The organism is Micromonospora sp. NPDC000121 (assembly GCF_042899165.1).
Classification (GTDB): domain Bacteria; phylum Actinomycetota; class Actinomycetes; order Mycobacteriales; family Micromonosporaceae; genus Micromonospora.
Genome location: NZ_JBIAZP010000002.1, coordinates 219,611 through 273,821, shown reverse-complemented (window position 1 = coordinate 273,821; position 54,211 = coordinate 219,611). Strand labels below are relative to the sequence as shown.

Below are 54,211 nucleotides of genomic sequence, written 5' to 3'. Positions count from 1 at the left end.
CGCTTCGTTGCGCTCCCGCACCAGTTGCAGGGCGTTCTCCGCGTCGGCGGCTGAGGCGTACGGCCCGAGAACGTGCTTGGCGGGGCACACGTCGGCATCGGTCTCGACCCGGTGGTGTCGGGTGCACCAGTAGTAGTGCGCACCGCTTCCGCTGTCGCTCATGGGATCACTGTGCACCGCGAACCACCCGGCCGCCACCGGAACACCACAAGTCGCCGACGATCTCCACAGTAGACGTGGTTCCGTCCGCAGGGGCCGGAACTGCGAAAACAGGGCGTTCGGGCCCTCCGGGCCGCCCGGCGGCGGGCCCGACGGGGCAGCCGCGGGGCGCGTCGCTGTCGCACAATCCCCCCGTGCGACGCGGGGGACGAACACCGGTGTGGCTGCGGCGCGGGCTGGCCGTCGCGGTGCTGGCGGCCGTGCTGGCGGCGATCGGGGTGGTCGCCGGGCTGCCGCTGCTGCGGGAACGGTCGCAGCAGCGGCTGGAGCAGCGGGCGGAGCGTGAGGTGACCGCGACCGCGCAGCTCGCCCGCACGCGGCTGCTCGCCGCCCCCGAGGCCGGGGAGTCGACGCTGCGGCAGGCGGCCGAGTCGGTGGCCGGGGTGGAGGTGCTGACGGTGCGTCGCGACGGGTCGGGGGCCGCCCCGGCGGTCCGACTGGTGTTCCGGGTCCGGGTGGCCAAGACGACGGCGTCCGTCTTCGGCTGGCAGCGGGCCGATGCGGTGGCCTGCTTCGCGCAGGTCGTGCACGCCGACGCCAACCCGGCCGCCCTGGAACGGCTGCCCTGCCCGGACTGACCCGGCCGGCACGCCGCAGGCGCGGGCGGTCCACCGCCGCCCGACGGCGTCCGGGGCGGGCATCGGCTGGCCGTACGCCGGGAGTCGCGGGCCGGGCACGGCGCGGACCGGTGGCGGACGGCGGCGGCCGAGGACCGGCTGCCGTTGCTGCGCCAGCTCTCCGTCCGCGACGAGGTGTCGCTGTTCTCCTCGCACCCGCCCGTCGGGCTGCGGCGGCGGCGGATGCTGGAGAGCCGGCCCGCGCACGAGGCGGCGGTGGTGCTCACCGAGGACCGGATGGCGCGCATCGACGCCGAGCTGGCGAAGGAGCGCGCTCGGGTCGCGCGGGAGATCGGTTGGGCGGGATGACGCGGGGCGGGCCGCCGACCGGAGGGCGGGTTAGGGTCGCCGGATGGGCGCATCGGACTACATCCTGCGGATCCGCGAACGCGTCGGCCACAGCCTGCTCATGCTGCCGAGCGTGAGCGCGGTGGTCCGCAACGACGACGGTGAACTGCTGCTCGGCAAGCGCGCCGACGACGGGCGCTGGTCGGTGATCAGCGGCGTCCTCGAGCCGGGCGAGCAGCCGGCCACGGCCGTGGTCCGTGAGGTGTGGGAGGAGACCGGCCTGCACGTGGAGCCGGTCCGGCTGAGCAGCGTCCTCAATCACCCGCACACCTATCCCCACGGCGACCGTTGCGAATACCTGAACCTCGGCTTCCAGTGTCGGCTGCTGGGCGGGACCGCCCGGGTCAACGACGACGAGTCGGTGTCGGTGGAGTGGTTCTCCCCGGACCGGCTGCCCGAGCTGGACCGGCACGCCCGGCTGGTCCTCGCGCACGCCCTCGGCGCCGAGGAGACGGCCTGGTTCCTGCCCGCCGGCACGGTCTGGACCGAGTCCGATGACTGACCTCGACCCGGCCGTGCGCCGCTACCTCGCCGACCTGGTCGCCGCCGCCCGCGACGTCCTCGGCGGCGACCTCGTCGGGGCGTACGCGGCCGGCTCGGTGGGGCTGGGCGCGTACGAGCCGGGGCGCAGCGACGTCGACGTGGCGCTGGTCTGCGCGGACGCCCTCGACCCCGCGCTCAAGCGGCAGTTGGTGGCGCGCCTGCGGCACGAGGCCCTGCCCTGCCCGGCGCGCGGGCTGGAAATGGTCGTCTACCGCCGGGCGGTCGCCGCCTCCGGCACACCGGAGCCCGGGTTCGAGGTTGAGCTGAACACCGGCGCGCGGATGGCGTTCCGGGCCACCTGGGCCGCCGCCGACCGGCCGGTGCGGGACGGCCTGTTCTGGTACGGCCTGGACCGCAGCATCCTGCACCAGTGCGGGCACGCCCTGGCCGGGCCGCCGGCCGCCGAGACCTTCGCCGACCTCTCCCCCGCCGACCTGCGCCGCCTGCTGACCGAGGCGCTGCGCTGGTGGCTGGCCCTGCCGACCCCGCCCGGCGACGGTCCCGCCCCCGGGGCCGAGGACGCGGTGCTCGGCGCCTGCCGGTCCCTGGTGAAGGTCCGCCACGGCGTCTGGCTGTCGAAGGCCGACGCCGGCCGCCGGCTGATCGCCGACGGCTGGCCGGCCGGCCCGACCGCCGCCGGCGGGCCGACCGACTCCGCCGTCGGCCCGGACACCGTTGCGGCGGCCGGCGACGGCGGGCCCGCCGACCTGGTCGCGCGGTCGATCGCCGCGCGGGCGGGCGGGCCGCCGCCGAGCGGGCCGGAGGCACGCGCCTTCCAGCGCCGCGTCCTGGCCGAGATCAGCGGCTGACCGGCTCCACCGGGATCCACAGCTCCGCCTCCGCCTCGGTGCCGTCCGCCGAGAGCCGGGTACGGGAGATCTCCGGCCCCGGCCGGCTGCGGTACGGGTTGGACGGGAACCACTGGGTGAACACGTCCCGCCACAGGTACTGCACCGCCTGCGGGAACGCGCCGGAGGTCTCGAAGACGGCCCAGGTGCCCGCCGGCACCGTGACCGCGTCCAGGTCCTCCGGCGCGTCCGCGCCCGTCACCACGCCGTGCCAGTAGTCCAGCTCGGTGCCCTCCGCGCGGCTGTCGGCCACGTTGTCGCTGACGTTGACGATGCCCTGCGGCTCCTGGTCGGACAGCGCCTCGATCCGGCGTACCGTCTCCGGGTCGATGCCCTTGACGAAGGCGACGATCGCCGGGTTCATCCCCTCGTGCACGAGCGGTACCCGGGCCCTGCGGCCCACCAGCCGGAACTCGTCCTTGCGTACGATCCGGTATCGCATACTGCTGCTCCCTTCGACGACGAGTCGGAAGGACATCCGGGGCTGGGCGCGCAGTGTCGCCCCCGTACGCCGGGCCTCGCCGGGCCCCACGCCGTGCACGGCCTGGAACGCCCGGGCGAACGCCTCGGTGGAGCTGTAGCCGTGGCGGACGGCGATGTCGAGCAGCGTCCGTTCCCCCGCCAGCACCTCCGCGCCCGCGACCGTGAGGCGCCGGCGGCGGATGTACTCGGACAGGCCGACGCCCGCCAGCGCGGAGAAGATGCGCCGGAAGTGGTACTCCGACGTCACCGCGATCCGCGCCAGCTCGGCCACCTCGATCGGCTGGTCGAGGTGGCGCTCGATGTGCTCCATGGCCTGGTTGAGCCGCTCCAGCACCCGGTTCTCCTTCCCTGTTCCCAGCGGTAACGCTAGGCCTGCGGGAGGGTGCCCGACCCGACATGCTGTGCCCGGTGCGGTCGGGTGGGTGCCGGCAGGAGGTGGGCAACCGCACGGCCGGCAGGGCGGGGCAGACGTTCGCCGTCCGGCCGATCGTGGCGCAGACAGCAAACTCCGGGCACCGGATGCGGTGCCCGGAGTTCCTGCCGTACCCGATCAGACCTGGAGGCCCGCCCTACGGCGGATCCGGCTGGCCCCGATCAGGAGACCGCCGGCGGCCAGCAGGCCACCACCCAGGGAGAGGGCGACGGTGGAGCTGTCACCGGTGACCGGCAGCTCCTTGTCGTCCTTGTCATCGTGCTTGCCGTCGTGCCGGTGGTCGTACTTGCCACCACGGATGCAGACGGTGACGATGTCCGGGGCGGAGACCACGGCCTTGCCGTAGAAGGTGCCGGTCGCCCATGCCTTGTTGACGACCTTCCCGCGCTTGACGTCCGCCTTGGTCACCACGTGCGGCTTGACGGCGCGGCAGTCGGTGCTCGTGCCCCGCGCGAGCGTGGTGTTCTTGCAGACCACCTTTCCGGCGGCCGGGTCCTTGACGCCGACGTTGGTGATGGTGGCGGTGCCGGTGTTGGCGACCCGGTAGGTGTAGAAGATCTTGTCGCCCTTGGCGGCGTAGCCGTCGTTCTCACACTTCTTGCTGCAGTCCGACTCGACCCGGGCCTTCTTGTCGATCGACAGGCTGACCTGCTTCGGCGGCGCGGGCTTGGTGTACACCGTGAACGTGGCCTCGTTGGACGGCACCGTCTGCTCGAGGTACGTCCCGAGCGCCTGTGCGGTGTTGACGATCTTGCCGTTCTTCACGTCGCTGTTCTTGACGGTGTACGTGCCGGTGCAGGTGGTGCTCTCCCCCTGCGCGAGCGTCGTGTCCTCGCAGGTGATGCCGGTGACCGTGTCGTCGTCGATGGTGATGTCGGTGATCGGGGCGACCGTGCCGGTGCTCTGGTTCGTCACCGTGTAGGTGTAGGTGATCTCGTCACCGGCCTTGACACCCTTGGCCGGGGATGCGGACTTGGTCAGGTGCAGCTTCGGGTTCACCCGCGGGTCCGACGCCGCGCAGGTGTGACTGAGGACGAAGAAGTCCGCGGTCCCGGAGATCACCGCGGTGGCGCTGACGAGCGTCCAGCCGGCCGGGGTCCGGATCCACGCCTTGCTGGTGCCCATGTTGTTGACGATGGCGCTGTTCGGGTCGGTGGGGATCGTCCTCGTGACGTCGCCGGTCGGCGTGCTGAACGTCGCGGTGACCGTCTGGAACGTGCCGGTGGTGTTCGGGTTGCCCGGCAGGTTGAAGACCCAGACGTCCTCGTTCGCGAAGGGCCCGCCGCCGAGGTTGGGGTCGCAGTCCTGGGTGGCCTGCGCCGCCATCGTCGGCACGTTCTCCGGGTTGATGTTGATCGTCGAGGCGGCGGCGGCCGGCGAGCCGCCGGCCAGCAACAGGGCACCGGCCAGCAGCGCGAGCGCCGCCAGCCGTGCGTAGATGCCGCCGCGTCTGCGCGGCGCAGAGGTCCTGCTCATGTAATCCCCCGTGTACGTGGATGGTTGACACCGGGGGCAACGAGGGGTATTAGGGTACGTCACGCCAAAGAGATCGGAATCCCCCACAAGGTGGATATGCCGGGCCTTTTTGCTCCCCTCGAGGGGGTGAGCTGGTGGGCGAACAGTGGAGCCGGCGGGGCATGGTCTACCGCTGCCAGAGGCCGTGGTCGTTGCCGCCCTGGACGTAGATGGCGAAGGTGCCACGCCCGGGGATCTCCATCGGCTCCACGGCTATCTCGCCGCCGGCCTCCGCCACCGCCGCGACGGCCGCTTCGATGTCATCCACCAGCCAGTAGGGCCGCACCACCGGCTCTTCGGTCTCGCGCAACGGCGCCCGCACCCCCACCAGCCCGCCTCCCGGCATTTCGGCCGTCCGTGCGTTGCCGAGGCCGGGGTCCGGCTGGCCGAACTGCACCCCGTTCGCTGCCGCGTAGGTGGCACATACCGCGTCGACCTCCTTGGTCACGATCTCGAGGTAGTACATCTGCATGGCCGTCCAACCTCCGGTAAGTCACGAAGTGCCAGGTCTTCTGCATCCGCGCCACTGTGTGGCCATCGCCCCCTGATCTACGCAGGGGCGCGTGTCAATGTAATGGAACTTGTATCGGCCCGAGTGCTCCGTCCGTACGGATCCAGCCGATTCGGCGGCACAGCAGTCGTTACGGGGCGGAGGGACGCTCGGCACAGGCGAAGCAGACACGCTGCGTGCGTCGGCGCAGCACAGCGGCGCGGCGCTACCTACCGTGCAGATCAACCCCCGAAGAAAAGCAGGTCAGCCACCATGTGACGGCGGCTGACCTGGTGGGCGACGGACGAGTCGACCTGTACGCCGGATTCTGTGACCGGCACGCGCCCGGAGGCACGCGCCGGCGGCGGCCATCCATCTAGGCCTACCGTCACCGGCAGGCTCAAGCGGCCTACCCGCAGACATCGGGCGGGCCGCCCTCAAGCGTCTGCGCGGGTCGCCATCCTGCGATGACGGCCCCTTCTTGGCCTTGCTCCGGGTGGGGTTTACCGAGCCACCCCGGTCACCCGGGGTGCTGGTGGGCTCTTACCCCACCGTTTCACCCTTACCGTCCCCGATGGGGCCGGCGGTCTGTTTTCTGTGGCACTGTCCCGCGGGTCACCCCGGGTTGCCGTTAGCAACCACCCTGCCCTGTGGAGTCCGGACGTTCCTCGGCGGCGGGCCGGGGCCCGCCGACGCGACCGCCCGGTCGACTCGTCCGTCGCGCACTCATCCTAACGACGCGCACCCCGCGACTATTGCCGCCCCTTCCCGGGAATAGGGTCCGCCACCTCCGGGACGCCGCGACCGGCGGCCGAACAGGGGCCGTACTAGCCTCTGGGGACCATGGACCTCTCCGACGTCGCGCTGCTGCTCACCGCCGGTCTCGCCGCGGGCACGGTCAACGCGGTGGCCGGCGGGGGCTCGCTCGTCACGTTCCCGGCGATGATCGCCGTGGGCCTGCCGCCGGTGCCGGCCAACGTGAGCAACTCCGTGGCCGTCTTCCCCGGGTACGTGGCGAGCGTGGCGGGCAGCAGGAAGGACCTGCCGCGCGGGCGGGCGCTGGCCACGCTCGTGCCCACCACGATCGTCGGCACGATCGCCGGCGCCCTGCTGCTGCTGTCCACCCCGGCCAGGGCGTTCGAGCTGGTCGTGCCCTTCCTGGTGCTCGGGGCGACGGCGGTGCTCGCCTTCCAGGATCCGCTGCGCCGGCTGGTCGGGCATCCGCGCGACCTGTCGCCGCGCCGCCGTACGGTCAGCGTGCAGGTCATGGTCGCGGTCGGCGCGGTGTACGGCGGCTACTTCGGCGCGGCGCTCGGGGTGATGCTGGTCGCCGGCCTCGCCCTGGTGCTGGACGCGACGCTGGCCCGGGTGAGCGCGATCAAGAACCTGCTCTCCGCCGTGGTCGGGTTGACCACGCTCGTGGTGTTCGCGCTGTTCGGCCCGGTGAACTGGGCGGCGGTCGCGCTGGTCGCCCCGGCGACGCTGGTCGGCGGGTACGCCGGCGCCCGGCTCGTCCGTCGGCTGCCGCCGGTGGTGCTCAAGACCCTGATCGTGGTGTTCGGCTCGGTGATCGGCCTCTACCTGCTCTGGCGCGCCCTGCGCTGACCCCGCCGTCCGGGAGCGACGAGCCCCGGGGCGCCAACCGGGGCGGACGCGGAAACGGGCCGCCGGTTCCGTACGCGCGGCGGCGCCCCCGCACCCGCCGCCCGCAGGCGCCCCAGACGGCGGGTCCGCCCCCGGGCCGGTTACCACCCGGGGGCGAACGGGCCACCCGAGCCGCTCAGGCGAGCGGTTCCGAGGCGGCGTCGGCGTCGCGGCGATCACCCGGCACGATCCGCGGGTCGCCCTCGTCGGCGAAGTAGTCGTCCGGCGTGGTGCCGTCACCGCCGTCACGCACCTTCGCCGCCCGCAGCACCACGGTCAGCAGCGCCGCCACCGCCAGGTTGGCCAGGACGGCCACGATCCCGACGTAGATCGTCTTCGGGGTGTCGAAGCCGAAGTCGGCCAGCGGGAACGCCGAGCCGCCGAAGTGCTTGCGCCCGGTGGCCGCGTTGGGGATCTGGTAGAGCATCCACATGCCCAGCCCCATGCCGGCGGCCCAGCCGGCGACGAGCGCGCCCCGGTGGAACCAGCGGGTGTAGAGGCCCAGCGCCACCGCCGGCAGCGTCTGGAGGATGATCACGCCGCCGATGAGCTGGAGGTCGATGGAGAACTGCGGGTCGAGGAAGACGATGCAGGCCACCGCGCCGACCTTCACCACCAGCGAGGTGATCTTCGAGACGTTCGCCTCCTGGGCCGGGGAGGCGTCCCGCTTCAGGTACTCCTTGTAGATGTTGCGGGTGAACAGGTTCGCCGCCGCGATCGACATGATCGCCGCCGGCACCAGCGCGCCGATCCCGATGGCCGCGTACGCGACGCCCGCGAACCAGTCGGGGAACTGCTGGTCGAACAGGACCGGCACGACGGTGTTGCTGTCCGCGCTGCCCTCCTTCGCCCCGGGCAGCGGCTTCACCCCGGCCGCGATGGCCATGAAGCCGAGCAGCGCGATCAGCCCCAGCAACAGGCTGTACGCGGGCAGCGCCGACATGTTCCGCTTGATGACGTCCCGGTTCCGGCTGGCCAGCACGCCGGTGATGCTGTGCGGGTAGAGGAACAGCGCCAGCGCCGAGCCGAACGCCAGCGTGACGTACTGGAGCTGGTTGTTGGCGTTGAGCAGCACCCCGTCGTTCGGGTTCGGCGACGCGTCGAACTTCGCGTCGGCGGCGTCGAAGATCTCGCCCCAGCCGCCGAGCTTGTACGGCAGCCAGATGACCGCCACCAGGATCACGATGTAGATCAGCGTGTCCTTGACGAACGCGATCAGCGCCGGCGCGCGCAGCCCGGACTGGTAGGTGTACGCGGCCAGGATCGCGAACGCGACGATGATCGGCAGGTGCCGGGCCAGGGCACTCTCGCCGGTGACCCCCATCGTCTTGAGCACCGCCTCGATGCCGACCAGTTGCAGCGCGATGTAGGGCATCGTGGCCACGATGCCGGTGATCGCCACGAGCAGCGCCAGCACCGGGGAGTCGAACCGGCTGCGGACGAAGTCCGCCGGGGTGACGAAGCCGTGCCGGTGCGAGACCGACCAGAGCCGGCACAGCACCAGGAACACCAGCGGATAGATCACGATGGTGTACGGAACGGCGAAGAACCCGGCCGCGCCGGCCCCGAACATCAGCGCCGGCACCGCCACGAAGGTGTACGCCGTGTAGAGGTCGCCGCCGACCAGGAACCAGGTGATCCAGCCGCCGAAGTTGCGCCCGCCCAGCCCCCACTCGTCTAGGTGGGCCATGTCCTTCGGGGCGCGCCACCGGGCGGCCACGAACCCCATGCCGCTGACCAGCAGGAACAGCAGCGAGAAGATGATGATCTCGGTGAGGTGGTCCCGCCACATCAGCGCCCACCCCGCTTCTTCGTCATCTGGTACACCAGCGTCGTGGTGGCCACGCCGAGCAGGATGTAGGCGAGCTGCATCCAGTAGAAGCGGGGGAAGCCGAGGAACCGGGGCGAGTCGCCGTTGAAGAACACCGGGATCAGCGGGACCACGATCGGGATGAAGAGCAACCAGTTCCAGGGGCTGTGGTCCTTCGCCCTGGTCGGCGCCGCTGTGGGCACCTCCGGTTCGGGTGCGGCCATGTGACACACCTCCGGGTGGGTCGTAGATCGGCAGGATGACGGCCGGAGGGTACGGCTGTGTGACCGTCGTCACGTCCAGTCGGAGGACGTTGCTGCGCCGAACGGTTGACCCGCTGCGCTGAATGGTGGGCCACCGTTTGCGAAGTGGCTCTGGCACGATGCCGGGGTGCCGACCTTCCCGTCGCACGACGGCACCACCCTCACCTGCCGCCGAGCCGGTCAGGGCCGGTCGCTGGTCTGCCTTCCGGGTGTCCCGGCCCAGTCGTCGCGCCACCTCGGCGGCCTGTCCGCCAGCCGGACACTGCTGCTGCTCGACAGCCGGGGCAGCGGCGACTCGGCGGCGGTCGACGAGCTGACCGGCGTCCTGCCGAAGGCCGAGCTGGTGATGCTGCCGCGCTCCAGCCACGTCCCGTTCGTCGACGAGCCCGAGGCGTACGCGGCGGCCGTGGAACGCTTCCCCGCCGGCTGACTCAGTCGACGGGAAGGTGGGCGGTGTCGTTGACCGTACGGACGGCGACGCCGCCGTCGGGCCACCTGTCCAGCACCGAGATGCCGGCCGCGTCGAGGAAGAGCCGATGCAGGAAGGCGTCGCCGGCCGCGAGCGCGTCGCGCAGCACCAGCTTGATCGGCGAGACGTGCGAGACCACCACGACGGTCTCCCCGGGGTACGCGCGGCACAGCCCGTCGACCGCGCGGCGGCAACGCTCGGCGACGTCGGTGAACGACTCCCCGTCGGGCGGGGCCACCCGCGTGGAGGCGAGCCAGGCGTCCATCTCCCCCGGCCACTCCTCGCGGACCTCGGCGAAGGTACGCCCCTCCCAGGCCCCGAAGTCGCACTCGACGAGGTCGTCCTCGCGGCGGACCGGCACCCCGCCGAGCGCCCCGGCGATCGCCTCCGCGGTCTGCGTACACCGGGACAGGGGGGAGCTGACCACGGCCGCGACGGACGGGGCCAGCGCGGCCACCCGGGCGGCCGTGGCCCGGGTCTGGACCCGGCCCCGGTCGGACAGCGGCACGTCGCCGCGGCCGGAGTAGCGGCGCTGTTCGGTGTACGGGGTCTCGCCGTGCCGCACCAGGATCAGCCGGGTGGCGGTGAAGCTCGGCCGCGGCTCCCACGAGGCCGGCGCGGTCGCCGGATCGGTGCCGACGGTCGTCGCCGAGGCGGCGCGGGCGGCCACCTCGCGGGCCCTCGCCCGGGCGGCCGAATCGGGGCCGGCGACCTCGCGCGGAGGCTCCACGACGCGCGGCGCCGCGACGACGGCCGGGGCGGGGGCACGGCCCGCGGCGGCGGCGTCCATGGCGGCGTTGGCGAGTCCGTCGGCGTGCCGGTTGCGCTCCCGGGGGATCCAGCTGAACCGGACCGCCGCGAAGCGGTTCACCAGGGCGGCGGCCTGCGCGGCGAGCGGGCGCAGCCCCGGGTGCTTGATCTGCCAGCGGCCGCACATCTGCTCGACCACCAGCTTCGAGTCCATCCTGGCGTCGACCTCGCTGGCGCCCACCTCGGCGGCCGCCTCCAGCCCGGCGATCAGCCCCCGGTACTCGGCGACGTTGTTGGTGGCGACGCCGATCGACTCGCTCCGCTCGGCCAGCACCTCACCGGTGCCCGGGTCGCGGACCACCGCGCCGTAGCCGGCCGGGCCGGGGTTGCCCCGGGACCCGCCGTCGGCCTCGACGACGACCACGCGCGGCGCCACGGGCTACAGGCCGGACTCGTGGGTACGGACCATGATCCGCCGGCACTCCTCGCAGCGGACGACCTCGTCCGGCGCCGCCTTGCGGATCCGGGCCAGGTCGGCGCCCGAGAGGTCCAGCCGGCAGCCGCCGCACCGGCCGGCGGTGAGCAGCGCCGCGCCGAGCCCCGAGTCCTCGCGGATCTTGTCGTACAGCTGGACCAGGTCGGCCGGGAGGTCGGCCGCGAGCGGCTGGCGGGCCCCGCGCTTGAACTCCTCCTCCTTGGCGATCTCGGCCAGACTCTCGTCGCGGCGCCGCTCGGCGGCGTCCCGCTTTTCCCGGACCTCGGCGAGCCGCTTCTCGACGCCGTCCAGCACGCCCTGGGCGGTCTCGCGCTGCTCCATCAGCTCCAACTCGGCGTCCTCCAGGTCGCCCTGGCGGCGGTTGAGCGAGACCAGCTCGTGCTGGAGGGCCTCCAGCTCCCGGGCCGGGCCGGTGCCGGCGGCCAGCCGGTCCTCGTTCTTGGACTTTCGGGCGCGCACCTGGTCGACGTCCTTCTCCAACCGGGCGATGTCCCGGTCCAGGTCGTCGACCGCCACCTGGGCGCGGACCCGCTCGTCCTCCAGCGCGGACAGCTCCCGGGCCAGCGCCTCCAGCTCGGCCCGCTCGGGCAGCGTGCGGCGGCGGTGGGCGAGCTGGGCGAGGGTGGTGTCGATCGCCTGGAGGTCGAGCAGGCGGCGCTGGACCTGCGGGTCAGCCTTCACGGTCGGGGCTCCTTGTCGTCCACCGCGGGTGGGGCGGCGTGTACGGTCCACGGGTCGGTGTCCAGGTCGGACACCAGCGTCTCGACGCCCGTCGCCTCCCGCAGGATGGCGGCCAGGTCGTCCAGCCACGGTCGTTCGGTCGCCCAGTGAGCGGCGTCGAGCAGGGCCGGGCCGTCGGCGGCGAGGTGCTCGCCCGCCGGGTGGTGCCGCAGGTCGGCGGTGAGGAACGCGTCCACCCCGGCGGCGGTCGCGTCGGCGAGGAAACTGTCCCCCGCGCCGCCGCTGACCGCGAGGGTTCGAACCATACGCCCGGGCTCCCCGGCGGCGCGAACCCCCCAGGCCGTGGCGGGCAGCACCGCGGCGGCGTGCCGGGTCAGCTCCGCCAGGGTCATCGGCTCCGGCAGCTCGCCGATCCGGCCGATCCCCCGGCCGGCGCCGTGGGCCGGCGAGCCGGGCGCGGGCCGGTGCAGCGGGCGCAACCCGGTCAGCCCGAACCGGGCGGCGAGCGCGTCGGAGACCCCCGGGTCGGCCACGTCGGCGTTGGTGTGCGCGACGTACAGCGCCACGTCGGCCTTGATCAGCCGGTGGACGATGCGGCCCTTGTAGGTCGTCGGGGCCACCGAGGAGACGCCGCGCAGCAGCAGCGGGTGGTGGGCGACGATCATGTCGGCGCCGACTTCGAGCGCCTCGGCGACCGTCTCGGGCACCACGTCGACCACGCAGAGGACCCGGCGCACCGGGGCGCACGGCTCGCCCAACACCAGCCCGACCCGGTCCCACTCCTCGGCCCACGCCGGCGGATAGCGCCGCTCCATCTCGGCGACCACGTCGGCGACGGTCGGCGGGTCCGCGTTGGTGCTCACGGCGGGCCAGCTTACCGGCGCGGGCCGTGGCCGGGGGCGTCGCCCACCGACGCGACGGCGTGTCCCCGCCTCTTCCGCGGGCGCCCCCGGTGCAGGGAAGGGCCCCTTGCTAACGCGATGCGTTAGCAAGGGGCCCTTCCCTGCACCTCAGGCGACGGGGCAGAGGCGGTCCCGGACGGCGGCCAGGCCCGTCGCCCACGGGAAGGCGTGCACGTGGCGCTCGCCGGTGCCGGGCGGGTGCAGCGGGACGACGTGGTCGCCGAAGACCACCGTCACCCCCCACTCGGCGAGCCGGGCGATGCCGGCCCGGAACGCCGGGTGGGCCGCCATCGCCGCGTTGGTGTACGGCACCGCCACCAGCGGCACCCCCAGTCCCTGCGCCTCGACCAGCAGCCCGAGGGCCAGCGTGTCGGTGATCCCGGCCGCCCACTTGTTGACCGTGTTGACCGTCGCCGGGCAGACGATCATCGCGTCCGCCGGCGGCAGCACGTCGAGGTCACCCGGGTTCTTGTAGTGGGTGCGGACCGGGTGCCCCGTCTGCCGGGCCAACGCCGCCCGGTCGACGAACTTCGCGCCGTCCGGCGTGGTGACCACGCAGACGTCCCAGCCGTCCTGCTGGGCCAGCTCCACGAGCCGGCCGACGTGGCGGGCCAGCGGCGAACCGCAGGCGATGACGTAGAGCACCTCGCGGCGCTCGCTGCTCGGGTGCGGGCCGCTCATCAGGCCGGCTCCGCGCTCATACCCCTACTCCCATGTGCTCAGCCAACTCCGCAATCGGAGAAGGCGGCGCACCACGTGTGCGACGCAGGACGTCCGACATGACTTCGTGGGCGATCGGCCGGCAGCGGATCTCCGACGGGGCGAGGCGGTCGCCGCGCAGCAGCATCTCGCCGGCGTTGGCCACGTCGCCGATCTGGGCGAAGCCCCGGGCGATGTCGAGCAGGTGGTGGGCCCGGCGCTCAGGCAGCAGCGCGTTGAACGCCGGCTCCTGGATCCGCTGCTGGTGGACCTCCACCGCGCGGCCCCCGTCGCCCAGCTCGACGGCGGCGGCCGCCCGGTGCAGCTCCACGTTGGTCGGCCCGAACGAGGTCCAGTAGTGGTTGTGGTCACCGCCCAGCAGGGTGGCCGCCTCCTGCGCGCCGTTGATGAGGTCGCCGACCGTGGCGGAGTCGCCGATCCGGGCAGCGGCCATCGCGCCCTGGAGCAGCAGCATCCCGTAGACCGAGAGGCGGGCCGGGGACGCCTCGTTGCCGCCGCCGGGGGCGAGCCGGTTGGCGATGGTGACGTTGAGTTCGAGGGCGGGGCGGGGCCGGCCCATCGCCACCAGCGCGTTGCAGACCCGGGTGGTGGCGATGCCAGCCAGCAGCGGGTCGTCGGCGCGCTGGGCGACCGCCATCGAGCGGTCGGCGGCCAGCCAGGCCAGGTCGCACTCGCCCAGCTTGCGCAGCACCGACGAGGCGATCTGGTAGACCTGCCCGAGCAGGTGGGCCGCCTCCCGGCCCTCGTCGCCGCCGTAGCCGGCGTCGGCGGCCTGGGCGTCGCGCAGCAGCTTCGGCAGCGCCCGGGTGAGCATCCCGTAGCGGCCGTACTGGTAGGTCAGCCAGGCGTGGTTGACGGCCTTGCGCATGTCGGCCAGCGGGGGCGGGTATGGCGCGGCGTCGAAGTACGCACTCATCGAGTCGTACCGCTCCAGGGCCGCCCGGATCTCCTGCACCTCGACCTGGTCGATGCAGTTCAACGCGTCCGTACGCCGCTCCGGGTCCTTGCCGAGCAGCAGTTGCACGTCGACCTGGAGGATGTCGGCGATCTCGTAGAGAACGGAGAACTTGTCCAGCCGGCGCACCCCGCGCTCGACCTTGTCCACCCAGCTCTTCGACTTGCCCAGTCGGTCCGCGAAGACCTGCTGGGACATCTTGCGCCGCCCCCGCCAGTAGGCCACCCGCCGCCCTATGGGTAACTCGTCCATCTCCATCCCTCCCCTGCCTGACCGGCCGGTTGCCGGTTGACCCTCGCGGTTGCGGGCGCGTGGTACGCCTCAGGCTTTCGCTGGTCGCACAGCGTGTACGTCAGCCGTACAGCCAGTTCTCGTATTTTTCGTGCAAGTTGCATGAGCCGTTCGTCAGCTCAACGATCGCGGGTTACGGCAGTGACGGTGCTCGACATGCGACCTGGACGCCGACCGGGTCCGGCGAAGGGAGATGGCACATGTGGGGGAACGTCGGGCCGCGCGTCGTGCAACTGTCGCCCTTGGAACGCGTACGGCTGCGTCGGGTTGCCGTGCGCTACGCGGCGCACGGCTGGGACGTCACCCCCGGCGCCTGCCTCGCCCGGAGCCGCTTCGTCTGCGGGCGCGCCGGTTGTCCCACGGTCGGCTGCCACCCGGCGCTGGAGAACTGGGAGCACGCGGCGAGCGCCGACCCGGCCCGGGTGGCGACGTGGTGGCGCACCCGGCCGCACGGCGTACTGCTGCCCACCGGGCGGGCGTTCGACGTGCTGGAGGTCCCCACGCACCTCGGTCGACACGTCCTGGACGCCGTGCAGACCCACCCGGCGGGCGTCGGCGTACGCGGGCCGGTGCTGGTGACCCCGACCGGCCGCTGGATGTTCCTGGTCCGCCCCGGCGATCCGCTCCGCCCCGAGCTGGACCACTGCTTCCACGTGGTCCGGCACGGCCCCGGCTCCTGGATCCCGGCCCCGCCGACCCGGCTGCCCGAGGGCACCGTCCGCTGGGCGGTCGCGCCCGAGCAGGCCCGCTGGCAGTTGCCGGACTCCTACCTGGTGCAGAACGCGCTGATCGACGCCCTGCGGGCCACCGGTGTCACGTTCACCTCCGACCTGCTCCCCGGCCACCTGCCGCTCCCCCGCCGAGGCATGTGACCGCCTCCCGTCGACGACCGCACGGAGCGCCCGGGCCCCGCCGAACCCGTCGGACGCGACGCCGGAGCGCCAGACCCGCCGAACCCGTCGGACGCGACGCTGGAGGGCCGGTGCTCGTTGAGCACGGCGACGGCGCGTCCGCGCCGGGAGCGGGGGGTTACATGTCCACCGACGACACCGCGCGTCAACCGGGCGGGGCCGAGCCGCCGCCCCGCCACCACCGGCCGCACCGCCGCTGGGCGGCCACCCGCCCCGCCGGCTCCCGCCCGGGCCGCCCGCGCCCCCTCGGCTCCCGCCCCGCCACCACCCACCGTCCCTTCCGCTGACCCCTGCCCCGCCCTCCCCGGCCGGCGATCTTGCACTTTTCTGGCCCGGACACAACGGTCATTCGATACGGAACGAGCGCCGAAACTGCAAGATCACGGGGGCAAAGGGGCGGGAGCGGGTCAAGGGGTCAGGGGGAGGGTGGTGGAGTGCAGGACGCGGGCGTCGTCGGTGACGACCGCGTGCTGGTGGTCGGGGAGCGTGTCGAGCCAGCCGATGCCGGCGGCGCCCATCGCCACGGCCGCGGTGGCGTACGCGTCGGCCAGGCCGAGGTCGGGGCCGACCACGGTGACCGAGCGCAGCCCCCGGGCCGGCGCGCCCCGGCGCGGGTCCAGCACGTGGCGGCCCCGCTCGTAGCCGCCGGAGGTGGCCACGGCCAGGTCGGTGCCGGTGAGCACCAGGCAGGTGGCCATCGGGTCCCACGGGTGCCGGACGCCGATCCGCCAGGGCCGCCCGGACGAGGAGCGACCGCGCGCCCGCACGTCGCCGCCGGCGTTGAGGCAGTGGTTCGCCGCCCCGGCGGCGAGCAGCCGGTCCGAGGCGACCTGCGCCGCCCAGCCCTTCACGTAGCCGGACGGGTCGAGGCGGCCGGTGGCGTACGCGTCAAAGAAGCCGTCGGTACGGGCCCACAGGTCCGCGCAGCGCGCGAGCACGAACCGCAGGTCCGCGCTTGCCTCGGCGGGCGGCAGCTCGCCCCGGTCGACGCGGCACACCTCGCTGTCGGCCCGGTACGTGCTGAACCGCGCGTCCACCTCGCGCAGCCAGGCGAAGACACCCCCGGCCAGCTCGTCCAGCTCGGCGGCGGCCAGGTCGTCGGCGAGGTCGAGGCTGATCGCGGTGCCCATGACGTGTTCGACGCGGCGCAGCCCGGGCCTGGTCGCCGGCCGGCACCGTGGCGGCACCGAGGTCGACGCCGGCACGTCAGTTCGCCCGGTCGATCGCGGCCTGCAACGACCGCTTGTACGAGTTGCTGGTGGCGGTCGCCCCGGAGACGGTGTCCACGTCGGCGCTCTGCTGCCGCACCACCAGCCCCGAGCTGCCGCTGTATCGGCCGTCGACCTGCTCGCTGCGCCGGTCGGACTGGGCCGTCTCCGCCGGCAGCTCCAGGGCCACCACGTCGACGATGCGCGTCCCGGAGAGGGTGATCTGCACCTGGACGTTGCCGTACTCGTTCTCCACCACCGGGCCGGTCACGGTGCGGGTGCTCGACGCCGGCGGCGGCTCGGTGGTGGTCCGCGGGGCGGACGGCGCCCGGGTGGTGGCGCCGGGCCGGCCCGACGGCGGCCGGGTGGCGGTGCGGCCGGGCCGGGGGGACGCGGTGGTCCCGGTCGGCGACGGCGCGGCGGAGGCGTCGCCGCCGGCCGGGGTCGGGCCGGCCGGGGCGGGCACGGCCGGCGGCAGCTCGGCGGGCAGCTCCTGGGCGACTCCGCTGGTGCCGGGCGCGCCCTTGAGCACCACCATGACGGTGGTGCTGGCCGCCAGGCCGGTGATCGCGAGCAGTGCGCGGCGCATGGGACCTTCCTACAGCTCGAACGTGGCGAGGTGGATCTGCCGGCGGGGCACGCCGGCCTGGCGGAGCACCCGGAGCGACTGCGCGACCAGGCCGGGCGGCCCGCAGAGGTAGACGTCGCGGCGGGTGACGTCGGGCACCAGCCGGCGCAGCCCGGCCGGGCTCAGCACCTGCCGGGGGCCGGCGTCGTGGCGGGAGCCGACGACGTACCAGATCGCGGTGTCCCGGGCCCGGGCCAACCAGTCCAGTTCCCGGTGCAGCAGCACGTCGGCCGGGGTGCGGACGCGGTAGATCAGCGCGGCGCCGGGCGGCAGCTCCTCCAGCAGCGCCCGGATCGGGGTGATCCCGCTGCCGCCGGCGATCAGCAGCGCCCGTTCCCGGGTCCGGTGCGCGGCGGTGAAGGTGCCCGCCGGGCCCTCCGCCCAGACGCGGGTGCCCGGGTCGAGGTCGCGCAGGTCGGCGGTGTGGCCGCCGACGATCTTCACGGTGATCCGCAGCCAGCGGCCGTTGGCGGCGGCGGAGACCGAGAAGGGGTGCGACTGCCACCAGCAGCCCCGGGTGAGGAAGCGCCAGCGGAAGTACTGGCCGCCGAGCAGGTCGAGGCGGTCGAGCCGGTCCCCGGTCAGGTAGACCGAGACGGTGTCCGGGCTCTCCGCGATCACGTCGGCGACCCGCAGCCGGTGCCGCAGGTTGAACGCCAGTGGCACGACCACCCGGCCCCAGAGCAGAGCGGCGACCGCCAGCACGTACATCGCGATCCAGAAGGTGCGCACCGGGCCGGGCCGGAACAGCTGCGCGCCGCTGCTGAACTGGTGGCCGAAGCCGAGCAGCAGCACCGCGTAGCTCGACAGGTGCAGGGCGTGCCACAGCTCGTAGGGCAGCACGGTCCGGATCGCCCGGACGCCGGTCAGGCCGACCAGCACCAGGATGCCGGCGGCGGCGAACGCGGAGACCATGTCCTCGTGGTCGCGCAGCAGCACCCCGGCCTCGGTGAGCACGGAATTGTCCTCCAGGCCGGCGTAGCCGACCAGGATCAGCGACACGTGCGCGAGCACCGCGACCAGCAGGGTGGCGCCGACGTCGCGGTGCCAGCGGCCGATCCGCTCGCCGCCGACCCACCGCTCCAGCACCGGCAGCCGGCTCGTCATCAGCACCTGCACGAGCAGCAGGTAGCCGGCGACCAGGCCGGTGATCCGGCCGGCGGCGGTGACCGTGGCGGCGGTGGTCCGCAGCGAACCGGCCGGGGTGCCCAGCCACCACGGCAGCACGCTGGCGAGCAGGCCGACCACGAGCAGGGCGGCCAGCAGCCGCCGGCCGCCGGGTCCGCGTCGCGGCGGCACCCGCGGGCGTACGGCGGCAGCCGGCCGGCCGCCGCGCCGGGACGGTGCCGTCCCCGCCCGTCGGCCGGCGGCGTGGGTGCGCGGGGACGTCACGCGTACAGCTTCATCGGGGTGTACTTCTGACGCGGGAAGATCTTGTCCACCTGCGCGTTGGTGAGCCCGAACCGCCCCTGGGCGACGGCCCCGTAGACGTTGAACATGTTGTTGTACTCGGGCACGTCACCAGAGTCCAGGTCGCCGAGGCCGTTCCAGGCGCCGAGCAGCGAGCCGGCGAGCCGGCGGCCGGAGAGCAGGGTGACCACCCCGCCGTGGCCGTGGTCGGTGCCGCCGCTGTTGGAGGCGACCCGCCGACCGAACTCGCTGGACACCATGATCGTCACGTCGGCGGACCGCTCCCCCAGGTCGGTGAAGAACGCCGCCATCGCGGTGGCCAGCTCGTTCAGCCGCCGGTGCAGCTGTCCGCCGTCGCGGGTGCCCTGGTTCTCGTGGGTGTCGTAGCCGCCCATCCCGACGGTGGCGACCCGCACGTTCGCGCCGCCCTTGATGAGCTGGGCGAGCTGCTGGAAGGCGGAGCCGACGCCTCGGTACTCGACGCCCTCGGCCGGCCGGTACGGCTTCGCGGCGAGGCGCTGCGCGGTGGCCAGCGCGCCCAGGCCGTCCTGCACGGCCTCCTGGACGGGGTGGTTGATCCCGGTGAACAGCCCCTTGATCGCCTTCTCGGTCGCGGCCCGGTACCGGTCGTCGCCGTTGAGCCGCAGCGAGCCGACGCTGTTCAGCGACAGCGCGCCGTTGGTGCCGACGAGCGAGCGGGGCAGGGTGCTGCCGATGCCGACGCTGCGGAACGCGGTGCCCGTGCCGAGCGTGTCGACAAGGCTGTCGAGCCAGCCCCGGCCGCCGGTCTCGCTGGGCAGGCCGCCGAGGTTGCAGGCGTCGGCGGCCTGGAAGTGGCTGCGCGACAGCCGCTCGTCGGAGACGGCCGGGATGAAGCCGAGGTTCCCGCTCCTGAGCCACCGTTCCAGGGGCTTGAACGCGCTGGTCAGCTTGAAGCCGCGGCCCGCCGCCAGGGAGTCGTCGCCGAGCAGCAGGTCGGGGCGGGCCTTGGCGAGCACCGGGTCGTCGGCCGGCGCGACCAGACTCAGCCCGTCGAGCCCGCCGTAGAGGAACACGTGGATCAGGGTGCCGGTCTTCGTGGCGGCGAACGACGCCGAGGTGGTGACGAACTGGGCGGTGGCCAGGGCGGCGGTGGCGGCGGCGCCGGCGACGAAGGTCCGCCGGGTGACGCCGCGGCCGTCCTGCTGGGCCTCCTCCAGGTTCTCCAGCCGCCGGTAGCGGTCGGCCTCGGCGGCGTTCTCGGCGGCGACGATGTCGGCCTCCGCCCGCAGCAGCGCCTCGGCGGGGTTGTCGGCCAGCCGCCGCAGGTCGGGGCATTCGGGGTGCAGGGGGAACGTGTGCACAGTCTTCTCCATCGGGTGCCTCACCGGAGGTGGTGCTGGGGGGAAGCGAGGATCGCCCGCGCGACGGCGGTGACCGCCCCGTTGAACGTGGCGTCGACCCGGGCGCCGGCCGACACGCCGGCCACGCCGAGGATCAGCGCCCGTTCCCTGGCGCTCAGCTTCTGGCCCACGAGCCGCAGGGCCAGCGCGTCCACGTACGCCCCCGCGGTCGCCGGCGGCCTGGCCACCAGCCTCTCCGGCCGGGTGTACGTGAAGGTGGTGCGGCGGCCCGCGACCAGGTCGCCCGCCTCGTTCCAGCCGTTGACCATCGTGCCGGCGGAGGTCCAGGCGACGTAGACGTCCGGGTAGCCGTCCGGGGTGGGTTGGCCCATCGGGTACTGGCCCAGCTCGCGCATCTTGTCGTGGATCTGCCGCAGCCCCCGGGCGTACGGGGTGCGCCGGTTGTCGCCGTTGTCGTGCCCGGGCGAGGCATCCGGCGAGACGCCCAGGGCGCGGTACGAGGCGACCAGGTACTCCATCGGCCGGCGCACCTTCTGCCCCACCGCCGCCCAGAACTCGGAGGAGCTGAACAGCGTCATCAGCAGCGGCTTGGTCCGGCCCTTGTTGGCGGTGTACGACCGGGTCAGCCGGTCCACGAGGGACTTCGGCGGGGTGTCGGAGACGAACCGGGTGGCGAGGCTCTGCGCCACGTACCTCGCGGTCGACGGGTGCAGGGCGATGTACGTCAGGTACGCGTCGATGGCCGCCTCGGCCTTCTTCGGGTCCTTCGAGTTGTTCGCGTGGGTGAAGCCGAGGATCTTCACCTTGCCGACGTAGTGCCGCTCGGGGCGGAACACGTACTTCCCGTCGTTGACGCCCCGGCCGGTCTGCAGGAGCGCCGCCTGCCGGACGTCCTTCTCGGTGTAGCCGCCGTCGACGCCGACCGAGTAGAGCTCCAGGTTCTCCCGGGCCAGGTTCTCGTTGACCGTGTCGGCGCGGGAGTCGTTCTGGTTGAGGTAGAGCAGCAGCGCCGGGTGCCTGTTCGCGGCGAGCAGCATCTCCGGGTAGCTGCCGAGGGCGTGCGCCCGGACGACGTCCCGGTCGAAGGAGGCGCGGTACACCTCACCGCCGTCGAAGTCCGCGGCGACGTGCAGGAAGTCGTTCCAGAAGTCGACCATCACCTCGAAGAGCTGCCGGTTCGACCAGATCTGCCGGGCGATGGTGGCGTCCACCATCTCCTTCTCCGGGTGCGCGCCGCGCTCGTTGAGCCGGTCGCGCTGCTCGCGTAGCTGCGCCGTGCTCATCTTCAGCGTGGGCAGCTCGGCGAGCTTCAGCTCGGCCTTCGTCGGGGCGATCCCGTCGGGGTCGAGCTGCCAGCGCAGCCACCCGTCGATGCCGCGTTCGGTGATGTCCGCGACGACCTGCGGGGTGGCGCCGAAGGTGGCCCGCCGGGCCAGGTGCAGGACCGGGTCCTTGGCGAGCACGGTCCTGACCGTCACCCTGGTCTGCGCGGCGGCGTCCGCCGGCCCGGAGAAGGTACGGCCACCGGCCGGGTTGTTCCTCTTCAGCGCCTCGCCGGCGCGGGAACCCATGTAGCTCTCGTTCTGCTCGGTGTAGGTGCGCACCGTGCTCGGCTGCTGGCCGCTCGGGCGGGCGGGGGTGCCGTCGGTCACCGTGGTGCCGGTGGCGTCGCCGGCCACCACGTCGTCGCCGAAGAGGCTGCGGACCTGCGGGGCCGTCGCCAGGGCCGTGCCGCCCGCGACCACGGCGGCGGTGCCGCCGAGGGCCGCGAGGGCCCGGCGCCGCCCGACCCTGCGGCCCGGCTCGTCGTCATCGTCCAGGTTGGGCAGTCCGGGGCCGGGCGACGGCACGGCGGCCGGGCGGGCGAAGCCGTCCGGGCCGACCCACTGCGGGCCGCGCACGGCCGGTCGGCCGGTGTGGGTGTACGCCCCACGCGGATCGACCGGCTGTCCACCCGGGTGCCGGGCGGGGGCGTCGTAGCCGTACGGCGCGGGGGCGGGGGCGTCGTAGCCGTACGGGGCGGGGGCGGGGGCGTCGTAGCCGTACGGCGTCGGGGCGGGGCTGTCGCGGTGTCCGTCGGAGGCGGGGCGCTGGTGTCCGTCCCAGCCGCGGTCGTCCCACGGTCGGCGTGGTGGCACATTCTGGTCGGCCATGTACCAATCCGTTTCTCCACGCGCCGCGACGACTGCGTTCGGGCAAGGGGGTTGCAGGTGCGGCGACTCGTGCCTGAGGGGGTGTACCGGAAGGTAACCAAGGCCCCAGGTGCCATCAAGCAGCGCGGAGAGCGCTCACGGGGGCACTTAAGACGGCCCTCAGCGCGGCCCGGCGGGCGCGGGCTCCCACCCGGTCCGGCACGGACCTCCCGAGCAGGGCGTACGCGACACGCCGCGGTCCGGACGTAACGTTTTCCGGCCAGCCGACGCTTGTCGCCGAATTCAGCGACACAGGCAAATTTAAGGTGCGGATAAGGCTGCGCTGAACCGGTTTCCCGGGTCCGGCACGCCGCCGCCCCCGGCGGCGGCAAAGTAGCACCAGGACGGGAGCGTGAGCCGCCGCCGCAGCGGGTATGCCGCCGAACCGCTGAACGCGTGAGGGGAAGGCACATGCTCAGCAAAGAGGATCAGCGCAGGTTCGAGCAGATCACCCGTCACCTCCGGGAGAGCGACCCGGCGTTCTTCGCCCGGCTCGACCACCGGGCCCGGGCTCGCCGGAGCCGGTGGCTGATGCTTCTGACCATCGTGCTGTGGGCCTCGCTCCCGGCGATGACCGTGCTGGCCGGCCGACTGGCGGGGGCCATCTGCGCGGTGGTCCTGGTGGCCAACGCCGCGCTCATGTGGCGGTTCCGTCGCCGCTGGCTGTGACCGGGCGACGACGGTCCCGGCGGGCCGGCGTGCGGCGGACCGGCGCGGCCGTGCCGCGTCGCGCCGCCGGCAGCGCGCCGGATGACACCGGCCGGCGATCGGCCGGATGACACCGGCCGGCGATCCGCCGGATGACACCGGCCGGCGATCCGCCGGATGACACCGGCCGGCGATCCGCCGGAGGGGGAAGGGCGTCCTCACCGGCCGAGCAGCCGGTACGCCCGCCGCAGCCGTTCGACCAGGCCGGGCCCGCCGATGGCGGGGGCCGGCGCGCCGAGCTGCCGCAGCAGCAGGTCGGGCCCGGTCGCCAGGCTGGGCGGCCGGTCGGGCAACGGGACGGGCGGCAGCCAGAACCGGTCGACCGCCTCGGCCAGCGGCGCCGGCGGCAGGCCGGCGAGCGCCCTCGCGGCCCCGACCGGCGGGGCGTCCACGATGTCCCGCCCGTCGCCGGGGCCGCCCCGGTCCACGGCGGGCACCCGGTCGCCCGCACCGTGGCTTTCCACTCTGGACGGCCCGGTGCCGGCGTCGCCGCGCTCCACGGCGGACGGGCCGACTCCGCCGTCGCCGCGTTCCACGCTGGACGGGCGAGTGCCGGCGTCGGTGCCGGCGTCGCCGGGCTGCACGGCGGACGGGCCGGCCGGCGCGGCAGCGCCGGCGGCGGTCCCGGCCCGCAGGGCGCGCAGCCGGTCGAGCAGCTCGGCCCGGCCCCGGCCCCGCCAGTGCAGCAGCCGGAAGGGATCGGCGTCGAACGCCTCGGCCAGCAGGTAGAAGGTGGCCGCGAGGTGCTTGCAGGGCACGGCGAAGTCGGGGCAGCTGCACCGCTGGCGCAGCTCCGACACCCCCGCCGGGAAGAGCGGGGCGCCGGCCGCCGCGAACAGATCCTCCAGCTCGGGGGGCAGGTCGCCGGCGAGCAGCCGGGCGCTGAAGAACGCCTGGGCGGCCAGGTCCGCCTCGACGCGGGACCACAGCTCGGGAGCGAACGGGGTCAGCGCGATGCTCACCTCGTACGGCTGCGCGCGGGAGCCCTGCACCACGGCGCTGACGGTGCCCGGGGCGACGTCCAGGCGGACGACCTGGCCGGCCCGCGCGTACGACCGGCCGCGGGTCAGCCGGGTGCCGAGGGCGAAGGACTCCAGCACCTCCAGGAAGCGCCGCGACCACCAGGATTGGCCGATGGCGCCCCGGGTGCTGCGGGCCCGCAGCCCGCCGTCGACCCGGCGCGGCCGGCCGTAGTCGGCGAACGGGCCGGACGCCCCGCCGTCGCGCTCGGGCTGCCCGCTCACTCCACCACCGCCCCGGCCTCCAGGGTGAACAGCTCGCGCAGTTGCGCGGTGGACAGCTCGGTGACCCACTGCTCGCCGGTGCCGACGACGGAGGCGGCGAGGCTCCGCTTGTCGGCGATCAGCGCCGCCACCTTCTCCTCCACCGTGCCGGCGCAGACGAACTTGCGCACCTGCACCTGGCGCCGCTGGCCGATCCGGAAGGCCCGGTCGGTGGCCTGGTCCTCGACGGCCGGGTTCCACCACCGGTCGACGTGCACCACGTGGTTGGCTTCGGTGAGGGTGAGCCCGGTGCCGCCGGCCTTGAGCGACAGCACGAAGATCGCCGGCCCGGCCGGGGACTGGAACCGGGTGACCATCGCGTCCCGGTCGGCCTTGCCGACGCCGCCGTGCAGGAAGAGCACCTCCCGGCCGAACCGGGCCGACAGGTGGCCGCGCAGCATGCCGCCGAACTCGGCGTACTGGGTGAAGAGCAGGGCGCGCTCCCCCGCCGCCAGGACCTCGTCCAGGATCTCCTCCAGCCGGGCCAGCTTGCCGGAGCGGCCGTCCAGCGCCGAGCCGTCGCGCAGCAACTGGGCCGGGTGGTTGCAGACCTGCTTGAGCCGGGTCATGGTGGCCAGCACCAGCCCGCGCCGCTCGATGCCGTCGCTGGACTCGATCCGGGCCAGCATGTCGTCGACCACCGCCCGGTAGAGCGACGCCTGCTCGGCGGTGAGGTTGCAGAGCACCTCCATCTCCAGCTTCTCCGGCAGGTCGGAGATGATCGAGGAGTCGGTCTTGAGTCGGCGCAGCACGAACGGGCCGGTGATCCGGCGCAGCCGCTCGGCCGCCTCGGCGTCGCCGTGCCGCTCGATCGGCTCCGCGTACGCCTTCTTGAAGCTCGCCGCCGGGCCCAGCAGGCCCGGGTTGGCGAACTGCATGATCGACCAGAGGTCGGCCAGCCGGTTCTCCACCGGCGTGCCGGTCACCGCGATCCGGTGCCGGGCGGGCAGCGCGCGGACCGCCTCGGCCTGCCGGGTGGCGGCGTTCTTGATCGCCTGGGCCTCGTCGACCACCACCCGGTGCCAGTCGATGCCGGCCAGGTCGACCGCGTCCCGGGCCGCCACCGAGTAGGTGGTGACGACCAGGTCCGCCTCGTGCACGGCCGTCGTGAACGCCGCCCCCCGCGCCCGTTCCGCGCCGTGGTGCACGTGTACGCGCAGCCCCGGCGTGAACCGGGCCGCCTCCCGCTGCCAGTTGCCGACCAGCGACATGGGGCAGACCAGCAGCGTCGGGCCGGCCTCCGGCGGGTCCTGCGCGAGCAGGGCGAGCAGTTGCACCGTCTTGCCGAGCCCCATGTCGTCGGCGAGCACCCCGCCGAGCCCGAGCGACTGCAGGAACGCCAGCCAGGCCAGCCCCCGCCGCTGGTACGGCCGCAGCGTGCCGTGGAACCCGGGCGGCGGGTCGAGCGGGGTGAGGCGCCGCTCCACCGCCCCGGCCAGCAGGTCGCCCAGCGCGCCGTCCGCGCTCACCTCCAGCACCGGCAGGGCGTCGGGCTGACCGCCGTCGGCCAGGCCGAGGCGGAGCAGGTCGGCGACGGTCAGCTCGCCGGAGGAACGGAGCAGCCGCAGGCCGGCCGCGAGGCGCTTCGGGTCCAGCTCCACCCACCGCCCGCGCAGCCGCACCAGCGGGGTCTTCAGCGCGGCCAGCGACGCCAGCTCCTCGGCCGTCAGCGGCTGGTCGCCGAGGGCCACCTCCCAGCGGTAGTCGACCAGGGCGTCCAGCCCGACCCCGCCGCCGGCGGCGACGGTGCCGGGGGCGGTCCGGCTGCGGGCCTGCAACCGGGCGCCCAGCCGCGACGACGGGCGCCGCCACCAGGACGGCAGCAGCACGGCGAACCCGGCGGCGTGCAGCACCGGCGCGCCCTCGCGGAGGAACCGGTGGGCGCCCTCGACGTCCAGCTCCAGCGCCTCCGGCGTCGCGGTGCGCAGGGCGGTGTCCAGCTCGGGCCAGAGCCGGCTGGCCCGGCCCAGCTCGGCGAGCAGGGTCTCCTGCGGGTCGTCCCGCCGGCCGGCCAGCCCGGCGACGGTCTCCGGCGCCTGCCAGACCTGCCCGGCGTCCACGTGCAGGCTCGGCTCGTCGGCCGCCTGGAGCCCGAACTCGACCCGCCACGTCCCGCCCGTCGCGACCGGCGCCGCCGGCTCGGCCGGCACCACGACGACCGGCTCGGCGATCTCGTCGGCGGGCGGCTCGACCAGCCGGAAGCTCGCCCGCACCGCGCCGCCGGCCGCGTCGCGCTGCCAGGCGTCCAGCTCGGCCCGCAGGGTGTCCAGCGCGGCCGGCTCGGCGGCGAAGTCCCGGACCGGCCCGGAGAGCGCGGCCAGCCACGCCGGCACGGCGCCGTTCGGGCGTACGCCCCGGGCCAGCGCGGTCTCCGCGAGAGTGACCCGGACCGCGGCGTCCGTGAGCGCGTCGAGCGCGTCGGCGACCAGCGCACCCGGCCCGTCGTCGATGCCCGGCCCGTCGTCGGCGGTGCCCGGGTGGCCCGGCGCGGTGGCGGCGGTGCCCGGGTGGCCCGACAGGGTGACGGCGGCGCGCGCGGCCGGCGGCAGGGCAAGTGCCAGCGCCCGCGCCCAGGCGGCGTCCGTGCCGGTCAGGAGCGGCCGCCACACCGCCCGGGCGGCGACCTGCGCCCGCTGCCCGTCCACGGTGGACCAGTCGCCGCCCGGCGACACGCGGCGGCGGGTGCCGTCGTGGCCGGGTCTCCCCGACCTGCCCGCGCCCCCGACCCGCCCGGTCGACGTGGGGGCGCCGCCGGTGGACGGGGTCGACGCGGGAGCGGCGAGGCCGGGCAGGACCCGGCCCCGGGCCGCCAGGTCGACCGCGAAGTCGGCCAGCTCGGCGAGATGGCGCAGGGTCGCGCCGGGCACGACGGCCAGTCCGTCGAGCGCGCGCAGCAGCGGCAGGGCGGCATCGGGGGCGTACCGGAGGACGGGAACACGCCACCCGGCGAGGGTGACCGGCCCACGGACCGGCTCGGCGACGGCGGTGCGGACCAGCTCCGGCGAGTCCAGCGGCGAGCCGGCCCGGGTGGGGAGGGTGAGCAGCGCGGTGCCGAGGTCGGCCGGCTCGGCCGCCTCGGCCAGCGCGGCGGCCAGCGTCGGGTGGCCGGCCGCGAACGGGTGCGGCCGCTCCCGGGGCGCCCGGCCGGGACGGCGCGGCGCGCGGGCCGGCAGCGTGCTGTCCTCGGCCCAGACGGCGAGCCCGAAGCCCGACCGCCACACCCCGTGGACGACCAGCACGCGTCCCCCTCCTCGTGACGACTCGGCGAGGATATCGGGCCGGCCCCGCGGCCCCGACGCACGCCGTGCCCGGTGTGGCCGGAGACGCCGGACGGGGCCGGCCCCGCGCCCGACCAGCTCGAACCCCAGCCGCTGGAGTGACCCCCGGAGCGGGTCGGCCGGCAGCGCCCCGCCGACCCGCTCCGGCTAGGGTCGGCGCATGTTCGACCTCCTCGTGATCGGCGGCCTCGGCGTGGACGTGCGGGTGCGGGTGCCCGCGATCCCGCTGCCCGCCGTGGACTCCGTCGCCGTCGACCCCATCGAGCTGCGAATCGGCAACACCGGCTCCGGGACGGCCCTCGCCGCGCACGCGCTCGGGCTCCGGGTGGCGGTGGTCGACGTCCTCGGCGCGGACCCGGCCGGGGACGTGGTCCGGGCGGCGCTGGCCCGCACCGGTGTGCACGCCGTGCTCGGCGACGCCCCGGCCGGCACCCGGCGGTCGGTGAACATGGTGGACCCGGCGGGGCGGCGGATGTCGCTCTACGACCCGCGTCCGTGGCGAGGGCCGGCCCCGTTCGCGGCGGCCGAGCTGGCGGCGCTGGTGCGCGACTCGGCGCACGTGCATCTGTCGATCATGGACTGGGTCACTCCTCTGCTGCCCGCCCTGCGTGCCGGGCTCGCCGACGGGGCCGTCCTCTCCACCGACCTGCACGACTGGGACGGCGAGAACCCCTATCACCGCCCCTTCGCCGAGGCGGCCGACCTGGTCTTCGTCAGCGGCGTCCAACTGGGCGCGGGCGCCGACGCGCTGGCCGACGCGCTGGCGCCCCGCACGGTGCTGGTGACCCACGGCGCGGACGGCGCCGACCTGCACACCGGCGAGGGCGGGCCGACCCGGGTGCCCGCCGCCGTGGCGCCCGCCCCGGTCGTCGACACCAACGGCGCCGGGGACGCGTTCGCGGCGGGCGTGATCGCCGCCCGGCTGCGCGGCGCGCCACCGGCCGACGCGGCGGCGTACGCGGCCCGGGTCGCGGCGGCGGCCTGCACCCACGACGGCATGGAGTACCCGGCCGGCCTGCTGCCGCGCCCCTGACGGCACCGCGCGGCCGTCTGACCGTCTCCTCGGGTGGCGGTCAGAGGGCGCCGGTGACGCCGTCGGTCAGCTCGCGGAGGATGTCCGCGTGCCCGGCGTGCCGGGCGGTCTCCTCGATCATGTGCACCAGGATCCAGCGCAGCGAGACCTCGCCGAGCTGCGGGTGCGGGACGACGTGGTCGAGGTCGAACCGCCCGGCGACCTCCCGGGACCGGGCGCAGGCCCGCTCGTACGCCCCGGCGAGCCGCTCGACGGTGTCCTCCTCCGTCAGCGCGAAGCTGGCCGCCGCGTCCTCGGCGGAGGTGAGGTAGACGTCGCCCGGGCCAGGGGCGAGCAGGCACGGGAACCAGTTCCGCTCCACCAGGGTCAGGTGCCTGACGAGGCCGGCGACGGTGGTGGCCGACGGCACCAGCCGGCGGGCCGCGTCGGCGTCGGACAGCCCGCGCAGCTTGCGCAGCACCACGCCCCGGTGGAAGTCGAGGAACGCTTCGAGCACGGCCCGCTCGTCGCCCGTACGGGCCAGCACCGGGCCGAGCGTGGGATCGATCTGAATCTCCGCCATCCGCGGACCCTAGTCGTCCGGCGGGCCCGCGCGCTGCCCCCGGCCCTGCCGTCCGGCGAGGCTCGCGCTGCCGCGCTATCCCCTGCGGGGCCGGGCCGGGCGGGGCAGGATGGGCGCATGGCATCAACGGTAGAAATCCCGCTGGTGGGTGGCGCCGCCGACGGCGAGACGGTCATGGTCGAGCTGGACACGAACGGCCGCCCGCCGCTGACCCACCACCACCTCGGCCCGCAAGGGCTGGCCGAGGCGGAGATCTACGAGCTGGAGTCCGTGGGTGCCGGGGCCGACCGGTGGCGCTACTGCTGGCGCGGACCGGCGGTCTGAGCCGGCTCGGGGCCGGGTCGGCCGGGCCCGGTGGCGGGAGGGGCCGGGCCCGGTGGCGGACGGGCCGGTCGGCGTTGCGCCGCCTCAGGCCGCCCCGCTCAGAACGCGGGCGCGGAGGCTCTCCAGCACCGCCCGGGTGACCTGCGAGGTCCCCCGGGCCTCGTCGCACACGCCGGCCACCCGCCGGGCGGTGGCCTCGGCCCGCTTCTCCCGCTCGTCCCAGAGCTGGTCGACCTCGGCGAGCAGGGGGCCCTCCACCTCCCGCTCCACGCCCCGCAGCGCCGGCACACCGAGCCGCTGCGCCAGGTCGAAGACCTTGCCGGCGTACGGCAGAGGCAGGAACGGCGTGCCGACCATCGCGGCGAAGATCAGGAAGTGCAGCCGCATGCCGACGGCCAGATCGAAGTGACGCATCAGCCCGAGCACCTGCTCGGGCTGATAGCTGCCGTGCAGGATCCGGCCCCGCTCGGCGGCGGTCATGTGCGACAACACGCCGTGCGAGTGCCGGATGTCGTCGCGTTCCATCGGGACGAAGAGCACGTACGCGTCGATCCGGTGCACGAGGAAGTCGCCGATCTGGGCCAGCAGGCGGTGGTAGCCGTCGACGTCGAGCCGCTCGGCGGCCCGGCCCGGCTCCCGTACGCTGATGCCGACCAGCCGCTTCCCGGCCGGCACGCCCTCCTCGCGGAGCAGCTCCGGCGGGAAGTCCTCGGGTTCGAGCAGGAACGCCGGGTCGGCGGTGACGGTGATCGGGTTGAGCAGTCCCGCCTCCTCCAGCACCATCCGGGACTCCTGGTCCCGCACGGTCACCTGGGCGGCGCTGGCCAGGGTCTCCCGCACCATCCCGGTGTCCACGGCCTCGCTGAGCGGCCCGACCCCCACCGCGTACGTCAGCAGCGGCAGCCCGCGCTCCTGGGCGACCCGGACCACGCGCAGGTAGCGGCGGGCCTCCCGGTCATAGAGGATGCCGCCGCCGCCGAGGATCAACACGTCGAGCTGGCCCAGGATCAACGCGGAGTCGGTCCGGCTGACGCCCTCCCACGGCACCGCCTCCACGTCCGGGTGGGCGATCTGGGTGTGCTCGGGGTTGCGGGAGAAGACGATGATCCGCCCGTCCGGCTCCTGCTCCCGGAGGTCGGCCAGAAGCCCGGTCAGGATCGCCTCGTCGCCGAGGTTGCGGCCCCCGTACGAGCCGAGCACGCCGATCGTCAGTCCGCCGCCATGCCTCATCCGTCGCTCCTCCCCAGGTGCGTCCGGGTGGGGTTTCCCGCTGCGTCGGGGAACACTCCTGGCCCGGCACGGCCGGGCGACGCCGCGCCCGGTCCCCGGTGTCCGGGAGGTCACGTTCCGCGGGTCACCGGTCGGTAGCGGTGCCGACCAGCCGGGACACGAACGCCACGATCACCTCGTCGGGGTCGAAACCGGCGTCGATGGACGTGCTGAGCAGATCGAGCAGCAGCCCGTCCATGGCGTAGTGCAGCAGGGCGACCTCGAACGCGCCGCCCGGCAACCCGGATGCGACGTGGAACGCGACGTCGTCGCGGTAGCCCCGGCGCAGGGTCTCGCCGAGGATCCGGGCCAGGTCGGGGCGGCGCGCCGCCTCCAGCCGCAGCTCGATCAGGGCCCGGGTGAGGTCGGGCTGTCGGGTGGTCCGCTCGACGATGTACCGCAGGTAGTCGACGAACAGCTCCAGCGACGGCTCGCGGGCGCCCAACTCGGCCAGGACGTCCTCGTCCGGCGTGAACCGCTCCATGATCCGCTCGCCGAGGGCGCCGAGCAGGGCGTCCCGCGAGCGGAAGTAGTTGGAGGCGGTGCCCGTCGGCACGCCCGCCTCGGCGTCGACCGCCCGGTGGGTGAGCCCCCGCGCCCCGGTCGCCGCCAGCACCCGCAGCCCCGCGTCCGCCAGGGCCGCCCGTCTCTCCACGTTCCGCGCCACGAAAAGACCCTAGCAGGAATCACGACGGCTGTAGTACATTCATCCACGACACCAGTAGTGATTGGGGAACCGGTTTGCGCAAGCTCGTGTACTACGTCGCCAGCACCATCGACGGTTTCATCGCCGCCCCCGACGGGTCACCCGACTTCTTCGGGCTGGACCCCGACGTGGCCGCGCACATCGCGGCGAACTGGTCGCAGACGCTTCCCACGTTCGCCCACCCGGAGTTCGGCATCGACGAGCCGGAGGGCCGCTTCGACGCCCTGGTGATGGGCCGGGCCACCTACGACCCGGCCCTGAAGATGGGCGTCACCAGCCCGTACGCCCACCTGAAGCAGTACGTCTTCTCCCGCTCCCTGCCCCCGGCCGCCGAGCCGGAGGTGGAGATCGTCTCCGCCGACCCGGTCGAGTTCGTCCGCGAACTGAAGCGCCGGCCCGGCCGCGACATCTGGCTCTGCGGCGGCGGCCAGCTCGCGGGCCAACTCCTGCCCGAGGTCGACGAGCTGGTCGTCAAACTGAACCCGTACGTGATCGGCAGCGGCATCCCGCTCGCCGACCGCGGATTCGACCCGCGCCGGTTCGAGCTGCTCGACACCCGCCCGTTCGACAGTGGAGTCGTCATCCTCCACTACGCCCGCCCCGCCCAGGCCGGGTAACCGGGCCGCCCGGGGGCCGTACCGGAACCTGTCCGCCCACGCGGGAACCGGACCCCGCGTGGGCCCCGGAACGAGGCGTCCGATCGCCGCCAGACCGGGACCCGCCGTTTCGCCGACGATCATCGGTATGACGACACTGAACGACAAGGTCGCCCTGGTCACCGGCGGCGCACGGGGCATCGGCGCCGCCATCGCCCTGCGCCTGGCGCAGGACGGGGCCGACGTGGCGATCACGTACGCGAACTCCGCCGACCGCGCGGCGGTGGTGGCCAAGCAGGTCGAGGCGCTCGGCCGGCGGGCGCTGGCGGTCCGGGCCGACAGCGCCGACCCGGCCGCCGTCCGCGACGCGGTCGACCGGACGGTCGCGGAGCTGGGCCGGCTGGACATCCTGGTGAACAACGCCGGGGTGTTCCTGGTCGGCCCGGTGACGGAACTGGGCGACGACGAGGTGGAGCGGACGCTCGCGGTCAACGTCCGGGCCCCCTTCCTCGCCGCGCAGGCCGCCGCGCGCCACCTCACCGAGGGCGGCCGGATCATCAACATCGGCAGCAACGTCGGGGAGCGTGCCGTCTTCCCCGGCCTGTCGCTCTACTCGATGAGCAAGACCGCGCTGGTCGGACTGACCCGGGGACTCGCCCGGGAACTCGGCCCGCGCGGGATCACGGCCAACCTGGTGAACCCGGGGCCGACGGACACCGACACCAACCCGGCGGACGGGCCGAACGCCGCCGCGATCGCGGGCTTCACCGCCCTCGGCCGCTACGCCGCCCCGGCCGACATCGCCGCGACAGTGGCGCACCTGGCCAGCGCGGAGGCCGGGTACGTCACCGGGGCGGTGGTCAACGTGGACGGCGGCTTCACCAGCTGACCCGACGCCGGGCGCGGCGGCGATTCGGTCCCGCCGCGCCCGGCCCGCCGGACCGGGCCGGCGGTGGCCGGCGATGGGCGCCCGCTACGAGCGGCCGGCCCGGGGCGGCGGCGTGCCGGCCGTCAGCCGGGCGTCGCCACGGGGTGGGTCAAGAAGGGCAGCACCACGGCCGGCAGCGCCGGCGAGGCCGCGATGTCGTAGTGGGTCAGCCCGGGCAGCACGGCCAGCCGGGAGGCCGGCCGGTCGGCGCCGTCCCAGCCGGCGTCCCGGTGGCCACCGCCGAGCAACCCGAAGAACTCCACGATGTGCGCCGTGCTGACCGAGTCGGCGTCGGCGAAGACGAGCAGGGTGGGCGCGACGAGGGCGGCCACCTCGGCCGACCAGTCGTAGTCGCGCCGCAGCAGCTCGCCCGTCTTCGCCCAGAGCGTGGGCCAGTCCTCCGGTCGGGGCGCGATCCGCGTGTAGAGCTGGTGCAGCGGGGTGCCACGCATCCGCTCGCCCGCCTCCTCGTCGGGCTCGGGCATGCCCGCCAGCACCTCCGGATACCAGCCCTGCCGCCGGCACGGCGCGGAGACGACGACCAGCCGCCGCACCAGCGCCGGGTGCTGGATCGCGGTACGCAGCGCCACGCCGCCGCCGAGCGAATAACCCAGCAGGTCAGCCTCGGCCAGGCCGAGCCGGGTGATCAGCGCCGCGACGTCGTCGGCCATCGACTCATAGCGCAGCGGCCGGTCGACGTCGGCGGTGCGCCCGTGCCCCTGGAGGTCGACCGCGATCGCCCGGCGACGCCCGGCCAGGGCCGGCAGGATCGCCGAGAACATCTCCACCGCGCCGAAGCCGCCGTGCAACAGCAGCAACGGCCGGCCCTCGCCGTGCTCCTCGTACCACAGGCGCAGCCCGTTGACCTCCGCGTAGCTCATCCCCTCATCCAACCCCGGCCGTACGACGTCCGCCGGCCCGTCGCCGCCGGGCGGCGGATGCCGGCGGGTGAGAGCCGGCGCGCGTCCGGGCGTCGGCGCGGCGTCCGGGCGTCGGCGCGGCGTCCGGGCGTCGGCGCGGCGTCCGGGCGTCGCGGGCGGTACCGGAAAGAGGAAGGTGGCACGATGACGCGGTGTCGGTTCCCACGCAGGTTGCCCTACGCCCCCAGTACCCGGTCCGCACCGAGCGGCTGCTGCTGCGGCCGCTGACGGGCGGTGACGTCGACGCGCTGCTCGCCTATCGCAGCCGGCCGGACGTGTGCCGCTACGTACCCTTCGAGCCGATGACCCGCGAGGTCGTCATCGACCGGATGTCGTCGGTGTGGGCGCGCCGGGAGCTGACCGACGAGGGTCAGTCGCTGACGCTCGGCGTCGAGGTCGCCGACACCGGCGAGCTGGTGGGCGACGTGGTGCTGTTCTGGCACAGCCGACTGCACAGGAGCGGCGAACTCGGCTACGCGGTGAATCCCGCCTTCGGCGGCCACGGTTACGCCACCGAGGCGGCGCGGGCGGTGCTCCGCCTCGGCTTCGAGGGCCTCGGCCTGCACCGCGTCGTCGCGCGCGTCGACGAGCGCAACGACCCGTCCGCGCGGCTGGCGCGCCGGCTGGGGATGCGGCAGGAGGCCCGCCTGGTCGAGAACGAGTTCTTCAAGGGCGGGTGGAGCACCGGACTCGTCTTCGCGATGCTCGCCGACGAGTGGGCCGCGCGGCGCGAGATCTGAACCGGCCGGTCCGACGGTCACGGCCGCACGCACCCGGGCCGCCGGTTGTCACCGGCGTGACGTCCTCCCGGTCACAGCCGCTTGCGCATCTGGATTGCGGTCACCTCGAAGCCCATCTGCTCGTACAACGTCCGGGCGGGAAGGTTGAAACCGAAGACGCTCAGGCCGATCGAGACGACTCCCCACTCCCGGCACAGCTTCTCGGCCGCCTGGATCATGGCGCGGCCGTAGCCCTTCCGCCGCAGGTCCGCCCGCACCTCGAAGTCGTAGCCGAAGGCGTGCGGCCCGTCCGACTTCTGTTCGACGTGGAGCCACAGCATGCCGACCTCGTCGTCGCCGTCATAGGCCGTCCACAGGTGGTGCTCCTTCGTCGCCAGGCCGTCGGGCAGCAGCCGCTCGTAGTCCTCCCGCGCCTTGCTGCGCGCCTCCGGCAGCGGCATCGCCCCGGAATCGCGGATGTTCTGCGCGTAGCTCTCCTCCGCCCGCTCCCGGTAGCGGAGATACTGCTCGTCGGTCATCGGCTCAAGTCTCAGGGTCACCACACCGGCACCGTATGCCAATCCCTGTTTCCGGGTTGCCCCGTGCTCGGCGGCGCACGGCGCTGGCCGGAAGAGGCCCTCCGGGGCCGGAACTAGCCCGCCCGCTTCGCGAGATGGGCCGGCCGCTCGTGGTCCACCCACGGAACCAGCCACAGACCCAGCCGCCGCAGTTCGAGAGCCGGGTCGTCGCTCTGCACCAGACACATCATCCGCTTGCCCCGCAGTGCGGCCGGCCAGGCCCTCTGCCCGACCATCTCCAGCAGGGTCTGCGCGTCGTCGCTGTGCCGGTTGGCGAAGACGTCGAAGCCGGTCAGCACCAGCGCGAACCCGGCGGAGCGGCCCAGCGCCTCCCAGATGCCCTCGGCGAGCCCCTCGCTCAGGCACTGCCACTGGTCGTGGCACGTGTAGCCCAGGGCGGACCCCAGGTCACGGAACATGTGCGAGGTGATCAGCCACGACGCGTCCACGGAGAGGACCGTGTAGCCCTGCTCCCGCAGCCACGTGACGATGCCGGCCAGCAACTCGCGGCTGTGCACCAGTCGCACCGGGGACCGCATCATCAACTGGTAGTCGAGCCGCCCGGAATCCGTCTCGCGATCGAACGCCGCCACGTCCGAAAGGATGCCCTACCGCACGGGCCCCCATGCCGGCACCTTGGCTCCCGCCGCGAACGGTCGAGGAGGTGGAGAGGCTTCAGCAGCCAGACCGGCCGTCACCGCCGCAGGGGCACGTCGGGCCGTGGCCGCTATCCCGGCCGGACGCACGGGTCGGTGACGGTGTAGGTCGCGCTCCGCGCCGTGCGGCCGTCCACCGTGGTCGCCCGTACGGACCAGGTCAGCGACGGCGCCCGCAGCCGCCCGACGGTCGCCTGCGCCGATGATCCGTCCGCCGTCATGGCGCGGACCGACGTCCTTCCCCCGGCGGGTGTCCAGCGGACCTCGGCGCCGCCGAGCGTGGCGCTGCCGGCGGCCTGCACCACGAGGCTGTAGGTGTCCGCGCCACACCGCACCCGCGCGGTGGCGGAGATCGTGAACGGTGCGGCGACCTGCGGTGTGGCGGTCGGCCGGGGCACGACCGGTGGTCTGGAGGTGGTCGGGGCGGCGCCACCCGGCACGACGTCCGGCGGGGCGGGCGCGTCCGTCCGGGCGGCCCCGTCGCCGCCGGCCGGCGCGGCAGCGGTCCCGGGCGTCGCACCGGTGGCACCGGCCGACGCCGGGGTGCCGGCTGCTCGGGTGCCGGCTGCTCGGGTGCCGGCTTCCGTGGCCGTGCCGGACGGCAGTGGCGCGACGGCGGGCGCCGCCGGGCCACCGGCCGGCGATCCGAGCGTCTCGGACACCGGTCGGCCGGAGCCGTCCCGCCCGGCGGTCGGGCGACCGGGGGCCAGGGCCCAGGCGCCGAACACGGCGAGCAGGACCAGCAGAGCCGCGGTCGCGGCCGTCCGCCGACGACGCCGGCCGCGGCCCGCCGACGCGGCCTTCCGCACGCCGCCCGGCCCACGGCCAGGCGCCACCGCACCGTGCGCCGCACCGCCCGACACCGCCTTGCCGGCTGTGGCCGCCGCCGTGTGCTCCCGGGCCACCGCCCCGCCGTCCCGGGCCACCGCCGTGCCCTCCCGAGCCACCGCCCCGCTGTCCGGGGCTGCCGCCTCGCCGTCCGCTGCCGCCGGCCCGCTGTCCGGGGCTGCCGCTTCGCCGTCCGGGGCCACCGGCCCACTGCCCGGGGCCGCCACCCCGCCGTCCGGGATCGCCGGCCCGTCGGCCGCCGGCGCGGGGCCGTCGACCGGTCCGTCCGCCGGCCCGGCATCCACCGCCGCGGGGGGCTGCTCCGCAGCTCGCGCCGCGTCGGCCGGGACCGTGCTCGCCGGATCGCCCGCCGGATCGCCCGGATCGCCCAGGACATCGGTCGCGCAGACGTCGGCCAGTCTCGGCCACACCGTGTCGGCGACGGCCAGGAAGGCCGGTGCCGTGTACGCCGACAGCAGCGCGGCCGGGCTGAGCTGTTCCCGTCGGAGCAGCCCGCACACCGCGCAGCTCTCGATGTGCCGGGAGACCCGCTTGCGCAGGGTCGGGGTGAGCCGGCCCTGCCAGCCGTCGATCAGGCCGGCGAGGGTGGGGCACTCCCGGGCTCCGCTGCGAGCCACCAGCAGCGCCCCCAACGCCCGTTCGAGCTGCGAACGGGCGCGCGACAGGCGGGCGTGCGCGTGGTTCGCGGGCACCCCGAGGGCCGCGCCGATGTCGGCGGACGACAGGTCGTGGCGGATGGCCAGGTGAACCACCTCGCGGTCGCCCGGGTTCAGCGCGGCGACGGCGGTGTGCACCAGGTCGCGCACCTGCTCGGCGTTGACGCCCGTGGCCGGGTCGGCGGCGTCGGCCACCGGCTCGTCGGCCTCCTCCAGCGGCAGGGAGCGGGACCGCTCCCGGAGCTGCCGGAGGCATTCGTTGCGCACGATCGCGTACAACCAGGAGCGCAGCCGGTCGGGCTCCCGGAGCTGGCCGATGCGCTGGTTGGCGGTGAGGAAGGCGCCGTGGACGGCGTCCGCGGCGGCCTCCGGCTCGCGCAGCAGCGTCCGGGCGTACGTGTACAGCCGGTCGGCGTACCGCCGGTACATGCCCTCCAGCCCGGCCCGCTCGCCGCGGCGCACCGCCTCGACCAGTGCGATGTCGTCCTGTGCCGCCGTGTCCATCCGTGTCCCTCGCTGCTCCTCGACGCCGTCCAGTAAAGCCGCGGATTTTTTTCTCCGGGCTTTTCTGTTGGCATCCCGACCCCACCGCGCTCCTACCGGTGTCATCGCTACGAACAACCCAGGAAGGAAAGACACCATGCGAGAAGGATCGAACCGCACCCGGTGGTCGCGTCGGACGGCCGCCGTGGGTGGGGCCGCGCTGAGCGCGCTCGTGCTCGGCCAGGTGGTCCTCACCGGACCGGTGGCGGCGGTGCCCGGCCTGAGCATCAAGACGACGACCGGCTCCAGCAACACCTTCGCTAAGTCCCAGAACGCGACCTGTCCGACCGGCACCAAGGTCATCGGCGGTGGCGGCGCGATCACCGGCTCGGGCCTCGGACAGGTCGGCATGGACATCATGCGACCGCTGATCGACGGCAACACGTACTCGGTCACCGGCCGTGAGGACGAGAACGGGGTCGGCGGCGACTGGGCGGTCACGGCGAGCGCGGTGTGCGCCCCCGCCCCCGCGGGCCTGGTGACCGTGTCCGGCAGTTCGGCGCCCAGCAGCTTCGGCACATCGAACTGGTTCGAGAAGTCCTGCCCGGCCGGCAAGCACGCCATCGGGGTCGGTGGCGCGGTCGTCGGGGCGTCGAACAGCGAGGTCGTCCTGGAGGATCTGCGCATCCACCAGAACAGCGTCGTGGTGGCGGGTGCCGAGGACGGCACCGGCTTCGCCGGCACGTGGTGGCTGGACGCCACCGCGATCTGCGCCGACCCACTGCCCGGCGAGCAGCGCGTCATCAACGACAGCCTCTACAACTCCGCCGCCAACCAGTCGGTCGAGGCCACCTGCCCGCCCGGCACCCGGGTGCACGGGGTAGGCGGCGAGATCCTCGGCGGCGACGGCCAGGTGCGCCTGACCCAGATGCTGGCCACGACCTCGACCACCGTAACCGTCGGCGCCGCGGAGGACGAGGACGGCTTCAACAGCAACTGGAAGGTGCGCGCGTACGCCGTCTGCGCGAGCTGACCCACCGGGCCGCGCAGCGGTACGACGATCTGAGACGCAGCGGGCCGCCGGTCATCCGGCGGCCCGCTGCGCGTGCTGCTCCGAGGGCGGGCGCGGCGGGTTCCGCACCTGTGATCCCGCCGCCCGTCCGTGGACTCGCCCGGCCCGGCCGCCGTGGGTTCATGTCGGTCGTCTCGGACAAGCGGCCGTTTGTCCCGTGGGCCCGATGAAAAGTTCTTAAGCTCAGACGACGACCGCAACCGCGTGACCTGCGATCAGTCCGCACCAGCAAGGGTGAGTGGTCATGGACTCGGATTCGGACGACGTCAATCTCAGCCCCGAGGAGCAGGAGGCGCAGAACAAGCTGCTGCAAGCTCTCGAAAGGGTCCAGACGATCTCGATGGCGCTCAACCACGTCGAGCATCTCCTGAATCCCGAAAACCCGTACACCCCGGCCATGAACACGCCGCCGGTAAAGGCTCTGCTGCGTCAGGTGAATCCCGGCGAGACCGCCGAGCAGCGGCGAGACGCCATGCTCGAACTTCAGGCGAGACTGACGGTAGCCAAGAAGGAGTACGAGAAGGCCCTGGAAGAGGCGGAGAAGGTCTAGTGATGCCGGGCATCGTGCGCGACCCCGGGCAACGGTCCGCACTCCCCGTCGGCGGCTGTCCTCGTCCCGGCTGGTTCAGGTCAGCCGCAGTCACATGTATGTGGGCGCGGCAGGTTTCGAACCTGCGACCCCTCGCTTGTAAGGCGAGTGCTCTCCCACTGAGCTACGCGCCCGGAACGCCCGTACGGCGGGCCGGAGGCTGGCTAGCTTACCCTGCCACCCGTCGGCCCGGTCGTACGGCGTACCCGGTTGGTCAGGCCGCGACGGCCTCGGCCAGGGCCTTGCGCCAGCCCTGCTGGTCGCGGGCCTCGCCCGGCATGTTCATCTCGGCGAAGCGCACCACGCCCGCCTTGTCGATGACGAAGGTGCCCCGGTTGGCGATGCCGGCGACGTCGTTGAAGACGCCGTACGCCTGGGCCACCGCGCCGTGCGGCCAGAAGTCGGCCAACAGCGGGAACTGGTAGCCCTCCCGGTCGGCCCAGATCTTGTGGGCGTAGACCGAGTCGACGCTGACGGTGAGCACCTGGACGTCGTCGTTGACGTACTCGTTGAGGTTGTCCCGCACCTCGCACAGCTCACCCTGGCAGATGCCGGTGAAGGCGAGCGGGTAGAAGACCAGCAGCACGGTGCGCTTGCCGCGGTAGTCCGAGAGCCGGACCTCCTGGTTGTTCTGGTCCTTGAGCACGAAGTCCGGCGCCTCGGCGCCAACCTCGATCGGCATGCGAGCTCCTCAGAATGGGGTCAGGTGGGCAACAGCCTGCCACACCCGGCGGCGGGCGCCACCGGGTGCCACCGAGGGCCTACTTCTTGCCCTTGGCCCCGCGCCGCAGGACGAGGCGGGCGCCGCTCCAGTCCCGGCCGGCGTTCACGGTGGAGGTCTGCTGGAGGCCGGCGGTGGGCGCGGACTCGGCGATCTCGCTCGGCTCGACGTGCCCGTCGCGCCCGGCCTTGGGCGTGAGCAGCCACACGACGCCGTTGTCGGCCAGCGGGCCGAGGGCGTCGACGAGGAGTTCGAAGAGATCACCGTCGCCGTCGCGGTACCAGACCAGCACCGCGTCGACCACCTCGTCGGTGTCCTCGTCGACCAGCTCTCCACAGCGGTCGGTCAGGGCGTCCCGGAGATCCTGGTCGACGTCGTCGTCGTACCCCATCTCCATGACGACCATCCCCGGCTCGATTCCGAACCGGTCCGCCAGGCTGCGTACCCCGTCGGCGGCCTGACCAGCGGTCGCGCTCACTGTCGCGTGCCTCCTCATCTCATCCCTGCTGTCGACGTCGTGCGACGCCGTCAGGCAAGTCCACACAGTTGTGGCTCCCTGCGCAAGTGGCGCACCGGGTGAAACGGAATTTACCGTGCCAGCAGCGTACGGGCACCCTGGGTAATTGCTTCCTCGGAGACCAGAACCTGACGCGCCGCCGGACCTAATGGTACAAACGAGTCAACTCCGGCCACTCGCCGTGCCGCGCCGACATATCCGGCGTCGACCAGGGCGGCGATCACGCCCTCGCCCACCCCGCCGGACCGGCGCGTCTCGTCCACCACCAGCACGCGGCCGGTCGCGGCGGCCTCCCGGATGATGTCCGCCACCGGCAGCGGGGCGAGCCAGCGCAGATCGACCACGCGGGTGCCGATCCCCTCGTCGGCGAGGGCCGCCGCCGCGCGCAGCGACATCCGCACCCCGTTACCGAACGTGATGATCGTGATGTCCTCGGCGGAGCCGACCCCGTAGACCCGGGCCCGCCCGATCGGCACGTGCCCCCCGGTCCACGCGCCCGGCTCCGCGTAGGGGGCCAACCACTCGCCGTCGCCGTCGGCGTAGAGGTCGCGGGTGTGGTAGAGCGCGATCGGCTCCAGGAAGACGCAGACGCTGCCGTCCACCGCCGCGCTGGCCAGGCAGGTGCGCAGCATGGGCGCGGCGTCGTCCGGCCGCGCCGGCACCGCGACCACCAGGCCGGGCACGTCCCGGAGTACGGCCACCGAGTTGTCGTTGTGGAAGTGCCCGCCGAAGCCCTCCTGGTACGCCAGCCCCGCCACCCGCACCACCATCGGGTTGCGGAACGCCCCCTGCGAGAAGAACCGCATGGTCGCCGCCTCGCCGCGGAGCTGGTCCTCGGCGTTGTGCAGGTACGCCAGGTACTGGATCTCCGGCACGGGCAGCATCCCGGCCAGCCCGGCGCCGAGCCCCAGCCCCAGGATCGAGGTCTCGTCGAGCAGGGTGTCGAAGACCCGGGCCGCGCCGAACCGGTCCCGCAGCCCCTTGGTCACGCCGTACACGCCGCCCTTGGCCCCGACGTCCTCGCCGAACACGGCCATCTGCGGGTGGTCGAGCATCCCATCGGCGAGCGCGGCGTTGATGCTCTGCGCCAGGGTCAGCGGGCCGGTCAGCTCGGGCGGCTTGCCGCCGAACGCCTCCGCCCGGGCTCCGGCGCCGGGGCCGCCGGCCCGGGCCGCCGCGTCCGCCACCGCGCGGGCGACCCGCACCGGCCGGCGGGGGGCCAGCGGCGCCACCACCTCGGCCGGCGCGGCCAGCTTCGGCTCGTCCAGCACCTCCTCGGCGATCCGGCGCACCTGCCAGCCGATCTCGTCGTAGCGGGCCAGCAGCTCGTCGCCGGACGCGACGCCCGCCTCGACCAGCAGCCGCGCGGTGCCGACCAGCGGGTCCCGGTCGAGGTCGGCGGCGATCTCGTCGGCACTGCGGTACGCGGTCTCGGCGTCCGCGCCGGCGTGCCCCATCAGCCGCACCGTCGACAGGTGCAGCACGGCCGGGCGGCGGTGCCGGCGCACCCAGGCCGCCGCCTCGGTCGCCACCTCGTACGCCCGCACCAGGTCGCCGCCGTCGGCCGCGAAGTAGTGGATGCCCGGCCTGGACCGCAGCGTGGTCTCCACCCATCCCTTCGGCGAGCGGACGCTGATGCCGAGGCCGTTGTCCTCGCAGACGAAGAGCACCGGGATACGCAGGCCGGTGTGGTCGTACCAGCCGGCGGTGTTGAACGCGGCCGTGGCGCTGGCGTGGTTGACCGAGGCGTCGCCGAACGAGCAGACCACGATGGCGTCGGGCGGCCAGGGCGCGTGCGCCGCTCCCCCGCCGCTGCCGACCCGCATCCCCTCCCCGGCGCGCCGGCCGGCCGTGTCCAGCCGGCGCAGCCGCTCCACGGCCAGTCCCATCCCGACGGCGCGGGGCAGGTGCGAGGCGATGGTGGAGGTGGTCGGGACGACGGCCAGGTCGGCCCGCCCGAAGACCTTGTGCCGTCCGCCGGCGATCGGTTCCCGGCTGGAGGCGACCATCCCCCGCAGCACGTCCCGGGCCGCCTCGGCGTACCCGGGAGGGATCGGCCGGCCCGCGTCGGCCCCGGAGGTCGGGGGCGCGTCGGCCCCGGAGGTCGGGGGCGCGTCGGTCGGCTCCTCCGGGCCGGGCTCGTCCGTGCGGGTGGCGTCGTTTTCCGGGGGCGTCGGGTCGGCGTCGCCGGGCCGGTCGGGCCCGGCGGGGGCCGGGTCCGGTCGGGCCACGTCGGCGGCCTGACCGGCCCGGACGCAGTAGAACGCGCCCGAGCGGTAGTGCAGCAGCGCCGGATCGGTGGCGCGCAGGGCGGCGGCGACGGCGGCGTTCCCCTCGTGGCCGGCGGAGCCGATCGTGTAGAACCCCTCGCCGAAGCTGCGCAGCCAGCGCCCCGCCAGGTCGAGCTGGCGGCTGGTCACCTGGGCGTCGAAGAGGTCCAGCACCCGGGCGCCGGTGAGCGCCGCGCCGTCGGTGACCGGGTGTGCCGGGTCACGCGGCTGCTGCGGGGCGGCCAGCGCGGCCAGCGCCTCCCGGAACCGGTCGTCGAGATCTTGCGGGGTGGTCACGTCGGACAGCATTACCGACGGGCGCCCGGCTCGCCCACTCGGACACGAACGACGCGGGGCGGGTCAGGCGTCGCCGCACGACTCGGGGCAGCCCCCGTCGGAGACCTTCCACACCAGCTCGCGCAGGCTCGCCAGCTCGTCGACGGTGAGCCCGGCGAGCAGTCGGGAGTCCGACATGACCTGGCGCACCCGGGCCCGCACCCGCCGGCCCTCGTCGGTCACGACCAGCGTCTTCTGCCGCCGGTCCGTCGGGTCGATCCGCCGCTCGACCAGCCCGGCCTGCTCCAGCTTGTCGACCAGGGCGGTCACGTTGGAGCGGTCGCAGCCGAGGACCGTGGCGAGGTCCCGGGCCGGCAGCGGCCGGTCGGGGTCGAGCTCGTGCAGCGCCCGGGCGGTCGCCGGGGTGAGCCGCAGCGCGCCGACCTCCACGTCCTGGTGGTGCCGCATCGCGGCGGCGACGTGCATGATCCGGCGCACCACGTCCCCGGCCAGCGCCGGGCGGTCGCCCGGAGCGGGTCGGGTGGCGGGGTCGGTGTGCGGCGCCATGCCCCACATCCTACGTACGGCTCAATAGTTGAACGCTCCACCGTCGGGCGGCTCGCCCCCGGATAGCGGGGGCGGTCAGCCAGGCAGGAAGGAGAACCGGACGGTCCGGGTGGGGTTGTCGCCGTTGGGGTCGACCAGGCAGAGCGACTGCCAGGTGCCCAGCGCCAGCCGGCCGTCGACCACGGGCAGCGTCGCGTACGGGGGGACGAACGCCGGCAGCACGTGGTCGCGCCCGTGGCCGGGCGAGCCGTGCCGGTGCCGCCAGCGGTCGTCGGTGGGCAGCAGGTCGTCGAGCGCGGTGAGCAGGTCGTCGTCGGAGCCCGAGCCGGTCTCGATGAGCGCCAGCCCGGCCGTGGCGTGCGGCACGAAGACGTGCAGCAGACCGTCGCCCTGACCGCTGACGAACCGTTCGGCCTCGCCGGTGATGTCCCGGACGGTGGGCCGGGACCCGGTCTGGACCGTGATCACCTCGCTGCGCATACGTCGCATTCTGCCGTAGCGCCGGGTCAGAAGCTGCCGCCACCGCCACCGGAGTCGCCACCGCCACCGGACCAGCCGCCGCCGGAGTCGCCCCCGCCCCACCCACCACCGCCGGACCCGTCGTCCCGGCCGTAGTCACGGTCGCCGTACCCCGCGCCGACGTCCCCGCTCGGGCCGACGTACAGCGGGCCCGCTGCCGCGTCCTGAGGGCGGCGCCGGCCACGCGGCCGCCGCGCGTCCCGGATCAGCCCGACCCCGAGCAGCGCCAGGGTCGCGCCCAGCGCCGCGATCATGAACGCGCCGGGTGACACGAGCCAGCCGGCCACCCCGCCGACCGCCGTGCCGACCACCCCGACGGCGGTCATCGTCCCGCCGAGCACCACCGGTCGCCATCTCATGCCGGCAGGATAGGAAGACCCGACAAGTCCGCCCGGCGGGCGACGGGCGGCCCGGACCGCCGGGGCGACGGGGCGGAGCCGCTGGTCGCAGAAAGTTACTGACGGGTACCCTGTGTTGAGCGTCGCGTCTCGGGGCGGTGGGCGTGACGGCGGGTGCCACCAGGGGGCAGGATGGCGCTAGAGACCTATCCCACACAGAACCGAGGGAACGCCTGTGGCTACGGAACGCAAGCGCCCGGTGATCACCGCTGGTCTGCCGAGCCAGCTTCCGGACATCGACCCTGAAGAGACCAGCGAATGGGTCGAGTCGCTCGATGGTGTCATCGACGAGCGCGGAACCAAGCGCGCCCGCTATGTCATGCTGCGCCTGCTGGAGCGGGCCCGCGAGCGCCAGGTCGGGGTGCCGTCCCTGACCACCACCGACTACATCAACACCATCCCGCCGGAGCGCGAGCCGTGGTTCCCGGGTGACGAGCACGTGGAGCGGCGGATCCGGGCGTACGTCCGGTGGAACGCGGCCATGCTCGTGCACCGGGCGCAGCGCCCCGAGATCGGCGTGGGCGGGCACATCTCCACCTTCGCCAGTTCCGCCTCCCTCTACGAGGTGGGCTTCAACCACTTCTTCCGGGGCAAGAACCACCCGGGCGGCGGCGACCACATCTTCTACCAGGGCCACGCCTCCCCCGGCATGTACGCGCGGGCGTTCCTCGAGGGGCGGCTGACCGAGCACCAGCTCGACGGGTTCCGCCAGGAGCTGTCCCACCCGGGCGGCGGCCTGCCGTCGTACCCGCACCCGCGGCTGATGCCGGACTTCTGGGAGTTCCCCACGGTCTCGATGGGCCTGGGCGGGCTGAACGCGATCTACCAGGCGCGGTTCAACCGCTACCTGCACCACCGGGGCATCAAGGACACCTCGGACCAGCACGTATGGGCGTACCTCGGCGACGGCGAGATGGACGAGCCGGAGACGCTCGGCGCGATCGGCGTGGCCGCCCGCGAGGAGCTGGACAACCTCACCTTCGTGATCAACTGCAACCTCCAGCGGCTCGACGGGCCGGTGCGCGGCAACGGCAAGGTCATGCAGGAGCTGGAGGCGTTCTTCCGGGGCGCCGGCTGGAACGTCATCAAGGTGGTCTGGGGCCGCGAGTGGGACCCGCTGCTGGCGGCGGACACCGACGGCGCGCTGGTCAACCTGATGAACACCACGCCCGACGGTGACTACCAGACCTACAAGGCGGAGTCCGGGGCGTACGTCCGGGAGCACTTCTTCGGCCGCGACCCGCGGACCCGCAAGATGGTCGAGCACCTCAGCGACGACGAGATCTGGAACCTCAAGCGGGGCGGGCACGACTACCGCAAGCTCTACGCGGCCTACAAGGCGGCGATGGAGCACACCGGCCAGCCGACGGTGATCCTGGCCAAGACGATCAAGGGCTGGACGCTGGGCTCGCACTTCGAGGGCCGCAACGCCACGCACCAGATGAAGAAGCTGACGCTGGAGGACCTGAAGACCTTCCGCGACCGGCTCTTCCTGGACATCCCGGACAAGGCGCTGGAGGACAACCCCTACCTGCCGCCGTACTACACGCCGGGCGAGAAGTCCGACGAGATCGCCTACCTCAAGGAGCGGCGCCAGCAGCTCGGCGGCTACCTGCCGTCGCGGCGGCCGGGCACCAAGCGGCTGACCATCCCGGGCCCGGAGCGCTTCGCCGACGTCAAGCGCGGCTCCGGCAAGCAGAAGGTCGCCACCACCATGGCCTTCGTCCGCCTGCTCAAGGACGTGATGAAGGACAAGGAGTTCGGCAAGCGCTGGGTGCCGATCATCCCGGACGAGGCCCGCACCTTCGGCATGGACTCGCTCTTCCCGACGCAGAAGATCTACTCGCCGCACGGCCAGCGCTACACCGCCGTCGACCGGGAGCTGTTCCTGTCGTACAAGGAGGCCATCGGCGGGCAGATCCTGCACGAGGGCATCAACGAGGCCGGCTCGGTCGCCTCGTTCACGGCAGCGGGCTCGGCGTACGCCACGCACGACGAGCCGATGATCCCGATGTACATCTTCTACTCGATGTTCGGGTTCCAGCGCACCGCCGACGGGCTGTGGGCCGCCGCCGACCAGATGGCCCGGGGCTTCCTGCTCGGCGCCACCGCTGGCCGCACCACGCTCAACGGCGAGGGGCTCCAGCACGAGGACGGCCACTCGCACCTGATCGCCGCCACCAACCCGGCGGTGGTCGCGTACGACCCGGCGTTCGCCTTCGAGATCGCGCACATTCTCGAGGACGGCCTGCACCGGATGTACGGCGACAAGCAGGAGAACGTCTTCTACTACCTGACCGTCTACAACGAGCCGATCCTGCAGCCGGCCGAGCCGGAGGGCGTGGACGTCGAGGGCATCCTCAAGGGCATCTACCGCTACTCCCCCGCCCCGTCGGTGGGCGGCGACGCCCCGAAGGCGAACATCCTGGCCTCCGGCACGGGCATGCAGTGGGCGCTCAAGGCGCAGCAGCTGCTCGCCCAGGACTGGGGCGTGGCGGCCGACGTCTGGTCGGTGACCTCCTGGACAGAGCTGCGCCGCGACGCGGTGGAGTGCGAGGAGCACAACCTGCTCAACCCGGGCGCGGAGCAGCGGGTGCCGTACATCCAGCGGAAGCTGGCCGACGCCGACGGGCCGAAGGTCGCGGTCAGCGACTGGATGCGCGCGGTGCCGGATCTCATCTCCCGCTGGGTGCCCGGGGACTACACCTCGCTCGGCACGGACGGCTTCGGCATGTCCGACACCCGGCACGCCCTGCGCCGGCACTTCCACGTCGACGCCGAGTCGGTGGTGGTGGCGACGCTGCGGCAGCTCGCGCTCCGCGGCGCGGTGCCGGCGAGCGTGCCCGCCGAGGCCGCCAAGAAGTACGCCATCGAGGACGTGAACGCGGCCCCGGTCGGCGAGACCGGCGGCGACAGCTAGGTCGTACGCGACGAAGGGCCCGGCGCATCCGTGCCGGGCCCTTCGTCGTGCCTGGGGAGAACCGGTGGTGGCCCGGAGTCCCTGGCGGGGACACCGGGCCACCACCGTCGCGCGGGCGGCGCCAGGACGGCCCGGTCAGCCGACGGCGGCCAGGTCGGTCAGCCGGGCGAGCGAGTCCTCCAGGTCGGCGCCGACCCTGCGCAGGCCGAGGCGGAGCAGGGCGGCCTTGACCGGACCGGCGGGCCACCGGACGACGATGAGCCGCACGATCGTCCCGCCCTCCTCCTCGTCGTTGGCGGTGAGCTGGACGTATATCTCGGTGCGCGCCTCCGCCCGGGCACCGGCGCCCTTGGCGCGTTCGCGCCAGCCGATCAGGGTCGGCTCCTGGTAGGCGATCACTTCGGCCTCATGCGCCGCACCACGTCCGGCCTGGACCAGCTGCCGCCGCCCGAAGCCCTCTCCCGAGAGCACCTCGGCCGCGCGGACCCCCGCCAGCCAGGCCGGCAACTGCTCGGCCCGCTGCACGACGTCCCAGACCGCTTCCACCGGCGCCATCACGTGCGCACTGCGTTCCACGAGGATCATTTCCGTCTTTCCTCCAGTGAGGACATCCCACGATATCGGCACTCTATGCGCAAATTCGGACGTACCTGGACGGGTTCGGAAAAAGACACGCCGATTTCCATTGCGCCGCGGCGTCGTACGGCCTATGGCACAGGCCAGCGGTCACCGTGCCGGGCAGCGCGGTGTAAGGAAGGGCCCCTTGCAATCGCCTGGCGATTGCAAGGGGCCCTTCCAAACCCGGTGGCGCGCCGCCGTAGGCTGGGGGCGTGACGGTACGTGTACGCTTCGCCCCTTCCCCGACCGGTATGTTCCACGTCGGCGGCGCCCGCTCCGCGCTGCAGAACTGGATCTACGCCAAGCAGCAGGGCGGGGTGTTCGTGCTCCGCATCGAGGACACCGACGCGGCGCGCAACAAGCCGGAGTGGACCGAGGGCATCCTCTCGGCGCTGGACTGGATCGGCATCGAGCGCGGCAGCTACGAGGGCCCCCACTTCCAGTCCCAGTACGCCGCCGAGCACCGGGCCGCCGCCGCGCGGCTGTACGAGTCCGGCCGGGCGTACTACTGCGACTGCACGCGCGAGGCCGTGCAGGCCCGCACCGGCTCGCAGTACCAGGGCTACGACGGCTTCTGCCGGGACCGGGGCCTGGAGCCCGGCGAGGGCCGCGCCCTGCGCTTCCGCACGCCCGACGAGGGCGAGACCGTGGTGGTCGACCTGATCCGCGGCGAGCCGACGTTCGAGAACAAGCTGATCGAGGACTTCGTCATCGCCCGGGGCGACGGCTCGCCGGTGTTCCTGCTGGCCAACGTCGTCGACGACATGACCATGGGGATCACCCACGTGATCCGGGCCGAGGAGCACCTGCCCAACACGCCGAAGCAGCAGCTGCTCTGGGACGCCCTCGGGGTCAAGCCGCCGGTCTGGGCGCACGTGCCGGTGGTGGTCAACGAGAAGCGGCAGAAGCTCTCCAAGCGGCGGGACAAGGTGGCCCTGGAGGCGTACCGGGACGAGGGCTACCTCGCCGCGGCGATGCGCAACTACCTGATGCTGCTCGGCTGGGCGCCCTCGGGCGACCGGGAGATCGTGCCGTGGTCGGTGATCGAGGAGGAGTTCCGGCTGGCTGAGGTCAATCCCTCGCCGGCTTTCTTCGACGAGAAGAAGCTTCGCGCGTTCAACGGCGAGTACATCCGGGCGCTGCCGGTCGAGGAGTTCGTCGAGGCCTGCCGGCCGTGGCTGACCGGCACCGGCACGATCGCCCCGCCGCCGTGGCAGCCGGAGGAGTTCGACGCGGACGCCTTCGCGGCCGTGGCCCCGCTGGCGCAGACCCGGATCGCGGTGCTCAGCGAGATCGTGCCGAACGTCGACTTCCTCTTCCTCGCCTCGCCGCTGGTCGACGAGGCCGCCTGGGCCAAGGCGATGAAGGAGGGCTCGGCTGAGCTGCTGGACGCCGCCACCGCGGCGTTCGAGGGGCTGGAGTCCTGGGACGCGGAGACGCTGAAGTCGACACTGGAGGCGGTCGGCGCCGAGCGCGGCCTCAAGCTCGGCAAGGCCCAGGCGCCGGTACGCGTCGCGGTCACCGGCCGCACCGTCGGGCTGCCGCTGTTCGAGTCGCTGGAGGTGCTGGGCCGCGAGCGCACCCTCAGCCGCCTGCGCGCCGCCCGGGTCCGCCTGGTCTGACCTCGGCAGACGTACCGTCAGCGCCCGGGCCGGTCGAAACGGCCCGGGCGCTGACCTGTCGCGCCCGTCTCCCGGGCGATCGGGGCGCCGGCTGGCGGGAGTTCCGGGCGCAGCCCCGCCGGAGGGGCCGGTCAGCGGCGGGCGGAGCGGCGGCGCAGCAGCAGGCCCGCCGCGAGGGCGGCCAGCGCCGCGACGCCGCCGAGCGCCCACAGCCAGCCCCGCCCCGCGCCCTCGCTCCGCCCGACTGTCGGCACCACGGCCGCCGCGCCGCCGCCCGTCGGGGCGGGCGCGGCCGAGGTCGGTGCGACGGAGCCGGTCGGCGACGGTACGGCCGGCGCCGGCGTGGCCGGGCCGGTCGACGGGGGCGGTTCGGCGGGGGTGCCGGTGGTGAGGGTGAACCGCACCTCTCCGGAGACCGTGTGCCCGTCGCTGGACGCCAACCGGTAGCCGACGACGTACAGGCCGGCCCTGCCCGGGGTGAACGGAATGCTGACCCGGGAGCCGGAGAAGGTCGGCGGGCCGCCCGCCGCGACCACGTTGTCCGGCCCGGTGACTGTGATCTTCGTCGTGCCCGGGTCGGGCTTCGCCAGGAACCGGAGCTCGATCCGGGTGGGCGCCTTGGCCACCCGGGCGCCGTCGCGCGGATCGCTGCCGGTCAGCGAGTTGTGCGCGACGGCCGGCGCGGCCGGCAGCGCCAGCGACACACCGAGCGCCACGCCGACCGCCACTGGCCAGGTACGCGCCGCCCGTGGGACCCTGCCCCCCATGAACCCCTCCGTAAAGGTACGATCCGCCCGCTGATCAACGGCTACCGCTCACTGCCGGGCCCAGATCGCAGATAGTTCCAATTACTGTTCCACAAGCTGCAACCGATCGACGTTCTGCGGAGTCTTGAGAGTGGGCACCCGATGTGTGCGGGTTCGACCACTCCGTCGGCCAGGCAGCGCGTGACCTGCAGCAAGCCATCCATCGAACGGGGCGAGGAGGCGGCGATGGTCCGGACGATGCGGCGACTGGTCGCGGTTTTGGCGGGCGGGCTCGCGGCGACGGTCGTGTCGCTCGGTCTCGCCGGGGCGGCGAAGGCGGCGCCGAAGCCACCGCCCGCCGGCGTGGAGATCACCGGCGAGGGCCTGGCCGAGCCGCTGCGGCTGCACGCCGACGCCCACCCGGCGCACGTGGTGGCGATCATCGACCAGGTCAGCTTCCTCGGCCGCACGGGGCAGGCCCGCGGCCCGAAGGCGGCCGACCTCGGTCCGAAGTACACGGTCGTGGTGTTCGCCGGTGACGTTCCGAAGCAGACGTACGACCTCTACCCGAAGGCGGTCGGCGGGCCGCGGGTCTACCGGCCGGCCAAGCAGCCCGACTCCCGCAAGACCGTCGCGGGGTGGTTCCTCGGCCGGCTCACCATGTCGGAGACGCTCCGCACCGCCGGTGTGCCGCTGGAGCGGCAGTTCGACACGGTGAGCGGCGGCGTCGGCGGCGGCGAGCGGGTCATCCCGGAGGACGCGCTCAACCCGGCGAAGGACATCGACGAGGCCCTCGGCGAGCTGCAGCGGCTGCTGCTGCTCAACGTGGCGGTGGTGCTGGTGATCACGTCCGGTCTCGCCGGGATCGCGCTGCTGGTCCGCCGCCGCACCCGCTGACGGGCCACCCCGCGCCGCCCGATTGGCCTGGGTCGGCGGGTCAGACCTCCAGGACCACCTTTCCGCGGACGTGCCCCGTCTCCACCAGGCGGTGGGCGTCGGCGGCCTGCGCCAGCGGAAACGTCCGTGCCACGTGCACGGTCAGCCGGCCGGCGTCGACCAGCCCGCCGAGCAGGCTCAGGTCGGCCGACGACGGCTTCACGAACACGTAGCTGCCGCCCAGCCGGGCGACGTGCTCCGGGTCGGCCGTGGAGATCAACCGGGCGGGCCGGGCGAGCAGCCCGGCCGAATGTCCAGCGCGGCGCCGCCGAACAGGTCGAGCGCCACGTCCACCCCGTCGGGCGCGAGCGCGCGCACCCGGTCGGCCAGGCCGTCGCCGTACGCGACCGGCTCGGCGCCCAGGGACCGGACGAAGTCGTGGTTGTCCGGGCCGGCCGTGCCGATCACGCGGCCCGCGCCGAGCGCCCGGGCGATCTGGACGGCGAGGTGCCCCACCCCGCCGGACGCGCCGTGCACCAGCACCGTGTCGCCGGCGCCGGTGCGCGCCAACTGGAGCGCCTGGTACGCGGTGAGCCCAGCCAGCGGCAGGCCGGCCGCCTCGGCCCAGGACGCCTGGACCGGCTTGTCCGCCAGCGCCCGCTCCGGCGCCGGCACCAGCTCGGCGTACGTGCCGTGCTGGATGTCGTCGCGCCGGACGCACCCGACGACCTCGTCGCCCACCGCGAACCCGGCCACCGCCGGGCCGACCGCCTCCACCACCCCGGCCGCGTCCCAGCCGGGGACGAGCGGGAAGTGACTCGGGAAGGCACCGGCCAGGTGCCCCTCGCGCACCTTCCAGTCGACCGGATTGACCCCGGCCGCCCGGACCCGCACCAGCACCGTGTCCGGGCCGACGGGCGGGGTGGGCAGATCCCGGACGGTCAGCAGGTCGGCGGGGCCGTACGCGTCGATCGCGATCGCCTTCACACCGATCACGCTAACGGCCCGACGGTGCCCCCGTGGTCAGCACCAGCGGCGTGGCGGTCGCTCCCGGCGGACGGCGCGGTGCCGGGGGCGGACCGGGCCGTGCCGGTGCGCGCCGGCCCAACCGGGCAGGTCGCTGCGGCAGCCCTGCGTCGCCGCCGGCTCGGCCTCGCCCGGCAGGGCCGCCTCGGCGGCGCGCTGCCGGGGCACCGGGGCGTCCTCGTCGGCGCGCTCCGGCGCGCGACCAGGGGGCTCCGGCGCATGGGCCGGGAACCCGCCGGGCACTCGACGGTGGTGCTTGGCGGCCGCCTGCTGCTCGTGGTGGCCCGTCCGGCAGGGCTCACCCTGGGCGCAGCCGTGCTCGGCCTCCCCGTGGGCCATCCGGTCTCCTCACGCTCGCCACGCCCGCCGGGGTCGCCCCGACGTGCCCTGTCACCGTACTGGCCGGCACCGACGGGCCGTGCAGCCGGACCCGGGTCAGGGCCGCGCCCGGCGCGGGAAGATCGTCTCCCAGACCGGGAAGGCGACCAGCCAGATGACGATGGCGAGGGAGAGCCTGCCGATCCAGTTCGTCAGCTCCCGGGTCCGCTCGGCGTCGTCGACCCAGAGGATCGCCGCCCCGAGCAGCGCGCAGGCGATCGCCCACCCGAGCAGGCCCTTGCCCCACTCCCGCCACTCGTGCCGGGTCCGCGCCCACCCGTGCCGCGGCGGCCTGACCGGCGGCGGGCCACCGGCGAAGCGGTGCGCGAAGCGCTGGTCGGCCCAGCGGACCATCGAGTGCCCGAAGGCCACCGAGAAGCCGAGGTAGGCGGCGGCGAGGCCGTGGGTGACGTCCGCGGTGGCGCCGCGCCGCAGGTCCAGCGCGCTCGCCGCGAGCAGCACCAGGTCCACCAGCGGTACGCAGACCAGCAGCGCGGCGCCCAGCCGCGGCCGGCGCAGCGGATACCGCGCGACCAGCCCGGCGGCGAGCACCACCCAGAACCCGATCTCGCAGGCGACGATGACTCCCAGCAGCATTTCCACCCTCCCCGTTCGTGCCCCATCACCCTGCCCCGCCGCGGACGCGCAACCCTCACCGCCGAGAACGAGATCCCCCTCCCTCCTTCGACGGACCCGCCCCCGCCGGCCCCGGGAGCGGGGGGGGTGGGGCCGGTGCGAGGGCCTCGGGTGGGCGTACATCTTTCGGTGGGGGTGGGGCGGGGTGGGGTCCTCCGCCGGGCGGAGGGCGGGCGGCGGTCGGTGTGGTGGGATCGGGGCCATGCGACCGTCGACCTGGCTCGGGCCCGGCACCGCCGGCCGGGACCTGACGCTCGCCGCCGCCTCCCTGGCCGGCGGCGGGGTCTTGTACGGCCTGGACACGCAGCCGCAGGTGCCCCAGCAGCCGGGCCTGCCGGAGCCGCTGTTCCTGGTGCCGCTGGTGGCGGCCTGCGTGGCGGTGAGCCTGCGCCGGGTCGCGACCCGGACCAGCCTGACGCTCGGCACGGCGGCGCTGGTGGCCGACCTCGCGATGGGCGGCTCGCTGGCCACCGTCCTCGTCTACACCCAGGTGCTCTACGACGCGTGCGTGTTCGGTTCGGCCCGGACGTGGCGCTGGCTGCTGCGGATCACGGTCGCGCTGAGTGTGCTCTGCGCGGCGGCGGGGGTGCTGCTGACCGGCGACTGGCGGGGTGTGGGCGTCGGCGTGCTCGGCGTGCTCGCCGGGGTGGTGCCGGTGCTCACCGGGATCAGCGTGCGGCAGTACCGGGACCAGGCGGCGGCCGAGCGGGCCCGGGCCGAGCAGACCGCCCGGCTCGTGGAGC

General features: G+C 74.1%; 56 protein-coding genes, 1 tRNA gene, 1 other RNA gene and 2 pseudogenes (2 of these 60 cut by a window edge). 20 read left to right on the top strand and 40 right to left on the bottom strand.

Annotated features, from left to right (window positions below; all coding sequences use genetic code 11):
• A protein-coding gene (locus ACFY23_RS07335) for a hypothetical protein (RefSeq protein ID WP_350707829.1) crosses the window boundary here: on the bottom strand, positions 1-162 show its 5' portion. 42 nt of this gene lie to the left of the window's left edge; only the first 162 of its 204 coding nucleotides appear in the window; it begins with the start codon at positions 160-162; its stop codon lies beyond the left edge, outside the window.
• Between the two features lie 191 nt (positions 163-353).
• Here ACFY23_RS07335 and ACFY23_RS07330 point away from each other — a divergent pair, with 191 nt between their 5' ends.
• The 4 genes from ACFY23_RS07330 to ACFY23_RS07315 all read left to right on the top strand — a co-directional run bounded on the left by ACFY23_RS07330 (position 354) and on the right by ACFY23_RS07315 (position 2,536).
• The gene (locus tag ACFY23_RS07330) at positions 354-797 is read left to right on the top strand and encodes a hypothetical protein (RefSeq protein WP_350819066.1); all 444 of its coding nucleotides are present in this window, start codon (positions 354-356) and stop codon (positions 795-797) included.
• Between the two features lie 144 nt (positions 798-941).
• Entirely contained in the window at positions 942-1,145 is a 204-nt protein-coding gene (locus tag ACFY23_RS07325; protein WP_350684924.1) for a hypothetical protein, read from the top strand.
• A 43-nt stretch (positions 1,146-1,188) separates the two neighbouring features.
• Positions 1,189-1,686, top strand: a complete 498-nt coding sequence (locus tag ACFY23_RS07320; RefSeq protein ID WP_350684923.1) for an NUDIX domain-containing protein — start codon at positions 1,189-1,191, stop codon at positions 1,684-1,686.
• The gene (locus ACFY23_RS07315) at positions 1,679-2,536 is read left to right on the top strand and encodes a nucleotidyltransferase domain-containing protein (protein ID WP_350684922.1); all 858 of its coding nucleotides are present in this window, start codon (positions 1,679-1,681) and stop codon (positions 2,534-2,536) included. Before ACFY23_RS07320 ends, ACFY23_RS07315 begins: the two co-directional genes overlap by 8 nt.
• Here the strand turns inward: ACFY23_RS07315 and ACFY23_RS07310 are convergent.
• The 4 genes from ACFY23_RS07310 to rnpB all read right to left on the bottom strand — a co-directional run bounded on the left by ACFY23_RS07310 (position 2,526) and on the right by rnpB (position 6,210).
• Positions 2,526-3,392 (bottom strand): AraC family transcriptional regulator, encoded by an 867-nt coding sequence (locus tag ACFY23_RS07310; RefSeq protein ID WP_350684921.1) that lies wholly within the window; start codon positions 3,390-3,392, stop codon positions 2,526-2,528. The two genes, ACFY23_RS07315 and ACFY23_RS07310, sit on opposite strands and share 11 nt — an antisense overlap.
• Before the next feature lie 216 nt (positions 3,393-3,608).
• On the bottom strand, positions 3,609-4,967 hold the full coding sequence (locus ACFY23_RS07305) for an LPXTG cell wall anchor domain-containing protein (protein WP_350684920.1): 1,359 nt from the start codon (positions 4,965-4,967) through the stop codon (positions 3,609-3,611).
• Positions 4,968-5,133: 166 nt separating this feature from the next.
• The gene (locus ACFY23_RS07300) at positions 5,134-5,478 is read right to left on the bottom strand and encodes a hypothetical protein (RefSeq protein ID WP_350684919.1); all 345 of its coding nucleotides are present in this window, start codon (positions 5,476-5,478) and stop codon (positions 5,134-5,136) included.
• A 319-nt stretch (positions 5,479-5,797) separates the two neighbouring features.
• Positions 5,798-6,210: RNase P RNA component class A (rnpB, locus tag ACFY23_RS07295), an RNA gene on the bottom strand.
• A gap of 129 nt (positions 6,211-6,339) precedes the next feature.
• Between rnpB and ACFY23_RS07290 the strand changes: the two genes are divergently transcribed.
• Entirely contained in the window at positions 6,340-7,101 is a 762-nt protein-coding gene (locus ACFY23_RS07290) for a sulfite exporter TauE/SafE family protein (protein ID WP_350684918.1), read from the top strand.
• Positions 7,102-7,276: 175 nt separating this feature from the next.
• Here ACFY23_RS07290 and mctP read toward each other — a convergent pair whose 3' ends face one another.
• Together mctP and ACFY23_RS07280 are read right to left on the bottom strand one after the other, a co-directional pair.
• Positions 7,277-8,932 carry a monocarboxylate uptake permease MctP gene (gene mctP / locus ACFY23_RS07285; RefSeq protein WP_350684917.1) on the bottom strand — a complete coding sequence of 552 codons (1,656 nt, stop codon included), beginning with the start codon at positions 8,930-8,932 and terminating at the stop codon, positions 7,277-7,279.
• Entirely contained in the window at positions 8,932-9,174 is a 243-nt protein-coding gene (locus ACFY23_RS07280) for a DUF3311 domain-containing protein (RefSeq protein ID WP_350684916.1), read from the bottom strand. Before ACFY23_RS07280 ends, mctP begins: the two co-directional genes overlap by 1 nt.
• 166 nt (positions 9,175-9,340) lie before the next feature.
• Here ACFY23_RS07280 and ACFY23_RS07275 point away from each other — a divergent pair, with 166 nt between their 5' ends.
• Positions 9,341-9,643 (top strand): hypothetical protein, encoded by a 303-nt coding sequence (locus ACFY23_RS07275; protein ID WP_350684915.1) that lies wholly within the window; start codon positions 9,341-9,343, stop codon positions 9,641-9,643.
• 1 nt (position 9,644) lies between these two features.
• Here ACFY23_RS07275 and ACFY23_RS07270 read toward each other — a convergent pair whose 3' ends face one another.
• The 5 genes from ACFY23_RS07270 to ACFY23_RS07250 form a co-directional block, all read right to left on the bottom strand.
• Positions 9,645-10,868: a bifunctional RNase H/acid phosphatase gene (locus ACFY23_RS07270; RefSeq protein ID WP_350684914.1), complete on the bottom strand. Its 1,224-nt coding sequence runs from the start codon at positions 10,866-10,868 to the stop codon at positions 9,645-9,647.
• Between the two features lie 3 nt (positions 10,869-10,871).
• Positions 10,872-11,609 (bottom strand): C4-type zinc ribbon domain-containing protein, encoded by a 738-nt coding sequence (locus tag ACFY23_RS07265; RefSeq protein WP_350684913.1) that lies wholly within the window; start codon positions 11,607-11,609, stop codon positions 10,872-10,874.
• Positions 11,606-12,436: a Nif3-like dinuclear metal center hexameric protein gene (locus ACFY23_RS07260; protein WP_350684926.1), complete on the bottom strand. Its 831-nt coding sequence runs from the start codon at positions 12,434-12,436 to the stop codon at positions 11,606-11,608. The genes ACFY23_RS07265 and ACFY23_RS07260 overlap by 4 nt, the downstream gene beginning before the upstream one ends.
• A gap of 183 nt (positions 12,437-12,619) precedes the next feature.
• Entirely contained in the window at positions 12,620-13,192 is a 573-nt protein-coding gene (locus ACFY23_RS07255; protein ID WP_350684912.1) for a flavoprotein, read from the bottom strand.
• 16 nt (positions 13,193-13,208) lie between these two features.
• Positions 13,209-14,438 (bottom strand): helix-turn-helix domain-containing protein, encoded by a 1,230-nt coding sequence (locus ACFY23_RS07250; RefSeq protein ID WP_350684911.1) that lies wholly within the window; start codon positions 14,436-14,438, stop codon positions 13,209-13,211.
• A 239-nt stretch (positions 14,439-14,677) separates the two neighbouring features.
• On the opposite strand from ACFY23_RS07250, the gene ACFY23_RS07245 reads away from it, so the two are divergent.
• Positions 14,678-15,349, top strand: a complete 672-nt coding sequence (locus tag ACFY23_RS07245) for a bifunctional DNA primase/polymerase (protein ID WP_350684910.1) — start codon at positions 14,678-14,680, stop codon at positions 15,347-15,349.
• 110 nt (positions 15,350-15,459) lie between these two features.
• On the top strand, positions 15,460-15,675 hold the full coding sequence (locus ACFY23_RS07240) for a hypothetical protein (RefSeq protein ID WP_350684909.1): 216 nt from the start codon (positions 15,460-15,462) through the stop codon (positions 15,673-15,675).
• 120 nt (positions 15,676-15,795) lie between these two features.
• On the opposite strand, the gene ACFY23_RS07235 is transcribed toward ACFY23_RS07240, so the two are convergent.
• The 5 genes from ACFY23_RS07235 to ACFY23_RS07215 all read right to left on the bottom strand — a co-directional run bounded on the left by ACFY23_RS07235 (position 15,796) and on the right by ACFY23_RS07215 (position 22,130).
• Entirely contained in the window at positions 15,796-16,518 is a 723-nt protein-coding gene (locus ACFY23_RS07235) for an FAD:protein FMN transferase (protein ID WP_350684908.1), read from the bottom strand.
• A gap of 76 nt (positions 16,519-16,594) precedes the next feature.
• Positions 16,595-17,185 carry an FMN-binding protein gene (locus ACFY23_RS07230; RefSeq protein WP_350819067.1) on the bottom strand — a complete coding sequence of 197 codons (591 nt, stop codon included), beginning with the start codon at positions 17,183-17,185 and terminating at the stop codon, positions 16,595-16,597.
• A 9-nt stretch (positions 17,186-17,194) separates the two neighbouring features.
• Entirely contained in the window at positions 17,195-18,616 is a 1,422-nt protein-coding gene (locus ACFY23_RS07225; protein ID WP_350686291.1) for a ferredoxin reductase family protein, read from the bottom strand.
• The gene (locus tag ACFY23_RS07220) at positions 18,613-19,989 is read right to left on the bottom strand and encodes a DUF1501 domain-containing protein (RefSeq protein WP_350686293.1); all 1,377 of its coding nucleotides are present in this window, start codon (positions 19,987-19,989) and stop codon (positions 18,613-18,615) included. Before ACFY23_RS07220 ends, ACFY23_RS07225 begins: the two co-directional genes overlap by 4 nt.
• A gap of 8 nt (positions 19,990-19,997) precedes the next feature.
• Entirely contained in the window at positions 19,998-22,130 is a 2,133-nt protein-coding gene (locus ACFY23_RS07215; RefSeq protein ID WP_350819068.1) for a DUF1800 family protein, read from the bottom strand.
• A gap of 450 nt (positions 22,131-22,580) precedes the next feature.
• On the opposite strand from ACFY23_RS07215, the gene ACFY23_RS07210 reads away from it, so the two are divergent.
• Positions 22,581-22,838, top strand: a complete 258-nt coding sequence (locus ACFY23_RS07210) for a DUF3040 domain-containing protein (protein WP_111132775.1) — start codon at positions 22,581-22,583, stop codon at positions 22,836-22,838.
• Positions 22,839-23,035: 197 nt separating this feature from the next.
• On the opposite strand, the gene ACFY23_RS07205 is transcribed toward ACFY23_RS07210, so the two are convergent.
• The 3 genes and pseudogenes from ACFY23_RS07205 to ACFY23_RS07195 form a co-directional block, all read right to left on the bottom strand.
• Entirely contained in the window at positions 23,036-24,121 is a 1,086-nt protein-coding gene (locus tag ACFY23_RS07205; protein ID WP_350686296.1) for an SWIM zinc finger family protein, read from the bottom strand.
• A pseudogene (locus ACFY23_RS07200) lies at positions 24,118-26,871 on the bottom strand (DEAD/DEAH box helicase); the annotation flags it as partial. The gene ACFY23_RS07205 and the pseudogene ACFY23_RS07200, both read right to left, overlap by 4 nt.
• A gap of 69 nt (positions 26,872-26,940) precedes the next feature.
• Positions 26,941-27,399: pseudogene (locus ACFY23_RS07195) on the bottom strand (ATP-dependent helicase); the annotation flags it as partial.
• A gap of 199 nt (positions 27,400-27,598) precedes the next feature.
• On the opposite strand from ACFY23_RS07195, the gene ACFY23_RS07190 reads away from it, so the two are divergent.
• On the top strand, positions 27,599-28,471 hold the full coding sequence (locus ACFY23_RS07190) for a carbohydrate kinase family protein (protein WP_350686058.1): 873 nt from the start codon (positions 27,599-27,601) through the stop codon (positions 28,469-28,471).
• A gap of 40 nt (positions 28,472-28,511) precedes the next feature.
• Here ACFY23_RS07190 and ACFY23_RS07185 read toward each other — a convergent pair whose 3' ends face one another.
• Positions 28,512-29,033 (bottom strand): DinB family protein, encoded by a 522-nt coding sequence (locus ACFY23_RS07185; RefSeq protein ID WP_350686056.1) that lies wholly within the window; start codon positions 29,031-29,033, stop codon positions 28,512-28,514.
• A gap of 117 nt (positions 29,034-29,150) precedes the next feature.
• Here ACFY23_RS07185 and ACFY23_RS07180 point away from each other — a divergent pair, with 117 nt between their 5' ends.
• Positions 29,151-29,357 carry a hypothetical protein gene (locus tag ACFY23_RS07180; protein ID WP_350686055.1) on the top strand — a complete coding sequence of 69 codons (207 nt, stop codon included), beginning with the start codon at positions 29,151-29,153 and terminating at the stop codon, positions 29,355-29,357.
• A gap of 84 nt (positions 29,358-29,441) precedes the next feature.
• Here the strand turns inward: ACFY23_RS07180 and ACFY23_RS07175 are convergent, their stop codons facing one another.
• Complete coding sequence (locus ACFY23_RS07175; protein ID WP_350686053.1) at positions 29,442-30,587, bottom strand: polysaccharide pyruvyl transferase family protein; 1,146 nt, start codon at positions 30,585-30,587, stop codon at positions 29,442-29,444.
• Positions 30,588-30,711: 124 nt separating this feature from the next.
• Complete coding sequence (locus ACFY23_RS07170) at positions 30,712-31,293, bottom strand: TetR family transcriptional regulator (RefSeq protein WP_350686051.1); 582 nt, start codon at positions 31,291-31,293, stop codon at positions 30,712-30,714.
• Positions 31,294-31,367: 74 nt separating this feature from the next.
• Between ACFY23_RS07170 and ACFY23_RS07165 the strand changes: the two genes are divergently transcribed.
• Both ACFY23_RS07165 and ACFY23_RS07160 read left to right on the top strand, forming a co-directional pair.
• Positions 31,368-31,949 carry a dihydrofolate reductase family protein gene (locus ACFY23_RS07165; protein WP_350686050.1) on the top strand — a complete coding sequence of 194 codons (582 nt, stop codon included), beginning with the start codon at positions 31,368-31,370 and terminating at the stop codon, positions 31,947-31,949.
• 127 nt (positions 31,950-32,076) lie between these two features.
• Positions 32,077-32,817, top strand: a complete 741-nt coding sequence (locus ACFY23_RS07160) for a 3-oxoacyl-ACP reductase family protein (protein ID WP_350686049.1) — start codon at positions 32,077-32,079, stop codon at positions 32,815-32,817.
• A 122-nt stretch (positions 32,818-32,939) separates the two neighbouring features.
• Here ACFY23_RS07160 and ACFY23_RS07155 read toward each other — a convergent pair whose 3' ends face one another.
• Entirely contained in the window at positions 32,940-33,737 is a 798-nt protein-coding gene (locus ACFY23_RS07155) for an alpha/beta fold hydrolase (protein ID WP_350686047.1), read from the bottom strand.
• Positions 33,738-33,928: 191 nt separating this feature from the next.
• On the opposite strand from ACFY23_RS07155, the gene ACFY23_RS07150 reads away from it, so the two are divergent.
• Positions 33,929-34,516: a GNAT family protein gene (locus ACFY23_RS07150; protein WP_350686046.1), complete on the top strand. Its 588-nt coding sequence runs from the start codon at positions 33,929-33,931 to the stop codon at positions 34,514-34,516.
• A 71-nt stretch (positions 34,517-34,587) separates the two neighbouring features.
• Here the strand turns inward: ACFY23_RS07150 and ACFY23_RS07145 are convergent, their stop codons facing one another.
• From ACFY23_RS07145 to ACFY23_RS07135, 3 genes are all read right to left on the bottom strand, one after another.
• Positions 34,588-35,034, bottom strand: a complete 447-nt coding sequence (locus ACFY23_RS07145; protein ID WP_350686044.1) for a GNAT family N-acetyltransferase — start codon at positions 35,032-35,034, stop codon at positions 34,588-34,590.
• Between the two features lie 113 nt (positions 35,035-35,147).
• Positions 35,148-35,666, bottom strand: coding sequence for a hypothetical protein (locus ACFY23_RS07140; protein ID WP_350686043.1), 519 nt, complete (start codon positions 35,664-35,666; stop codon positions 35,148-35,150).
• A gap of 134 nt (positions 35,667-35,800) precedes the next feature.
• Positions 35,801-37,738 (bottom strand): sigma-70 family RNA polymerase sigma factor, encoded by a 1,938-nt coding sequence (locus tag ACFY23_RS07135; protein ID WP_350819070.1) that lies wholly within the window; start codon positions 37,736-37,738, stop codon positions 35,801-35,803.
• Positions 37,739-37,874: 136 nt separating this feature from the next.
• On the opposite strand from ACFY23_RS07135, the gene ACFY23_RS07130 reads away from it, so the two are divergent.
• Both ACFY23_RS07130 and ACFY23_RS07125 read left to right on the top strand, forming a co-directional pair.
• Positions 37,875-38,750, top strand: a complete 876-nt coding sequence (locus tag ACFY23_RS07130; protein WP_350686603.1) for a hypothetical protein — start codon at positions 37,875-37,877, stop codon at positions 38,748-38,750.
• 283 nt (positions 38,751-39,033) lie between these two features.
• A complete protein-coding gene (locus tag ACFY23_RS07125; RefSeq protein ID WP_350686601.1) occupies positions 39,034-39,339 on the top strand; it encodes a hypothetical protein in 306 nt (101 codons plus the stop codon).
• A 101-nt stretch (positions 39,340-39,440) separates the two neighbouring features.
• Here ACFY23_RS07125 and ACFY23_RS07120 read toward each other — a convergent pair.
• From ACFY23_RS07120 to ACFY23_RS07090, 7 genes are all read right to left on the bottom strand, one after another.
• Positions 39,441-39,512 (bottom strand) — tRNA-Val (locus ACFY23_RS07120).
• 80 nt (positions 39,513-39,592) lie between these two features.
• Positions 39,593-40,060, bottom strand: coding sequence for a peroxiredoxin (locus ACFY23_RS07115; protein ID WP_350686599.1), 468 nt, complete (start codon positions 40,058-40,060; stop codon positions 39,593-39,595).
• A gap of 79 nt (positions 40,061-40,139) precedes the next feature.
• Positions 40,140-40,577: a DUF3052 domain-containing protein gene (locus ACFY23_RS07110; RefSeq protein WP_350686598.1), complete on the bottom strand. Its 438-nt coding sequence runs from the start codon at positions 40,575-40,577 to the stop codon at positions 40,140-40,142.
• A gap of 110 nt (positions 40,578-40,687) precedes the next feature.
• Positions 40,688-43,195: a thiamine pyrophosphate-dependent enzyme gene (locus ACFY23_RS07105; RefSeq protein WP_350686596.1), complete on the bottom strand. Its 2,508-nt coding sequence runs from the start codon at positions 43,193-43,195 to the stop codon at positions 40,688-40,690.
• A gap of 51 nt (positions 43,196-43,246) precedes the next feature.
• Positions 43,247-43,729, bottom strand: coding sequence for a MarR family winged helix-turn-helix transcriptional regulator (locus ACFY23_RS07100; protein ID WP_350686594.1), 483 nt, complete (start codon positions 43,727-43,729; stop codon positions 43,247-43,249).
• A 75-nt stretch (positions 43,730-43,804) separates the two neighbouring features.
• Positions 43,805-44,209, bottom strand: a complete 405-nt coding sequence (locus tag ACFY23_RS07095) for a YjbQ family protein (protein WP_350686593.1) — start codon at positions 44,207-44,209, stop codon at positions 43,805-43,807.
• A gap of 26 nt (positions 44,210-44,235) precedes the next feature.
• Complete coding sequence (locus ACFY23_RS07090) at positions 44,236-44,607, bottom strand: hypothetical protein (protein WP_350819072.1); 372 nt, start codon at positions 44,605-44,607, stop codon at positions 44,236-44,238.
• Between the two features lie 214 nt (positions 44,608-44,821).
• Between ACFY23_RS07090 and aceE the strand changes: the two genes are divergently transcribed.
• Complete coding sequence (aceE, locus tag ACFY23_RS07085; RefSeq protein ID WP_350686957.1) at positions 44,822-47,566, top strand: pyruvate dehydrogenase (acetyl-transferring), homodimeric type; 2,745 nt, start codon at positions 44,822-44,824, stop codon at positions 47,564-47,566.
• Positions 47,567-47,701: 135 nt separating this feature from the next.
• Here the strand turns inward: aceE and ACFY23_RS07080 are convergent, their stop codons facing one another.
• Positions 47,702-48,151 (bottom strand): SRPBCC family protein, encoded by a 450-nt coding sequence (locus ACFY23_RS07080; protein WP_350686956.1) that lies wholly within the window; start codon positions 48,149-48,151, stop codon positions 47,702-47,704.
• Positions 48,152-48,396: 245 nt separating this feature from the next.
• Here ACFY23_RS07080 and gltX point away from each other — a divergent pair, with 245 nt between their 5' ends.
• On the top strand, positions 48,397-49,806 hold the full coding sequence (gene gltX, locus ACFY23_RS07075) for a glutamate--tRNA ligase (RefSeq protein ID WP_350819073.1): 1,410 nt from the start codon (positions 48,397-48,399) through the stop codon (positions 49,804-49,806).
• A gap of 131 nt (positions 49,807-49,937) precedes the next feature.
• On the opposite strand, the gene ACFY23_RS07070 is transcribed toward gltX, so the two are convergent.
• Positions 49,938-50,573, bottom strand: a complete 636-nt coding sequence (locus tag ACFY23_RS07070; protein ID WP_350819074.1) for a copper resistance protein CopC — start codon at positions 50,571-50,573, stop codon at positions 49,938-49,940.
• A 225-nt stretch (positions 50,574-50,798) separates the two neighbouring features.
• Here ACFY23_RS07070 and ACFY23_RS07065 point away from each other — a divergent pair, with 225 nt between their 5' ends.
• Positions 50,799-51,449 (top strand): hypothetical protein, encoded by a 651-nt coding sequence (locus tag ACFY23_RS07065; RefSeq protein ID WP_350683088.1) that lies wholly within the window; start codon positions 50,799-50,801, stop codon positions 51,447-51,449.
• A gap of 40 nt (positions 51,450-51,489) precedes the next feature.
• On the opposite strand, the gene ACFY23_RS07060 is transcribed toward ACFY23_RS07065, so the two are convergent.
• The 4 genes from ACFY23_RS07060 to ACFY23_RS07045 form a co-directional block, all read right to left on the bottom strand.
• Complete coding sequence (locus ACFY23_RS07060) at positions 51,490-51,708, bottom strand: zinc-binding dehydrogenase (RefSeq protein WP_350683086.1); 219 nt, start codon at positions 51,706-51,708, stop codon at positions 51,490-51,492.
• A complete protein-coding gene (locus tag ACFY23_RS07055) occupies positions 51,705-52,415 on the bottom strand; it encodes an NADP-dependent oxidoreductase (protein WP_350683084.1) in 711 nt (236 codons plus the stop codon). The genes ACFY23_RS07060 and ACFY23_RS07055 overlap by 4 nt, the downstream gene beginning before the upstream one ends.
• A 36-nt stretch (positions 52,416-52,451) precedes the next feature.
• Complete coding sequence (locus tag ACFY23_RS07050; RefSeq protein ID WP_350683082.1) at positions 52,452-52,793, bottom strand: hypothetical protein; 342 nt, start codon at positions 52,791-52,793, stop codon at positions 52,452-52,454.
• A gap of 96 nt (positions 52,794-52,889) precedes the next feature.
• Positions 52,890-53,429: a hypothetical protein gene (locus ACFY23_RS07045; protein WP_350683080.1), complete on the bottom strand. Its 540-nt coding sequence runs from the start codon at positions 53,427-53,429 to the stop codon at positions 52,890-52,892.
• A gap of 241 nt (positions 53,430-53,670) precedes the next feature.
• Here ACFY23_RS07045 and ACFY23_RS07040 point away from each other — a divergent pair, with 241 nt between their 5' ends.
• On the top strand, positions 53,671-54,211 hold the 5' portion of the coding sequence (locus ACFY23_RS07040) for a histidine kinase (protein ID WP_350683078.1). The gene runs 650 nt beyond the window's last position; only the first 541 of its 1,191 coding nucleotides appear in the window; its start codon is at positions 53,671-53,673; the stop codon falls past the right edge of the window.

What these genes read in the sequence shown, in the direction of transcription:
- ACFY23_RS07250 (WP_350684911.1), bottom strand. Translation starts at nt 14,438, where the DNA reads ATGGACGAGTTACCCATAGGGCGGCGGGTGGCCTACTGGCGGGGGCGG.
- ACFY23_RS07090 (WP_350819072.1), bottom strand. Translation starts at nt 44,607, where the DNA reads ATGAGATGGCGACCGGTGGTGCTCGGCGGGACGATGACCGCCGTCGGG.
- ACFY23_RS07180 (WP_350686055.1), top strand. Translation starts at nt 29,151, where the DNA reads ATGGCATCAACGGTAGAAATCCCGCTGGTGGGTGGCGCCGCCGACGGC.
- ACFY23_RS07190 (WP_350686058.1), top strand. Translation starts at nt 27,599, where the DNA reads ATGTTCGACCTCCTCGTGATCGGCGGCCTCGGCGTGGACGTGCGGGTG.
- ACFY23_RS07105 (WP_350686596.1), bottom strand. Translation starts at nt 43,195, where the DNA reads ATGCTGTCCGACGTGACCACCCCGCAAGATCTCGACGACCGGTTCCGG.
- mctP (WP_350684917.1), bottom strand. Translation starts at nt 8,932, where the DNA reads ATGTGGCGGGACCACCTCACCGAGATCATCATCTTCTCGCTGCTGTTC.
- ACFY23_RS07130 (WP_350686603.1), top strand. Translation starts at nt 37,875, where the DNA reads ATGCGAGAAGGATCGAACCGCACCCGGTGGTCGCGTCGGACGGCCGCC.
- ACFY23_RS07145 (WP_350686044.1), bottom strand. Translation starts at nt 35,034, where the DNA reads ATGACCGACGAGCAGTATCTCCGCTACCGGGAGCGGGCGGAGGAGAGC.
- ACFY23_RS07315 (WP_350684922.1), top strand. Translation starts at nt 1,679, where the DNA reads ATGACTGACCTCGACCCGGCCGTGCGCCGCTACCTCGCCGACCTGGTC.
- ACFY23_RS07305 (WP_350684920.1), bottom strand. Translation starts at nt 4,967, where the DNA reads ATGAGCAGGACCTCTGCGCCGCGCAGACGCGGCGGCATCTACGCACGG.
- ACFY23_RS07160 (WP_350686049.1), top strand. Translation starts at nt 32,077, where the DNA reads ATGACGACACTGAACGACAAGGTCGCCCTGGTCACCGGCGGCGCACGG.
- ACFY23_RS07100 (WP_350686594.1), bottom strand. Translation starts at nt 43,729, where the DNA reads ATGGCGCCGCACACCGACCCCGCCACCCGACCCGCTCCGGGCGACCGC.
- ACFY23_RS07230 (WP_350819067.1), bottom strand. Translation starts at nt 17,185, where the DNA reads ATGCGCCGCGCACTGCTCGCGATCACCGGCCTGGCGGCCAGCACCACC.
- ACFY23_RS07115 (WP_350686599.1), bottom strand. Translation starts at nt 40,060, where the DNA reads ATGCCGATCGAGGTTGGCGCCGAGGCGCCGGACTTCGTGCTCAAGGAC.
- ACFY23_RS07155 (WP_350686047.1), bottom strand. Translation starts at nt 33,737, where the DNA reads ATGAGCTACGCGGAGGTCAACGGGCTGCGCCTGTGGTACGAGGAGCAC.
- ACFY23_RS07290 (WP_350684918.1), top strand. Translation starts at nt 6,340, where the DNA reads ATGGACCTCTCCGACGTCGCGCTGCTGCTCACCGCCGGTCTCGCCGCG.
- ACFY23_RS07215 (WP_350819068.1), bottom strand. Translation starts at nt 22,130, where the DNA reads ATGGCCGACCAGAATGTGCCACCACGCCGACCGTGGGACGACCGCGGC.
- ACFY23_RS07070 (WP_350819074.1), bottom strand. Translation starts at nt 50,573, where the DNA reads ATGGGGGGCAGGGTCCCACGGGCGGCGCGTACCTGGCCAGTGGCGGTC.
- ACFY23_RS07235 (WP_350684908.1), bottom strand. Translation starts at nt 16,518, where the DNA reads ATGGGCACCGCGATCAGCCTCGACCTCGCCGACGACCTGGCCGCCGCC.
- ACFY23_RS07320 (WP_350684923.1), top strand. Translation starts at nt 1,189, where the DNA reads ATGGGCGCATCGGACTACATCCTGCGGATCCGCGAACGCGTCGGCCAC.
- ACFY23_RS07210 (WP_111132775.1), top strand. Translation starts at nt 22,581, where the DNA reads ATGCTCAGCAAAGAGGATCAGCGCAGGTTCGAGCAGATCACCCGTCAC.
- ACFY23_RS07245 (WP_350684910.1), top strand. Translation starts at nt 14,678, where the DNA reads ATGTGGGGGAACGTCGGGCCGCGCGTCGTGCAACTGTCGCCCTTGGAA.
- ACFY23_RS07135 (WP_350819070.1), bottom strand. Translation starts at nt 37,738, where the DNA reads ATGGACACGGCGGCACAGGACGACATCGCACTGGTCGAGGCGGTGCGC.
- ACFY23_RS07220 (WP_350686293.1), bottom strand. Translation starts at nt 19,989, where the DNA reads ATGGAGAAGACTGTGCACACGTTCCCCCTGCACCCCGAATGCCCCGAC.
- ACFY23_RS07280 (WP_350684916.1), bottom strand. Translation starts at nt 9,174, where the DNA reads ATGGCCGCACCCGAACCGGAGGTGCCCACAGCGGCGCCGACCAGGGCG.
- ACFY23_RS07175 (WP_350686053.1), bottom strand. Translation starts at nt 30,587, where the DNA reads ATGAGGCATGGCGGCGGACTGACGATCGGCGTGCTCGGCTCGTACGGG.
- ACFY23_RS07300 (WP_350684919.1), bottom strand. Translation starts at nt 5,478, where the DNA reads ATGCAGATGTACTACCTCGAGATCGTGACCAAGGAGGTCGACGCGGTA.
- ACFY23_RS07255 (WP_350684912.1), bottom strand. Translation starts at nt 13,192, where the DNA reads ATGAGCGGCCCGCACCCGAGCAGCGAGCGCCGCGAGGTGCTCTACGTC.
- ACFY23_RS07125 (WP_350686601.1), top strand. Translation starts at nt 39,034, where the DNA reads ATGGACTCGGATTCGGACGACGTCAATCTCAGCCCCGAGGAGCAGGAG.
- ACFY23_RS07080 (WP_350686956.1), bottom strand. Translation starts at nt 48,151, where the DNA reads ATGATCCTCGTGGAACGCAGTGCGCACGTGATGGCGCCGGTGGAAGCG.
- ACFY23_RS07095 (WP_350686593.1), bottom strand. Translation starts at nt 44,209, where the DNA reads ATGCGCAGCGAGGTGATCACGGTCCAGACCGGGTCCCGGCCCACCGTC.
- ACFY23_RS07045 (WP_350683080.1), bottom strand. Translation starts at nt 53,429, where the DNA reads ATGCTGCTGGGAGTCATCGTCGCCTGCGAGATCGGGTTCTGGGTGGTG.
- ACFY23_RS07050 (WP_350683082.1), bottom strand. Translation starts at nt 52,793, where the DNA reads ATGGCCCACGGGGAGGCCGAGCACGGCTGCGCCCAGGGTGAGCCCTGC.
- ACFY23_RS07065 (WP_350683088.1), top strand. Translation starts at nt 50,799, where the DNA reads ATGGTCCGGACGATGCGGCGACTGGTCGCGGTTTTGGCGGGCGGGCTC.
- ACFY23_RS07185 (WP_350686056.1), bottom strand. Translation starts at nt 29,033, where the DNA reads ATGGCGGAGATTCAGATCGATCCCACGCTCGGCCCGGTGCTGGCCCGT.